Annotated in this window: 55 protein-coding genes (2 of these 55 only partly in view); 45 read left to right on the top strand and 10 right to left on the bottom strand. The window is 40.6% G+C overall.

What is annotated here, in order from left to right:
* The 6 genes from mnmG to ACVHUV_RS03465 form a co-directional block, all read left to right on the top strand.
* Nucleotides 1-1,526, top strand: partial view of a tRNA uridine-5-carboxymethylaminomethyl(34) synthesis enzyme MnmG gene (gene mnmG, locus ACVHUV_RS03440; protein ID WP_462086122.1) — the 3' portion only. It extends 364 nt beyond the left edge of the window; only the last 1,526 of its 1,890 coding nucleotides appear in the window; the start codon falls outside the window, past its left edge; it ends in the stop codon at nucleotides 1,524-1,526.
* 60 nt (nucleotides 1,527-1,586) lie between these two features.
* Nucleotides 1,587-2,303 (top strand): 16S rRNA (guanine(527)-N(7))-methyltransferase RsmG, encoded by a 717-nt coding sequence (rsmG, locus tag ACVHUV_RS03445; RefSeq protein ID WP_317945310.1) that lies wholly within the window; start codon nucleotides 1,587-1,589, stop codon nucleotides 2,301-2,303.
* A gap of 147 nt (nucleotides 2,304-2,450) precedes the next feature.
* Nucleotides 2,451-3,314, top strand: coding sequence for a nucleoid occlusion protein (noc, locus tag ACVHUV_RS03450; RefSeq protein WP_371390774.1), 864 nt, complete (start codon nucleotides 2,451-2,453; stop codon nucleotides 3,312-3,314).
* Nucleotides 3,315-3,628: 314 nt separating this feature from the next.
* Nucleotides 3,629-4,390 (top strand): ParA family protein, encoded by a 762-nt coding sequence (locus tag ACVHUV_RS03455; RefSeq protein ID WP_317945306.1) that lies wholly within the window; start codon nucleotides 3,629-3,631, stop codon nucleotides 4,388-4,390.
* Nucleotides 4,383-5,219: a ParB/RepB/Spo0J family partition protein gene (locus ACVHUV_RS03460; RefSeq protein WP_317945305.1), complete on the top strand. Its 837-nt coding sequence runs from the start codon at nucleotides 4,383-4,385 to the stop codon at nucleotides 5,217-5,219. The genes ACVHUV_RS03455 and ACVHUV_RS03460 overlap by 8 nt, the downstream gene beginning before the upstream one ends.
* A 63-nt stretch (nucleotides 5,220-5,282) precedes the next feature.
* Nucleotides 5,283-5,993, top strand: a complete 711-nt coding sequence (locus ACVHUV_RS03465) for a DUF554 domain-containing protein (RefSeq protein WP_371390773.1) — start codon at nucleotides 5,283-5,285, stop codon at nucleotides 5,991-5,993.
* Here ACVHUV_RS03465 and yyaC read toward each other — a convergent pair.
* Complete coding sequence (gene yyaC / locus ACVHUV_RS03470) at nucleotides 5,962-6,540, bottom strand: spore protease YyaC (RefSeq protein ID WP_317945301.1); 579 nt, start codon at nucleotides 6,538-6,540, stop codon at nucleotides 5,962-5,964. The genes ACVHUV_RS03465 and yyaC overlap by 32 nt on opposite strands.
* Before the next feature lie 97 nt (nucleotides 6,541-6,637).
* Here yyaC and ACVHUV_RS03475 point away from each other — a divergent pair, with 97 nt between their 5' ends.
* The 3 genes from ACVHUV_RS03475 (at nucleotide 6,638) to ychF (ending at nucleotide 8,927) form a co-directional block, all read left to right on the top strand.
* Entirely contained in the window at nucleotides 6,638-7,516 is an 879-nt protein-coding gene (locus ACVHUV_RS03475; RefSeq protein ID WP_462086123.1) for a mechanosensitive ion channel family protein, read from the top strand.
* A 20-nt stretch (nucleotides 7,517-7,536) separates the two neighbouring features.
* Nucleotides 7,537-7,740: a DUF951 domain-containing protein gene (locus ACVHUV_RS03480; protein ID WP_462086124.1), complete on the top strand. Its 204-nt coding sequence runs from the start codon at nucleotides 7,537-7,539 to the stop codon at nucleotides 7,738-7,740.
* Between the two features lie 86 nt (nucleotides 7,741-7,826).
* Nucleotides 7,827-8,927 carry a redox-regulated ATPase YchF gene (gene ychF / locus ACVHUV_RS03485; RefSeq protein ID WP_462086125.1) on the top strand — a complete coding sequence of 367 codons (1,101 nt, stop codon included), beginning with the start codon at nucleotides 7,827-7,829 and terminating at the stop codon, nucleotides 8,925-8,927.
* 136 nt (nucleotides 8,928-9,063) lie between these two features.
* On the opposite strand, the gene ACVHUV_RS03490 is transcribed toward ychF, so the two are convergent.
* Entirely contained in the window at nucleotides 9,064-9,621 is a 558-nt protein-coding gene (locus ACVHUV_RS03490) for a DUF3267 domain-containing protein (RefSeq protein WP_462086126.1), read from the bottom strand.
* Between the two features lie 151 nt (nucleotides 9,622-9,772).
* Here ACVHUV_RS03490 and rpsF point away from each other — a divergent pair, with 151 nt between their 5' ends.
* The 22 genes from rpsF to ACVHUV_RS03600 all read left to right on the top strand — a co-directional run bounded on the left by rpsF (nucleotide 9,773) and on the right by ACVHUV_RS03600 (nucleotide 33,851).
* On the top strand, nucleotides 9,773-10,060 hold the full coding sequence (rpsF, locus tag ACVHUV_RS03495; RefSeq protein ID WP_371390769.1) for a 30S ribosomal protein S6: 288 nt from the start codon (nucleotides 9,773-9,775) through the stop codon (nucleotides 10,058-10,060).
* Between the two features lie 72 nt (nucleotides 10,061-10,132).
* The gene (ssb, locus tag ACVHUV_RS03500; protein ID WP_317945293.1) at nucleotides 10,133-10,642 is read left to right on the top strand and encodes a single-stranded DNA-binding protein; all 510 of its coding nucleotides are present in this window, start codon (nucleotides 10,133-10,135) and stop codon (nucleotides 10,640-10,642) included.
* Nucleotides 10,643-10,683: 41 nt separating this feature from the next.
* On the top strand, nucleotides 10,684-10,920 hold the full coding sequence (rpsR, locus tag ACVHUV_RS03505) for a 30S ribosomal protein S18 (protein WP_317945291.1): 237 nt from the start codon (nucleotides 10,684-10,686) through the stop codon (nucleotides 10,918-10,920).
* A 355-nt stretch (nucleotides 10,921-11,275) separates the two neighbouring features.
* Nucleotides 11,276-12,214, top strand: a complete 939-nt coding sequence (locus ACVHUV_RS03510; RefSeq protein ID WP_462086127.1) for a YybS family protein — start codon at nucleotides 11,276-11,278, stop codon at nucleotides 12,212-12,214.
* Between the two features lie 12 nt (nucleotides 12,215-12,226).
* Nucleotides 12,227-14,194, top strand: coding sequence for a DHH family phosphoesterase (locus ACVHUV_RS03515; RefSeq protein ID WP_371390767.1), 1,968 nt, complete (start codon nucleotides 12,227-12,229; stop codon nucleotides 14,192-14,194).
* A 2-nt stretch (nucleotides 14,195-14,196) separates the two neighbouring features.
* Complete coding sequence (gene rplI / locus ACVHUV_RS03520) at nucleotides 14,197-14,643, top strand: 50S ribosomal protein L9 (RefSeq protein WP_317945286.1); 447 nt, start codon at nucleotides 14,197-14,199, stop codon at nucleotides 14,641-14,643.
* A gap of 15 nt (nucleotides 14,644-14,658) precedes the next feature.
* Complete coding sequence (dnaB, locus tag ACVHUV_RS03525; protein WP_371390766.1) at nucleotides 14,659-16,014, top strand: replicative DNA helicase; 1,356 nt, start codon at nucleotides 14,659-14,661, stop codon at nucleotides 16,012-16,014.
* A 347-nt stretch (nucleotides 16,015-16,361) separates the two neighbouring features.
* Nucleotides 16,362-17,822 (top strand): peptidoglycan DD-metalloendopeptidase family protein, encoded by a 1,461-nt coding sequence (locus ACVHUV_RS03530; protein WP_462086128.1) that lies wholly within the window; start codon nucleotides 16,362-16,364, stop codon nucleotides 17,820-17,822.
* An 850-nt stretch (nucleotides 17,823-18,672) separates the two neighbouring features.
* Nucleotides 18,673-19,383 carry a response regulator YycF gene (yycF, locus tag ACVHUV_RS03535; protein WP_317945280.1) on the top strand — a complete coding sequence of 237 codons (711 nt, stop codon included), beginning with the start codon at nucleotides 18,673-18,675 and terminating at the stop codon, nucleotides 19,381-19,383.
* A 5-nt stretch (nucleotides 19,384-19,388) separates the two neighbouring features.
* Nucleotides 19,389-21,212, top strand: coding sequence for a cell wall metabolism sensor histidine kinase WalK (gene walK, locus ACVHUV_RS03540; RefSeq protein ID WP_371390764.1), 1,824 nt, complete (start codon nucleotides 19,389-19,391; stop codon nucleotides 21,210-21,212).
* Entirely contained in the window at nucleotides 21,203-22,546 is a 1,344-nt protein-coding gene (locus ACVHUV_RS03545) for a YycH family regulatory protein (RefSeq protein WP_462086129.1), read from the top strand. The genes walK and ACVHUV_RS03545 overlap by 10 nt, the downstream gene beginning before the upstream one ends.
* Entirely contained in the window at nucleotides 22,533-23,378 is an 846-nt protein-coding gene (locus ACVHUV_RS03550) for a two-component system regulatory protein YycI (protein WP_462086130.1), read from the top strand. Before ACVHUV_RS03545 ends, ACVHUV_RS03550 begins: the two co-directional genes overlap by 14 nt.
* A gap of 12 nt (nucleotides 23,379-23,390) precedes the next feature.
* Nucleotides 23,391-24,179 carry an MBL fold metallo-hydrolase gene (locus tag ACVHUV_RS03555; RefSeq protein WP_462086131.1) on the top strand — a complete coding sequence of 263 codons (789 nt, stop codon included), beginning with the start codon at nucleotides 23,391-23,393 and terminating at the stop codon, nucleotides 24,177-24,179.
* A 142-nt stretch (nucleotides 24,180-24,321) separates the two neighbouring features.
* On the top strand, nucleotides 24,322-25,716 hold the full coding sequence (locus ACVHUV_RS03560) for a S1C family serine protease (protein WP_462086132.1): 1,395 nt from the start codon (nucleotides 24,322-24,324) through the stop codon (nucleotides 25,714-25,716).
* A 205-nt stretch (nucleotides 25,717-25,921) separates the two neighbouring features.
* Nucleotides 25,922-26,086 (top strand): CxxH/CxxC protein, encoded by a 165-nt coding sequence (locus ACVHUV_RS03565; RefSeq protein WP_371390759.1) that lies wholly within the window; start codon nucleotides 25,922-25,924, stop codon nucleotides 26,084-26,086.
* Between the two features lie 79 nt (nucleotides 26,087-26,165).
* A complete protein-coding gene (gene rlmH, locus ACVHUV_RS03570) occupies nucleotides 26,166-26,645 on the top strand; it encodes a 23S rRNA (pseudouridine(1915)-N(3))-methyltransferase RlmH (protein WP_317945271.1) in 480 nt (159 codons plus the stop codon).
* Between the two features lie 120 nt (nucleotides 26,646-26,765).
* Nucleotides 26,766-27,884 carry a DUF418 domain-containing protein gene (locus ACVHUV_RS03575; protein ID WP_462086133.1) on the top strand — a complete coding sequence of 373 codons (1,119 nt, stop codon included), beginning with the start codon at nucleotides 26,766-26,768 and terminating at the stop codon, nucleotides 27,882-27,884.
* Between the two features lie 9 nt (nucleotides 27,885-27,893).
* The gene (locus ACVHUV_RS03580) at nucleotides 27,894-28,997 is read left to right on the top strand and encodes a sensor histidine kinase (RefSeq protein WP_371390757.1); all 1,104 of its coding nucleotides are present in this window, start codon (nucleotides 27,894-27,896) and stop codon (nucleotides 28,995-28,997) included.
* A complete protein-coding gene (locus ACVHUV_RS03585) occupies nucleotides 28,994-29,599 on the top strand; it encodes a response regulator transcription factor (protein WP_462086134.1) in 606 nt (201 codons plus the stop codon). The genes ACVHUV_RS03580 and ACVHUV_RS03585 overlap by 4 nt, the downstream gene beginning before the upstream one ends.
* Nucleotides 29,600-29,934: 335 nt before the next feature.
* Entirely contained in the window at nucleotides 29,935-31,365 is a 1,431-nt protein-coding gene (locus ACVHUV_RS03590; RefSeq protein WP_462086135.1) for a serine hydrolase domain-containing protein, read from the top strand.
* Nucleotides 31,366-31,496: 131 nt separating this feature from the next.
* The gene (locus ACVHUV_RS03595; protein WP_462086848.1) at nucleotides 31,497-32,489 is read left to right on the top strand and encodes a S66 family peptidase; all 993 of its coding nucleotides are present in this window, start codon (nucleotides 31,497-31,499) and stop codon (nucleotides 32,487-32,489) included.
* A 636-nt stretch (nucleotides 32,490-33,125) separates the two neighbouring features.
* Complete coding sequence (locus tag ACVHUV_RS03600) at nucleotides 33,126-33,851, top strand: Fic family protein (protein ID WP_462086136.1); 726 nt, start codon at nucleotides 33,126-33,128, stop codon at nucleotides 33,849-33,851.
* 203 nt (nucleotides 33,852-34,054) lie between these two features.
* On the opposite strand, the gene ACVHUV_RS03605 is transcribed toward ACVHUV_RS03600, so the two are convergent.
* Nucleotides 34,055-34,444 (bottom strand): hypothetical protein, encoded by a 390-nt coding sequence (locus ACVHUV_RS03605; protein WP_462086137.1) that lies wholly within the window; start codon nucleotides 34,442-34,444, stop codon nucleotides 34,055-34,057.
* Nucleotides 34,428-35,102: a DUF2225 domain-containing protein gene (locus tag ACVHUV_RS03610; protein ID WP_462086138.1), complete on the bottom strand. Its 675-nt coding sequence runs from the start codon at nucleotides 35,100-35,102 to the stop codon at nucleotides 34,428-34,430. The genes ACVHUV_RS03605 and ACVHUV_RS03610 overlap by 17 nt, the downstream gene beginning before the upstream one ends.
* Nucleotides 35,103-35,628: 526 nt before the next feature.
* Between ACVHUV_RS03610 and ACVHUV_RS03615 the strand changes: the two genes are divergently transcribed.
* Together ACVHUV_RS03615 and ACVHUV_RS03620 are read left to right on the top strand one after the other, a co-directional pair.
* A complete protein-coding gene (locus tag ACVHUV_RS03615) occupies nucleotides 35,629-36,897 on the top strand; it encodes an MFS transporter (RefSeq protein WP_462086139.1) in 1,269 nt (422 codons plus the stop codon).
* Nucleotides 36,898-37,213: 316 nt separating this feature from the next.
* Nucleotides 37,214-37,693 (top strand): hypothetical protein, encoded by a 480-nt coding sequence (locus ACVHUV_RS03620; protein WP_462086140.1) that lies wholly within the window; start codon nucleotides 37,214-37,216, stop codon nucleotides 37,691-37,693.
* A 94-nt stretch (nucleotides 37,694-37,787) separates the two neighbouring features.
* On the opposite strand, the gene ACVHUV_RS03625 is transcribed toward ACVHUV_RS03620, so the two are convergent.
* The gene (locus ACVHUV_RS03625; protein ID WP_462086141.1) at nucleotides 37,788-39,860 is read right to left on the bottom strand and encodes a S9 family peptidase; all 2,073 of its coding nucleotides are present in this window, start codon (nucleotides 39,858-39,860) and stop codon (nucleotides 37,788-37,790) included.
* A 153-nt stretch (nucleotides 39,861-40,013) separates the two neighbouring features.
* On the opposite strand from ACVHUV_RS03625, the gene ACVHUV_RS03630 reads away from it, so the two are divergent.
* The 6 genes from ACVHUV_RS03630 to ACVHUV_RS03655 all read left to right on the top strand — a co-directional run bounded on the left by ACVHUV_RS03630 (nucleotide 40,014) and on the right by ACVHUV_RS03655 (nucleotide 45,539).
* Nucleotides 40,014-40,616, top strand: coding sequence for a TetR/AcrR family transcriptional regulator (locus ACVHUV_RS03630; RefSeq protein ID WP_462086142.1), 603 nt, complete (start codon nucleotides 40,014-40,016; stop codon nucleotides 40,614-40,616).
* Between the two features lie 15 nt (nucleotides 40,617-40,631).
* Nucleotides 40,632-42,113 (top strand): o-succinylbenzoate--CoA ligase, encoded by a 1,482-nt coding sequence (locus ACVHUV_RS03635; protein ID WP_462086143.1) that lies wholly within the window; start codon nucleotides 40,632-40,634, stop codon nucleotides 42,111-42,113.
* A 4-nt stretch (nucleotides 42,114-42,117) separates the two neighbouring features.
* Nucleotides 42,118-42,534, top strand: a complete 417-nt coding sequence (locus ACVHUV_RS03640) for a MaoC family dehydratase (RefSeq protein ID WP_462086144.1) — start codon at nucleotides 42,118-42,120, stop codon at nucleotides 42,532-42,534.
* A complete protein-coding gene (locus ACVHUV_RS03645; protein WP_462086145.1) occupies nucleotides 42,534-43,538 on the top strand; it encodes a 3-oxoacyl-ACP synthase in 1,005 nt (334 codons plus the stop codon). The genes ACVHUV_RS03640 and ACVHUV_RS03645 overlap by 1 nt, the downstream gene beginning before the upstream one ends.
* Before the next feature lie 123 nt (nucleotides 43,539-43,661).
* Entirely contained in the window at nucleotides 43,662-44,171 is a 510-nt protein-coding gene (locus tag ACVHUV_RS03650) for a YehS family protein (RefSeq protein WP_462086849.1), read from the top strand.
* A gap of 165 nt (nucleotides 44,172-44,336) precedes the next feature.
* Nucleotides 44,337-45,539: a DUF4317 domain-containing protein gene (locus ACVHUV_RS03655; protein WP_317945241.1), complete on the top strand. Its 1,203-nt coding sequence runs from the start codon at nucleotides 44,337-44,339 to the stop codon at nucleotides 45,537-45,539.
* Between the two features lie 88 nt (nucleotides 45,540-45,627).
* Here the strand turns inward: ACVHUV_RS03655 and ACVHUV_RS03660 are convergent, their stop codons facing one another.
* The gene (locus tag ACVHUV_RS03660; protein WP_462086146.1) at nucleotides 45,628-46,530 is read right to left on the bottom strand and encodes a LysR family transcriptional regulator; all 903 of its coding nucleotides are present in this window, start codon (nucleotides 46,528-46,530) and stop codon (nucleotides 45,628-45,630) included.
* 179 nt (nucleotides 46,531-46,709) lie between these two features.
* Here ACVHUV_RS03660 and ACVHUV_RS03665 point away from each other — a divergent pair, with 179 nt between their 5' ends.
* Together ACVHUV_RS03665 and ACVHUV_RS03670 are read left to right on the top strand one after the other, a co-directional pair.
* Complete coding sequence (locus ACVHUV_RS03665; protein WP_317945237.1) at nucleotides 46,710-48,116, top strand: SLC13 family permease; 1,407 nt, start codon at nucleotides 46,710-46,712, stop codon at nucleotides 48,114-48,116.
* Nucleotides 48,117-48,132: 16 nt separating this feature from the next.
* Entirely contained in the window at nucleotides 48,133-48,903 is a 771-nt protein-coding gene (locus tag ACVHUV_RS03670; RefSeq protein ID WP_317945235.1) for an SDR family NAD(P)-dependent oxidoreductase, read from the top strand.
* Nucleotides 48,904-48,922: 19 nt separating this feature from the next.
* On the opposite strand, the gene ACVHUV_RS03675 is transcribed toward ACVHUV_RS03670, so the two are convergent.
* The gene (locus tag ACVHUV_RS03675) at nucleotides 48,923-49,288 is read right to left on the bottom strand and encodes a DUF3889 domain-containing protein (protein ID WP_462086147.1); all 366 of its coding nucleotides are present in this window, start codon (nucleotides 49,286-49,288) and stop codon (nucleotides 48,923-48,925) included.
* Nucleotides 49,289-49,483: 195 nt separating this feature from the next.
* Between ACVHUV_RS03675 and ACVHUV_RS03680 the strand changes: the two genes are divergently transcribed.
* The 4 genes from ACVHUV_RS03680 (at nucleotide 49,484) to ACVHUV_RS03695 (ending at nucleotide 54,593) form a co-directional block, all read left to right on the top strand.
* Nucleotides 49,484-50,893 carry a YfcC family protein gene (locus ACVHUV_RS03680; protein ID WP_462086148.1) on the top strand — a complete coding sequence of 470 codons (1,410 nt, stop codon included), beginning with the start codon at nucleotides 49,484-49,486 and terminating at the stop codon, nucleotides 50,891-50,893.
* 249 nt (nucleotides 50,894-51,142) lie between these two features.
* Complete coding sequence (locus tag ACVHUV_RS03685) at nucleotides 51,143-52,690, top strand: malate:quinone oxidoreductase (protein ID WP_317945229.1); 1,548 nt, start codon at nucleotides 51,143-51,145, stop codon at nucleotides 52,688-52,690.
* A gap of 110 nt (nucleotides 52,691-52,800) precedes the next feature.
* Complete coding sequence (locus ACVHUV_RS03690) at nucleotides 52,801-53,331, top strand: sigma-70 family RNA polymerase sigma factor (protein ID WP_371390741.1); 531 nt, start codon at nucleotides 52,801-52,803, stop codon at nucleotides 53,329-53,331.
* Nucleotides 53,328-54,593 carry a DUF4179 domain-containing protein gene (locus ACVHUV_RS03695; RefSeq protein WP_462086149.1) on the top strand — a complete coding sequence of 422 codons (1,266 nt, stop codon included), beginning with the start codon at nucleotides 53,328-53,330 and terminating at the stop codon, nucleotides 54,591-54,593. The genes ACVHUV_RS03690 and ACVHUV_RS03695 overlap by 4 nt, the downstream gene beginning before the upstream one ends.
* A 39-nt stretch (nucleotides 54,594-54,632) precedes the next feature.
* On the opposite strand, the gene ACVHUV_RS03700 is transcribed toward ACVHUV_RS03695, so the two are convergent.
* From ACVHUV_RS03700 to ACVHUV_RS03710, 3 genes are all read right to left on the bottom strand, one after another.
* Nucleotides 54,633-55,757 carry a DHHW family protein gene (locus ACVHUV_RS03700; RefSeq protein WP_462086150.1) on the bottom strand — a complete coding sequence of 375 codons (1,125 nt, stop codon included), beginning with the start codon at nucleotides 55,755-55,757 and terminating at the stop codon, nucleotides 54,633-54,635.
* An 18-nt stretch (nucleotides 55,758-55,775) separates the two neighbouring features.
* Nucleotides 55,776-57,188 carry an MBOAT family O-acyltransferase gene (locus ACVHUV_RS03705; protein ID WP_462086151.1) on the bottom strand — a complete coding sequence of 471 codons (1,413 nt, stop codon included), beginning with the start codon at nucleotides 57,186-57,188 and terminating at the stop codon, nucleotides 55,776-55,778.
* A 170-nt stretch (nucleotides 57,189-57,358) separates the two neighbouring features.
* Nucleotides 57,359-57,671: the 3' portion of a DUF4358 domain-containing protein gene (locus tag ACVHUV_RS03710; RefSeq protein WP_462086152.1), read on the bottom strand. 251 nt of this gene lie beyond the right edge of the window; only the last 313 of its 564 coding nucleotides appear in the window; its start codon lies off the right edge, out of view — the gene reads right to left on this strand; the stop codon is at nucleotides 57,359-57,361.

Here is a 57,671-nt window from a genome sequence, read left to right on the forward strand (position 1 = left end):
TTCACCAAGGTGTCGTGGAAGAATTGATTGTTGAAGAGGATGAAGTGAAAGGTGTCGTCACGCAAATTGGTGCAATCTATCGCGCCAAATCCGTCATCATTACGACGGGAACGTTTTTACGTGGCGAAGTCATTATCGGGGATCTGAAATATTCAAGTGGGCCAAACAACCAAATGCCAGCCATTAAGCTCGCTGAAAATTTGCAAGCACTCGGTCTAGACATGGTTCGTTTTAAAACAGGTACACCTCCGCGTATTAACGGGAAAACGATTGATTACAGTAAAACCGAAATTCAACCAGGTGATGAAGAACCACGTGCGTTCAGTTACGAAACGACACAATTCATCATGGACCAATTGCCATGCTGGTTAACGTACACAACACCTACAACGCATGAAATTATCAATGAAAACCTTCATCTATCCCCGATGTACTCAGGGATGATTAAAGGAAAAGGGCCAAGTTACTGCCCGTCAATCGAGGATAAGATCGTCCGTTTTGCAGACAAATCACGTCATCAAATTTTCCTTGAACCTGAAGGTAGAAATACAAAAGAGTATTATGTCCAAGGTCTTTCAACAAGCTTGCCGGAACATGTTCAACGCAGATTACTCGAAAGTGTACCGGGACTTGAAAAAGCAGAAATGCTTCGTGCTGGATATGCTATTGAGTATGATGCAGTTACACCGGCGCAGCTGTGGCCAACGCTTGAAACGAAAAAGATCAAAAATCTATATACGGCTGGTCAAATTAACGGCACATCAGGGTACGAAGAAGCTGCTGCACAAGGCATTATGGCCGGTATTAACGCAGCAAGTAAAGTTCTTGGTAAAGAAGAAGTCATTCTGGGTCGTGCTGATGCATACATCGGCGTACTAATTGATGACCTTGTGACGAAAGGAACGAGCGAGCCGTATCGACTGTTGACGTCAAGAGCCGAGTATCGTTTATTATTACGTCATGACAACGCGGATCTCCGTCTAACGGAAATTGGCTATCGTCTTGGTATGATTAGTGAGGAGCGTTACGAAAAATTCCTCCTTAAAAAGCAACAAATTGAGGAAGAAGTGGAACGCCTACGTAAAGTGACGATAAAACCGAGTGAAGCTGTTCAAGAAATTATTCGGGAATCAGAAGGAACAGAGCTGCGCGAACCGATGAAAGCTGCAGATCTGTTAAAACGTCCAGAAATGAAATACAACCAAATCATTCGCGTTGTGCCACGTGAAGAGCCAGTGACTGAAGAAGTGGCGGAACAAGTTGAGATTTCCATTAAGTATGAAGGCTATATTGAAAAGTCGATGCAGCAAGTGGAACGTATGAAAAAGATGGAGAACAAACGCATTCCAGAAAACATCGACTACCATGCAATTACAGGCATTGCGAAAGAAGCAAAAGCGAATTTAACAGCAGTTAGACCATTGTCCATTGCACAAGCATCACGGATTTCAGGGGTAAATCCTGCTGATATCTCCATTTTACTTGTCTATATTGAACAAGGGAAAATTGCTAAAATATCAGGATAACATCAAGTGACTGATGTGGAGTTCAAGTCCGCATCAGTCTTTTTTAAAAGGAGGATCCGAGTGAACGAGGAACAATTTGTAGCCAAGTTACACGAACAAGGAATACAGTTATCGGAGAACCAAATTCAACAATTTAGAAAATATTTCCATATGTTAGTTGAGTGGAACGAAAAGATGAACTTAACAGCAATTACAGATGCACCATCAGTCTATTTAAAACATTTCTATGATTCCATTACGGCTGCGTTTTATGTAGACTTGAATGGTAAGCAATCGATTTGTGATGTAGGAGCAGGGGCAGGATTTCCGAGTATCCCATTAAAGATTTGTTTCCCGGACTTATCTGTTACGATTGTCGATTCATTAAACAAACGAATTACATTTTTAACTGAATTAGCAAAAGAGCTTCAGTTAAACAACGTCCACTTTATTCATTCAAGAGCTGAAGATTTTGGTCAGAATAGTAAGTACCGTGAACAATTTGATCTTGTCACAGCACGTGCAGTTGCTCGGTTATCCGTTCTATCGGAATTATGTGTACCTCTCGTTAAAGAAGGGGGCATGTTTGTTGCCATGAAAGGTGCAGCTGCAGAAGAAGAATTACTAGATGCGAAAAAAGCAATCACCGTGCTAGGTGCAGAACTGATTGAAAAGCATTCATTTAACTTGCCTATGGAAGAAAGTGAAAGAAATATATTTATTCTGAATAAAACCAAAAAGACACCTAAGAAATACCCGCGTAAACCGGGCATACCTAATAAAACACCAATCATGTAATTGTTTCACGTGGAACATATCTCAAACTATTGTGGTAGTATGATATTCAATAGATTCTATCCTTTAATAAGTAGTTAAGAGGATATATAATAGATATGACGAAATAGCTAATGAATAGATGAGCAGTTTTGTAAAGGTGGTGCCGGGATGAAAAATACGTTTTCACGTTTTTTTGGTAATAACGATAAAGAAATCGAGAATAAAGATGTGGAAGAAATAATACCACAAGAAAAAGTCGATCAAGTAGATATAGAATTAATTAAGCCTAATAAATATCAACCTCGTACAATTTTTTCGGATGAGAAAATTGAAGAGCTAGCGAGAACAATCCATACGCATGGCGTGATACAACCCATTGTTATACGTAAGGCAGAAGAAGGGTACGAAATAATTGCAGGTGAACGACGATTCCGTGCAATGAAAAAGCTCGGTTGGAAAGAAGTACCTGCTATTATTCGTAACCTAGATGATAAAGAAACTGCTTCCATTGCTCTCATTGAAAACTTACAACGCGAAGAATTGACAGCGATAGAGGAAGCGTATGCGTATGAAAAATTATTGGAACTACACGGACTGACTCAAGAAGCATTAGCGCAACGACTTGGTAAGGGTCAATCAACAATTGCCAATAAACTTCGATTGTTAAAGCTACCTGATGAAATAAAAAATAAAATCCTCTCCAAAGAATTGTCAGAAAGACATGCTAGAGCGCTTATTTCTGTAAAAGATACCGACTTACAGTCAAAACTTTTTCAAGAAGCCATTGACGAGCAACTTAATGTGAAACAATTGGAAGAACGTATTCAGGCAGCATTAAATCCTGTCGAAGAAGAAAAAGTGAAAAAGAAAGCGGTTAAACGGAAATCTGTTAGTAAAGATGTACGAATTGCACTCAATACGATTCGACAGTCCTTACAGCTTGTCACAAAAAGTGGTATTAACGTAAAGACTGAAGAAGAAGATACAGATGATTTTTATACGATTACTGTCAAAATTCCTAAAAAGAAATAATTCCATTCCTATTCTATTTCTCGAGCATTAAGCGAGAAGGCTCTTGCTTTACTATGGGCAAGAGTTTTTTTGCGCTATACATTACCATGTACGGCGCTTTTTTGATAAACTAGTATGTGTAGTGTTTCGCTACGAAAATAAGTAGTTGTTATAAAACAATTGAACTAGAATAAAAATCGTGAGTTTAAATTTGTATAGGGTTGTTACGTATACAATTTTTTTAAAGTTTTCTTCTACTGTAGGAATTCGAGTATACGTAAAGAGAAAAGATAGTAATTGAAAATGGAATGAAGAGTGAGAAAGCAGGTGCAAGCGTGGGAAAAATTTTAGCCATAGCCAATCAAAAGGGAGGAGTTGGGAAGACGACCACTTCTGTTAACTTAAGTGCTTGCCTTGCACATATCGGCAAAAAAGTTTTACTAATTGACGCTGATCCACAAGGGAACGCTACGAGCGGGGTAGGGGTCAACAAAGGTGATGTACATCAATGCATATATGATATGTTGATTGATGATGTGAACATTCAAGAAGTCATTCACCATACGAAGATGGAGAATCTCGATATTGTACCAGCAACCATTTCTTTGGCTGGCGCGGAAATTGAACTTGTTTCCACAATCTCTCGCGAAGTTCGCATGAAACATGCTATCCAAGATGCGAAGGATATATATGATTACATCATCATTGATTGTCCACCTTCACTCGGGCTGTTAACAATTAACTCCTTAACAGCAGCTGATGCTGTCATTATACCTGTGCAATGTGAGTACTATGCGTTAGAAGGGTTAAGTCAGTTGTTAAGCACAATCCGTCTGGTCCAGAAACATTTAAATGAAAGTTTAATGATTGATGGCGTATTGTTGACAATGTTTGATGCACGGACAAATTTAGGAATTCAAGTCATTGAAGAAGTGAAAAAGTATTTTCAAGATAAAGTGTACGGAACGATCATTCCACGAAATGTACGACTGAGTGAAGCGCCAAGCCATGGAGAACCAATTATTATGTATGATGCGAGATCAAGAGGCGCGGAAGTATATTTAGAGCTGGCAAAGGAAGTGGTGCACAATGGCTAAAGGTCTTGGAAAAGGTTTGAACGCTTTATTTCCAGAAGAATCGTTAACAAAAGCTGAAAAGGTTGAAAGCATTCGTTTAAAAAGTATAAAAGTGAATCCGTATCAACCGAGAAAATTGTTTGACGAGAATGCGATTCAAGAACTGAGTGAGTCCATTAAGGAACACGGTGTCCTTCAACCCATTATCGTCCGAAAAGTAGGAACGATGTTTGAGATTGTCGTAGGGGAAAGACGTTTTCGCGCCGCTAAATTAGCTGGCCAGTTGGAAATTCCCGCTGTCGTCCGTCAATTGACTGATGAAGAATCGATGGAAATGGCAATTCTTGAGAACTTGCAACGTGAAGATTTAACACCAATTGAAGAGGCTGAGGCGTATCAAAAGTTAATGGATAACTTGAATGTTACACAAGAGCAGCTCGCTTTTCGACTTGGGAAAAGTCGCCCTCACATTGCAAACCACATCCGACTACTGAGCCTTCCAGACAAAGTGAGAAAAATGATCATGGAAGGAAAGCTATCGATGGGGCACGGTCGCACACTTCTCGGTTTGCGAAAAAAGGAACAAATCTTGCTAATCGCCGAAAAGACGATTCAGGAAGGTTTAAACGTTCGTCAACTTGAGCGCTTAGTGCACCGACTGAACGAAGATGTTCCACGTGAAACAAAACCAGAAAAGAAAGATATTTTCCTTGAAGAGAGAGAAACAAACTTACGTGAGTTTTTCGGTACAAACGTAACAATAAAGAAATCGAAAAACAAAGGAAAAATTGAAATAGAATTTTTCAATGAAGAAGATCTTGAAAGAATTTTAGAGTTGTTGAATGATTAAGCATGTACCTATTTTGCTCCTCTTGCAAAATAGGTATTATTTTTAGTAATTGGAAGTGGTGCAGTGGTTTTATTTGGATCAATCGTAAATTTTGCTTTAATAATTGTAGGTGCTTTAATCGGACGTGTCTTACATAACATTCCAGAACGTATGAAAGAAACGGTCATGTATGGAATTGGATTAGCAGTTGTCGCAATCGGAATTCAAATGACTTTTGAAAGTACACAGTTATTAATTGTAATTGTTAGTATTGTGATTGGAGCAGTAATAGGTGAGTGGCTGAACTTAGATGACAAGGTGAATCGTTTAGGAAAATGGATTGAGCAGAAGCTTCCCACTCCTAAAAAAGAAGGGCCTGCAATTTCACAAGGCTTTGTTACTGCAACGCTAATTTTTGTAGTCGGGTCAATGGCTATAATTGGTGCAATCGACAGTGGACTACGGAATGACCATGATGTATTAATCATGAAGGGGATTATTGATGGTTTTACTTCAATTATTCTCAGTTCAACACTTGGGATTGGGGTAATCTTCGCTGCAGTCCCAGTATTGCTTTACCAAGGCGCAATCACCTTATTTTCAACGCAAATCAGTCGTTTTGTGCCTGAGGAGTTATTACAATTTTTCATCTCAGAAATGACAGCGACTGGTGGACTCATGATTGTTGCCATTGGCTTGAATTTAATTGGCCTTACAAAAATACGAGTAGCAAATCTAGTTCCGGGCATTTTTGTAGTAGGGGTTATTGTAACACTTGTCCATAATTTGTTTTAAAGCGTCCATGAGCTAGCTGGATAGCACGTGAAATAACACGGCTCATTTCGAAGGATAAGTGAAGACGCGTACTTTGTAAGACAGCTTGTTCCATGAAGCCTGAAATGTTGACGACACCTTTAATGGACAAATCGCCGACTGGTGGCAAGTCTTTTCCAACAGCTTTTCCTGGGTAGAGGGGGCCGTTTTGAAAAAGCAAATGACCAATGGAATCGCTTCTACCTAAGCAAGCATCAATCGCAACAATGAAGGTGGAAGGGTCTGCAGTCAACTTATCATCTAAATGTTGTTGTAAATTCAACGCATGTAATGGATTTTCGAGTGTACCGACGACTGAATATGGAAACAATAGTGATTCAGACAAATGTGAGCCTGTTAGAGGTCCTAGCGCATCACCTGTGGAGCGGTCTGTTCCGATACAAAAGAATGTCAATGATTCCCGTTCAAAAGGGATATGGTGAAGGAAGTATGAGCTTAGCTTCCAAACAGCACCGATTTCATTATAATGAAGGCGGTAGTCGTAATTCGTAGAAAGTGCTGAGTGCATGACAAAACTCCATTCTAAAAGTAATAGGAATAATATATTGGTTGTTTAGCAGTATACGCGGCTCGTCCAAGTTTTATACGAAAAGGAGGATTTGCGATTGACGGAGGATGTAAAAGACCAGACGAGAGAAGAAATGGGGAAGCTCGGAAAGTTTTTATTGAATGAAGAGACCTGGTTTAATTTCGGATTCATCGCACTAAAGATAATTGCCATCGTTGTCATTTCAGTGCTCATTGTTAATGTAGGAAAACGAATTATTCGTAAGGTCTTTAAGTTGAAAATCAAGGGACCGATACGAAAAGAAGAACGACGTGAACGGACGCTATTAAAGTTGTTGGAAAATACACTTAGTTATGTCGTGTATTTTTCAGCAATCCTGGCGATTTTGCAGGAATTCACAATCGATGTAAAAGGCCTTCTTGCAGGTGCTGGCGTATTGGGACTTGCCGTTGGATTTGGTGCACAAAGTCTTGTAAAAGACGTCATTTCAGGTTTCTTTATATTATTTGAGGATCAATTTTCTGTAGGAGATTACGTGAAAATTGGTACAGCAGAAGGAATCGTTGAAGAAATTGGATTACGGACGACAAAGTTAAAAAGCTTTTCAGGCGAAATCTACATCTTACCCAATGGAACAATCGCACAAGTTGTCAATTATTCGATGAAAAATTCATTAGCAATCATTGATGTGAAAATTCCCTTTGAGCAAGGTGTTGAACAGGTTGAACAGGCCATTGAAGAATATTTGGAAGCGATGAGTGTGGATAATCCAGACTTGTTGAGTAAAGCAAGATTAGTTGGTGCAAATGATTTTACGGAAGATTCTGTAATAGAACGAGTGATTGCTGAAACAAAACCAATGCGCCATTTTGATACGGCGAGAAGTTTGAGTGTAGGCATTAAAAAACATTTGCAAGAAAAAGGAATAGAAATTCCTTATCCTACGCTTGTCACGAAGAGTTTTGAAAATCAATAATGACATATGGGGGAAGAAAAATGATGAATAAAGATTTTCATTTACATGATATAGTAGAGATGAAAAAACAGCACCCATGTGGAACAAATGCATGGAAGATTATACGAATGGGTGCAGACATTCGTATTAAGTGTGAAGGTTGTGGACATAGTGTCATGATTCCACGAAACGAGTTTGCAAAGAAGATGAAAAAGGTTCTCGTACAAGCAAATACCGAACATTGATTAGACAGAAACGCGAACAATTCTTATAATGGAAGAGTTGCGAAACTGAATTTTACGATTGACCTAAATGAAAGGTTGGGAAATAAATGGCGTTAACAGCTGGAATTGTTGGATTACCAAACGTTGGAAAGTCAACCCTTTTCAATGCAATTACAAAGGCAGGGGCAGAAGCTGCCAACTATCCATTCTGTACAATTGATCCGAACGTAGGGATTGTTGAAGTACCTGACGAAAGACTTCAAAAGCTAACTGAACTTGTGGTACCAAAAAAGACGGTTCCAACAGCTTTTGAATTTACTGATATTGCTGGGATTGTAGAAGGGGCAAGTAAAGGGGAAGGATTGGGCAATAAATTCCTTTCGCATATTCGTGAAGTCGATGCAATTTGCCAAGTTGTCCGTTGTTTTGTCGATGAAAACATTACACACGTGTCTGGAAAAGTAAATCCAATTGATGACATCGAAGTAATTAATCTGGAATTGATTCTTGCTGACTTGGAAAGTGTGGACAAGCGTTTGGCACGTGTTTCTAAAATGGCGAAGCAAAAAGATAAAGACTCTATGGCTGAAGAGCCTGTGCTTTTAAAGTTAAAAGAAGCATTTGAAAATGACAAGCCAGCTCGTTCAGTAGAATTGACACCTGAAGAATACAATCTCATTAAAGGGATGCATTTATTAACGATCAAACCGATGCTTTATGTCGCGAACGTTTCAGAAGATGAAATCGCAGATGCTGCAAACAATGAGTATGTCAAAATGGTACAAGAATTTGCGAAGCAGGATCATTCGGAAGTCATCATCGTTTGTGCAAAAATCGAAGAAGAAATGGCTGAACTTGATGATGAAGAAAAAGAAATGTTCCTTAGCGAGTTAGGCATCGAGGAATCAGGACTTGACCAGCTCATTAAAGCTGCGTACCATCTACTGGGCCTAGCAACATACTTCACTGCAGGTGTCCAAGAAGTACGTGCTTGGACGTTCCGTAAAGGAATGAAAGCACCACAATGTGCGGGCGTCATCCACACCGACTTCGAACGTGGATTCATCCGTGCAGAAACCGTATCGTACGATGCACTAGTTGAGGCTGGCTCAATGGCAGCTGCGAAAGAAGCAGGTAAAGTGCGCCTTGAAGGAAAAGAATACATCGTTCAAGACGGCGATGTCATGTTATTCAGATTCAATGTATAAGTGCAGATAGAAAAGGAAAAACCAGGCGATATACTACGCCTGGTTTTTTGTATTGCATGATACAGAGATAATTTGAGCAGCGTGATGGGGAAAGGAGGTTAGCCGCAATCGGAAACGTGAACGAATGAGATCTTGATCATTGCAGGCGAGTAGGTTCATACAAATATAGTTTCGGTTGTTCAGGATCATCTTTTACGAGCCAGTCGTCAGGCAGTTTGCGCAGTTCTTTGTACATTGCAAAATCCCCCGCAGCACCTCCAATGAGGAATGCAGCAAGACCGATGAGAAGGCCGCTTTCCAATGCTAATCCAATGATGGCAGGGAGGATACCAGTCGTCCAAAATGGAAGCAAGAGTGCTTTACGGATTGCCTGATTGGTCATAGGTACGTTCGTGGTAGCGTATGCGATTCCTAATTTAAGGTTAACGCCAACAATCATACTCTTCCATGGAACTTTGCCGTAGAGGCGAAACCCAATTAGGTGGAACAGTTCATGGAAGATGATGAGTACAATGTAGCCAATAATGAATAAGAAGATAGACGAAAACGTGATTGTAAACGATAGCTCTTGTTGAATAAGTGCTAATACGACGAGTAAACCAACTAAAGACAAAATGGTCAGTAGGAGACCTTTCTTCGCAACTTTTGGTAAATCGATTTCGATAATTTTATCGGGTTCAGTAGATAGATTCACGGAACATCACTCCTTGTCACTAGTATACATAATTAAATTGTTGTATGTCTGAAAGTAGTATGTTAAAATATGATGATGTGAGTAATAAATAATTACTTACTCCTTGCCCGCCGTAAGAAGTGGGCCAAAGTCCATAAGGAGGTGACTGAAGATGAGAAAGTACGAAATCATGTACATTATTCGTCCGACATTGGAAGATGAAGCTAAAAAAGCATTGATCAACCGTTTCGATGAGATCCTAACTTCTAACGGAGCGGAAATCATCGAGTCGAAAGAGTGGGGCAAGCGTCGTCTTGCATACGAAATCGACGATCTACGTGAAGGCTTCTACCAATTGGTGACAGCTAACGCTACGACTGAAGCAATCGATGAATTCAATCGTCTTGCGAACATTAATGAAGAAATCATTCGTCATATGGCTGTTCGTTTAGACAACTAATCCATATAAGCACGAAATGTTAGAACCTGTTAAAAGGTGGAACTTGAAAATGATGAGGGAGGTTGCAATCTGATGATTAACCGTGTCGTTTTAGTTGGCCGATTGACAAAAGATCCTGAACTCAAGTATACACAGGGCGGAGTAGCGGTTACACGCTTTACGCTTGCAGTGAATCGGACATTCTCTAACCAACAGGGAGAGCGTGAAGCTGATTTCATTAACTGTGTCACTTGGCGAAAACAGGCGGAGAACACTGCGAACTTTTTACGCAAAGGAAGTCTTGCAGGCATCGAAGGTCGTATTCAAACGAGTAGCTTTGATGGACAAGACGGCAAGCGTGTCTTTATGACGGAAGTTGTAGCGGACAGCGTGCAATTCCTTGAGCCGCGTAGTGCGAATTCTGAGAGGTCTGGAGCTTCCTATGGCGGCTCACCACAGAACGAACAGCCTTATTATCAGAATCAGCAGCCAAACCAGCAATATCAACAACCAAACCAACAAAATTACACACGTACGGACAATGATCCGTTCTCAACTGGTGGCGGCCCGATCGAAGTATCGGATGACGATTTGCCGTTCTGATCCATCATGTTTCGTACGTATAAAAAAGGAGGGAAAGCGATATGGCACCACGCCGTGGAGGTAAAAGACGTCGTAAAGTTTGTTACTTTACTTCAAACAACATTACACACATCGACTACAAAGATACTGATCTACTTAAGAAATTCGTTTCTGAACGTGGAAAAATCTTGCCTCGTCGTGTAACAGGTACAAGCGCGAAATACCAACGTAAACTAACGTCTGCTATTAAACGTGCTCGTATTATGGCACTTCTTCCGTTCGTAGCGGAAGAGAGATAAGTTGATTTTTGTAACCGCCTTATGTCACTGGAATTCCAGTGCAAAGGCGGTTTTTTCATACGTCTTAAAACATGGGCATATTGTATAGGGATTTCTAAAAGCAATTTGTCCTCGTATTTATGAACAGTTAGACCTAGTTTGCACATTATGAAGTCCAATTGGATGAAAGCGTTTCGACAGCGCTGTTTATCCCGTACATATAAAAAAACTGAACGTGTATAGGACTTTACTTGGTCATTGAGATGAGTACGGTCTTTGGTTAATAACTTTAATCGTGATACAATTATAAGAAATCCTATTCGTTTCAGGATACTACTTTAAAAATAGTCCATTGACTGGACGGAGGAACAAATTCATGCAAGACCACTCACAAAAGCTTGTTTTTGGTGCGATGATGGTCGCCTTTTTTACAATTCTGTTAGCTGGAGCTTTTTACATACCGCTAATTGGGGTTATCATTTTACCATTCATACCGTTGCCCATCATCCTTTATCGATTACGGTATAATAGAATTTCTACAATTTTTGTTGTTTTTAGCGGAAGTTTGTTAACACTTCTAGTTGGAGGGTTGTACATAATCCCGCTTGCTGTCCTGTTGGGCATGTTAGGTTTTTTAATAGCCGAATCCATTTTGATTGGAAAGTCCAAGTTGTATACGTTCATGGCTTCTGGTATCTATTTAATTGCAATCGGCATGCTGGGGTATATCATTGGCGTACTATTTTTCAACTTCAATGTCGTAGATCTTATTTTTCAAGCAATGAACGAAACAAAAGGCCAATTTCTTCAGTCTTTTGAAGCGACAGGCATGGAACCGAAATTGTACAAAAGCATTGTGGAATCGGCTTTCGTCTATTATCAATCTGCAATTCCAGCGATGTTCATTCTAATGGTATACGTTTTTACATTTCTGATGGTTATTCCGAACTTTGAAGTGCTGAGGAGACTCGGCCATGACGTACCGAAATTTTCACCATTTCGTGAGATGAGATTACCACTCATTACAATCTTCGTTTACGGTTTGTTCGTTGTACTTCCATACATGATGGACATGCGACCAGAATCGTCTGCCTATTTGTTCTACGTGAATGCAACGATAATTATTCGAACATTATTAGCTCTTCAAGGGTTTGCGTTAATTTTATACATCATGCATACGTTGAAGTTGCCAAAGGTTGTATCATTTTTTTCAGTCTTGTTAGCGTTTCTATTTAATCCTATAACGACACTTCTCGGTATTCTTGACATCGGCATGAACATTAGGGCATTGATTGGAAAAGACAACTTGAAGTAAGGGGATGAGACGATGAAGTCATTTTTTAGAAAAAGAGCAATCCGGTATCCATTGACTGTCATATCTCTCCTTGGATTGATAGCAGCTTTCCTATTGTTCTTATTAAACTTCTGGGCAGGACTTTTATTTACAATTTGCTTTACGATTTCCATCGGCATTGCTTGGAAAGTAGAAGACCAAACGTATATTGAAACAGAAAAACATATTGAAGCCCTTTCATATCGTATGAAGAAGGTTGGAGAAGAAGCGCTATTGGAATTACCGATTGGCATTTTACTCTTTAATGAAAAGCAGATTGTCGAATGGGCAAATCCATATGCTGTTGAGATATTTGAAAAAGAAACGTTGATCGGAGAAGAGCTCCTTGAGTTATCCGATGGCTTTCAATCCGTCTTAAAGAGTGAAGACCAGCAGTCTATGTTGAAAGTCGATGATTCAACATACAAAGTCATTTATCGGGCAGAAGAGAAGTTGCTCTATTTATTTGATGTGACGGAAAGAGTGACAATCGAATCGCTGTACTACAAAGATCGTACTGTCCTTGGCATTATGTTAATTGATAATTATGATGAACTGGCACAGACAATGGATGATCAAACACGTAGTCAGCTCAATTCACTTGTGACGTCTCTTGTAAACCGATGGGCGACAGACAACGGAATCTTTGTAAAACGAATTGCTTCCGATCGGTTTATTGCTGTGTTTAATGAAGCCATTTTGTCCAAGCTCGAAACGGCAAAGTTTACAATACTGGATGATATTCGCGAAAAGACGGCTGTTCAAAATGCAGGAATGACGTTAAGTATCGGTGTTGGAACTGGTTCTGCCTCTCTTACTGAGCTAGGGGAGCTGGCCCAATCAAGCCTTGACCTCGTATTAGGGCGCGGCGGGGACCAAGTTGCCATTAAGCATACAGATGGCAAGCTGAAATTTTTTGGAGGAAAGACGAACCCGGTTGAGAAGAGGACCCGAGTTCGTGCCCGTGTCATTTCCCATGCATTGCGAGATTTGATTCAAGGAAGCGACAAAGTATTAATTATGGGTCATAAGATGCCAGATATGGATGCAATCGGTGCTTCTATCGGCGTGAGGAAAATGGCTCGGATGAATAATATCCAAGGACAGGTCGTATTAAACTTTGATGAATTGGACGCGAGTGTCACACGTCTAATGGAGGAAATTAAAAAGGACGAAGAGTTATACGCTCAATTCATTGACCCGGATGAAGCGTTAGCGGCAGTGACTGAAAAAACACTACTCATTGTTGTCGATACGCATAAACCGAGCATGGTGATTGATGAACGTTTAATTGATAAGGCTGAGAAAGTCGTTGTGATTGATCACCATCGACGTGGTGAAGAATTCATTAACAATACGATGCTTGTCTATATGGAACCGTATGCTTCCTCTACTGCGGAACTTGTTACGGAGTTGCTGGAGTACCAACCGAAGCATGAAAAGCTCACGATGCTGGAGGCGACTGCTCTGTTAGCCGGTATTGTCGTCGATACGAAAAGCTTCACGTTACGGACAGGTTCCCGTACATTTGAAGCCGCGTCGTATTTGCGGACATTAGGGGCAGATACCGTTCTTGTTCAACGGTTATTGAAGGAAGACATTGATACGTATATCGAGCGTTCAAAACTCATTGAGACCGTCGAGCTGACGCCGGAGGGCATTGCAATTGCTAAAGGACAGGACGAGGTCGTCTATGGCTCAGTCCTCATTGCACAGACGGCAGATATATTGTTAACAATGAAAGATGTGATTGCTTCGTTTGTCATTGCGTACCGTTCAGATGGCAAAATTGGCATTAGTGCTCGTTCTTTAGGGGAGTTGAATGTGCAACTCGTCATGGAAGAGCTTGGTGGCGGTGGGCATTTAACAAATGCTGCCTGTCAGCTAGAAGTGGGAACAATAGAAGAAGCGGAAGCATTATTAAAAACCGCTATAGAAGATAAATTGGAAAGGGGAAATTGAACATGAAAGTAATCTTCTTGAAAGACGTCAAAGGTAAAGGTAAAAAAGGTGAAGTGAAAGAAGTGTCAGTTGGTTATGCACAGAACTTCTTGTTGAAAAACAACATGGCCGTAGAGGCAACTCCTGCAAACCTCAGTCAATTAAAGGGCCAACAAAAACGTGCTGAAAAGGATGCAGCTGAAGAATTAGCAGAAGCAGAAAAGTTAAAAGCACAACTTGAAGAAATTACTGTTGAATTAAAAGCGAAATCAGGAGAAGGTGGTCGACTATTCGGTTCGATTACAACAAAACAAATTGCAAGTGCGCTTGAAAAAGACCATAAGATTAAAGTGGATAAACGTAAAATGGAACTTCCAGATGCTATTCGTGCACTTGGTTATACAAACGTGCCGATTAAGTTGCATCAGGATGTAACAGCTACGCTTAAAGTCCATGTAACAGAAGAATGATAGGGAGCGATTATGATGGATCAGGTATATGATCGCGTCCCTCCACATAACAATGAAGCTGAGCAATCTGTCATAGGAGCGATCTTCCTGCAACCTGAGGCGCTTATTACTGCCTCAGAGATCTTAATTCCGGATGATTTTTACCGGACTGCACATGAAAAAATCTTTAATACGATGCTCGTCTTAAGTGATAGAGGACAAGCGATTGACGTCGTCACCGTGACGGAAGAGCTTTCTGCCAAAAAGGAACTCGAAGACGTCGGTGGCATATCATATTTGACGGAAGTTGCAAACGCCGTCCCGACTGCAGCAAACATTGAGTATTATGCCAAAATTGTAGAAGAGAAATCCATTTTGCGCCGCCTCATTCGTGTTGCGACAAATATCGTCGAAGAAGGTTTTACAAAAGAAGATGAAGTGGAAGCGGTTTTATCCGAAGCGGAAAAACGGATCATGGAAGTATCCAATCGGAAAAACGCGGGTGACTTCAAACATATAAAAGATGTTCTCGTCGAAACATACGATAACATTGAATTATTGCATACGCGAAAAGGCGAAGTAACGGGTATTCCGACAGGTTTCCGAGATCTTGATAAAATTACTGCCGGATTCCAGCGCAATGATTTAATCATTGTCGCGGCGCGGCCTTCCGTCGGTAAGACGGCATTCGCCTTGAACGTGGCACAAAATGTGGCAACAAAAGCAAATGAAAACGTCGCGATTTTCAGCTTGGAGATGGGTGCAGAACAGCTCGTTATGCGTATGCTTTGTGCTGAAGGAAACATCGATGCACAAGTAATGCGTACCGGTAACCTTGAATCGGAAGATTGGCGGAAGTTGACGATGGCGATGGGCAGTTTGTCCAATGCAGGGATTTTCATAGATGATTCGCCAGGTATCCGTATTAACGAAATTCGTTCAAAATGCCGGCGCCTTCAACAGGAGCATGGTCTTGGTATGATCATGATTGACTACTTGCAGCTCATTATGGGTAGTGGACGTTCTGGTGAGAACCGTCAGCAGGAGGTCTCTGAAATTTCCCGTTCCTTAAAAGCGCTTGCCCGTGAATTAAAAATCCCGGTTATTGCACTATCGCAGCTTTCCCGGGGCGTAGAGCAACGTCAAGATAAGCGTCCGATGATGTCTGACTTACGGGAATCAGGAAGTATCGAGCAAGATGCCGATATTGTTTCGTTCTTGTACCGTGAAGACTATTACGACAAAGAGACCGAAAACCAAAATATGATTGAAATTATCATTGCAAAGCAACGGAATGGTCCGACTGGAACGGTTACGCTTGCGTTTGCCAAAGAGTATAATAAGTTCTTAAACATTGATTGGAGTCAGCACGAAAGACCCTCTCATGAATAATGAAAAAAGCCAAGAAGAGTTAGAATTCAGCTCATCTTGGCTTTTTTTATTCTGTTCATTGTGCAAGTGGAACCGGTTCCATGAAACTAAAGTACTTTGTGTGAACTCCATATTTTTCAGGAATTGAGATTTTCCCAAACAATCTAGTGCAAACAACCTTCATTGTTCTCCATAATATTACCTAACATTTGTAAAAAAATAAGAATATTTGGTTGTAATACTACAAATTCGTTACAAATAGTCGGAAAATGACAAGTGAGTTAGCGAGTATGGTAAATTAGAGTGGCGTAAAAATCTTTCAGGATGATTTGCAATTGATACATTGCTAGTCGGAAGGAGTTCCATTCATGTTTTACAAGAAAGAGAACATACAAGAAGAGAATAAGAGAAATCGTCTATATAAGAAAATGCAGAAAGTCGGACTGGCTACTATTTTATTCGCAAGTATCGGCATGAGTGCTGGTTTTGCTGATGAGGATAAAGCGAGTGGGCTGCAAACAGTCTATCATGTCTATTCAGAAGGTCAATACGTTGGCGTAGTTTCCGACGAGCAAAAGATTGAACAACTCAAGCAAGACGAACTTGAAAAAGCGACTGCCACATATGCCAATCTCCCATTAGTCATCGGAACAGAATTATCCGTCGTGCCTGAAAAAGTGTTTTCAGCAGGAACCGATGATGACCAAGTTCTAACGAAACTTCAAAATCTACTTACAGTAGAAGCGGAAGCCATTGGTATTCAAATTGGAGAGGAAATTCCTCTTTATGTAAAGGATATGGCTGAATACGAAGAAGTGATTAAACAACTGACAATCCAAACTGTTCCTGAAACAGAATTGAATGCTTTCAAAGCTCGTCAACAATCTACTACGGCTATACCCGCGTTGAAAGAAGATGAAACACGCCTAGTCGACATTCAATTTACCGCAGATGTTCAACCAATCGAAGGAGAAGTTGCTCCTGATCAGATCAGTAGTGTACAAGATGCGTTGAAGCTGATGAATAAAGGAACATTAGAAGAGAAAAAATACTCCGTACAAGCTGGAGATGTACTTGGTAAAATCGCCGTCGCTCATAATATGCCGACTGCTACATTAATGAAATTGAACCCAGGTGTAACGGAAGATTCCGTCCTTCAAATTGGTCAAGAATTAAATGTCACGGTGCTTGAACCATTTGTAGAAGTAGAGGCATTATATGAATCAAAAGCTATTGAAGCGATCCCTTTTAAGAAACTGACTGAAAAAGACGAAACACAATTCAAAGGTGAAAAGAAGTTAAAGCAAGCGGGAGCAGACGGCAAAAAGTCTGTCACGCGTAAAATTCGCAAGAAAAATGGCACCGTAATTGGTGAAGCAGTTGCTGAAACAGAAGTAGTAGTAGAACCGCAACATGAAGTGACTATCGTTGGAACAAAAGTCATTCCATCAAGAGGTACCGGTAATTTCGCTTGGCCAGCTGATGGAGGTTATGTATCTAGTCAAATGGGCAAAAGATGGGGAAGAGTCCATCAAGGAATCGATATTGCCCGTCCATCGACCCGTGCTATTTTTGCCGCTGACAATGGTGTTGTAACAAAAGCTTCAAGACATAGCACATATGGCAATCATGTTGTAATTTCACATAACAATGGCTATGAGACATTGTACGCTCACTTATCATCAATCGATGTCAAAGTGGGACAAACGGTACCTCAAGGGACAAAAATTGGTGTCATGGGCTCCACTGGACGTTCTACGGGCGTTCATCTACACTTTGAAGTCATGAAAAATGGATCCAATATCAATCCATTGAGCGTATTACGTTAAACGAAAAGGAGACGCCAGAGCAATCTGTGAGCGTCTCCTTTTTCTTATAGGTATGTAAGCAGGATAAGAACGCCCCTAAATACAGTTGGTTTCCATTATCAGGTGCTAGCATACGGAAAGGGCTTTACGTTAGAATTAAGTAAGGTTCACGTTGGAAAATTGGAAAGTTTGATTATCGTAATGACACAGGAATATTGCAAGAGTGAGCAAGACATAAAAATGAAGTACCCTGTTTACAAGATAGGGTGCTTTTTCATTGAATGAGGGGATGGCTTTTTTATTATTGCGTCTCGAGTGAAGCGTCGTGCGTCCCATGTCCAAGTCAGCTCGTCTCGGCCATGTCTATTCGACTCTAAACGCGGCATAACTTCTCAGAACGCCGCATAATTCCTTCAATCGGAGCAAAAAACCGCAGAACGCCGCATATTCCAAGCAAACGCCGCATAACTCCCCAGAACACCGCATAATCGCCTCGAACGCGGCAAAAGCATTAGAAGCCACGCCACGTCTTTGCCTTATGCCCGTCGCAGCTAGAGTGGCGACCTCCGCTTTTGAGGCATCCAGCTGCGGGTGGCAGCTGCTCGGGACGCTTCAATCATTAGGTAAAGGCAAAGAGCGCCTTTTCCTAATGATTTCCAGCGCCTGTCGCAGCTAAACGCCACCCTACGCTTTTGAGATTCCCCGGGAAATATTTTGGCGAGTTTTGGGGAAGGATTCTTGGAAGTTCCATAGAATAGTAAGACTAGAAGTTATATGTTATATAGCTAGGTAAGTGCGTATTCATCGCAACAATGATAAAGTTATAAGACAATGATAGAGACGCCATGTTAGGCGAGAAAGGGAATGACGTATGCAAAATAAAACGATTCTTGTCGTAGATGATGAAAAACCGATTGCGGATATATTAGAGTTTAATTTGAAAAAGGAAGGTTTTACGGTGCATTGCGCATATGACGGAGATGAGGCCCTTCAGAAATTAGAAGAGGTGCAACCGGATATTATGTTGCTTGATATAATGCTTCCGAAACGGGATGGCATGGAAGTGTGTAGGGAAGTACGAAAGAAATATGATTTCCCGATTATTATGCTCACAGCGAAGGACTCTGAGATTGATAAAGTATTAGGCTTGGAATTAGGGGCGGATGATTATGTGACGAAACCGTTCGGGACGCGTGAATTGATCGCTAGAGTGAAGGCGAATTTACGTAGACATTCCAAAACATTATCGGAAGAACAAGAGGAAGTAACGAATGATATTACGGTCGGCAGTTTAATAATCCAACCAGATGCGTATTTGGTACAAAAGCGTGGGGAATCCATTGAATTGACGCATCGTGAATTTGAATTGCTTCACTACTTGGCAAAACATATTGGGCAAGTGATGACACGTGAGCACCTACTTCAAACCGTTTGGGGTTATGACTACTTTGGTGATGTGCGAACGGTCGATGTAACGATTCGTCGTTTGCGTGAAAAAATTGAAGATACGCCAAGCCACCCGACGTGGATCGTCACAAGACGCGGTGTAGGATATTATTTACGTGACCCGGAACAGGAGTAAGGCACATGCAAAAAGTGGGCTTCTTTCGTTCCATCCACGTTAAATTTATTCTGATTTACATCATGCTCATTCTCCTTGCGATGCAAATCATTGGTCTTTACTTTGCCAAGGAGCTTGAGGATACGTTAAAGAAAAACTTTAGAAACTCGGTTATTGATCGAATCAATCTAGTGGAATTCAGTGTACGTGAGGAAATCACAAAAGAACGTTCATCTGAAGACCCTACAACTCAACAGAGTCTTCGAACCGTTCTTTCTGGCTTCACGTCAGAAGATATTCTCGAAATCCGCGTCATCGATACAAAGTACAAAATACTCGCCACGTCCGCATTGGACAACCAATCACTCGTCGGACAGCGATCTATGGAAGATAGTGTTCGACGGGCAATTTCTTCGGAATCGGCTCATGAAGCCATCAATTATGATACATCGCTCGGTCAACGAGTAATGGTGTTAGTGAAACCGATAAAGAAAAATGCAGAAGTGGTCGGTACACTTTACGTGACAGCAAATATTGAACGAGTGTTTAAACAAATCGATGACATTAACCAGATCCTTGCAGGTAGTGTGGCAGTTTCATTGACCATCACAATTATTATCTGCATTTTCATTGCACAAACATTTACGAGACCGATATCAGATATGCGAAGACAAGCGCAAGCGATGGCGCAAGGAAACTTCTCACGGAAAGTGCACGTTTACGGGAATGATGAAATGGGACAATTGGCGATCGCCTTTAACCATCTCACCAATCAGTTGCAAGAATCACAATCGACAACCGAAAGTGAGCAAAGGAAACTCGCATCTGTCCTCGAAAATATGACCGATGGCGTTATTTCTACAGACAGAAAAGGACGGGTAAGCCTCATTAATGATTCTGCACTCATAATGTTGCGCATGACACGTGACCTTGTCATTAACCGGCCGATTGCTAGCATCCTTGGCTTGGAACAATCTTATACGTTTGAAGATCTCATTCAAGTGAGGGACTCCATTGCATTGGATTTCAGTACGGAAGAACAACCGTATATTCTCCGGGCAACTTTTTCCGTCACGCAGCGGGAGACGGGATTTGTGAATGGCTTGATTGTCGTCCTTCATGACAATACCGAGCAGGAGAAAATTGATATGGAAAGACGTGAATTTGTATCGAACGTCTCCCATGAACTTCGTACACCACTTACAACGATGCGAAGTTATTTGGATGCACTCGCTGAAGGGGCTTGGCAAAACGAAGAGATTGCACCTTCGTTCCTCCGAGTCACGCAAACAGAGACAGAGCGGATGATTCGACTCGTCAATGACTTGTTGAAGTTATCAAGAATGGACAGCAAGGAGTACGAATTGAATACAGAATGGGTGGAGTTTAATCATTTCTTTAACTCCATCATTGAACGATTCGAGTTTTCCAAGTCGCAAAAGGTTCAATTTAAGCGACTATTGCCGTCAGCCGATCTATTTGTAGAAATTGACACGGACAAGATGACCCAAGTTATTGATAATATTATTTCAAATGCGCTTAAATACTCTCCAGATGGCGGAGACGTTCGTTTTGGTGTTACATTATCAGGTTCTTTTATTAAAGTCATGATTTCTGATGATGGACTTGGCATACCGAAAGCAAACGTCAATCGGATCTTCGAGCGGTTTTATCGTGCGGACCGTGCAAGATCTAGAGCAATGGGCGGTACAGGACTTGGACTGGCCATTGCAAAAGAAATGATTCATGCCCATGGTGGGGAAATATGGGCGGAAAGTGAAGAAGGAATGGGAACGACCGTGTTTTTCACGTTACCATATGAACAACAAGAGGACGGTGAATGGGATTGAAATACATTGAACCAATCAAATCGATCATCCTCCTGTTGCTCGTATTGATGAGTATCACTTTTACATTTTCAATTTGGACATACTCCCCACAGCTCGCGCCCATTGACCAATCAAAAACCGTCGATATTTCAATCGGTCAACAAAAAGATGTGAAAGATGTCGTTAAACCGTATAAGTTCTTAATCAAATACGAAGAAGAACTGAAAGGTACGACCGATCAAATAGCTATCGACAAAATTTTAAGGGATATGGGGACGTGGAAAGTGTCTCAGCTCCTGCAAGACCCTACGGAAATGAATAAAGTACAGATGAAAGAGTTTTTTGAACAGCCTAACCAGTTTACATTGTACTTCAATGGACAGGTTCCTTTACCGGCCTATGATGAAATATTACCGATTGACGAAACGACGAAAAAGAATTTGCCGGAATTTAGTTTTGATCGATTGATCGTCAGATGGGATCCTAAAGCGATTGCATTTGAAGTGCATTTTATTAACAGAGCAACAGGAATCCATTTTTACGGAAAAGCGAATCCGGCAGACACGACGAAATCCTATCAGTCCATCATCATGGAGAGTGAGGAACTGATACACTATGTGGAAGTAAAGAATCAGGAACCGACGTATTTAGCAGTACCCGATGAACCTGTTCCGATGGTACAAAAAACGTACTATCAAGAGGAAATCAGTCCAGGTCGTTTCCGCGATGCTTTGTTCAATGACCCAAATGCGGTTAAACGAAGTCAAGTGGATCACAATCATGAGGAATTTGGAGATGACCATGCGTTAATGGTTGTGAATACCGAAACGAAAATGTTGGATTTTGTTCATCCTGCTGCAGAAGCAAGGGAGCCGGCAAAACCGTCTGATTTGTTATTGGATGTGATTGACTCTATTAATGAACACGGTGGCTGGACGGATTCTTTCCGTTACTCTTACATCAATTCACTCTCGCGCTATGTGAAATTCCAATTGTTCATCAATGGCTATCCTGTGCATAGTGAAAGTGATGCCTCTGGGTTAACGGAAATTGTACAATTTTATGGGGATGATCGGGTTTTTAGATATATCCGCCCGTATTACACGTTGGAATCATCACTGTCTTTCAATGAAAATATGGATCTTCCTTCGGGGACGAATGTTGTACAATCCCTCATGGAATCGGAAGATCTCGATTTTAGTTTAGTTGAAGAATTGACCGTTGGATACATGATGAAACACGACTTAGAGCAACGGATTTTCGTGTTGGAGCCTGCTTGGTTCTATTTATTCAAAGGAACTTGGAAACGTTATACACCTGAGCAAACAGGGGGTGAGCCATTTGGATTGGAATAAAACAAAAACGATTTTTATCATCGTTTTTTCCATTTTGAATATTTTTCTCTACTCTTTGTATGTGAAACAGCTGACAGACGCGCAAAATGTTCAAGTCATTTCAAAGACTTCAATCGAAGAAGTGATGAAGCAAGAAAACATTACGTATAACCTTCCTCAAGTGAACAAAAATGACTATTCATCTGTGACAGCTACAATTAAGAAGTTTACAAAAGAAGAACTAGAGACACTCGTTAGCCAATCGATTGTCATTGAGAACAACACACATATCAAATCGGACATGAATACAGCTATAGCGATTCAAAATGATAAAGGTGATTTTGATTTCAATGAGTTTATGATGAAGTACGTTTGGCATGGCAACGAGTACACACTATGGGAAGTGAATCAAGAAGAGCAACAGGCAACCTTCTTTCAGATGGTGAATGGTGAACCGATTTTCTACAGTCCAAATGCTATGGTGGTCGTGCATTGGAATGATGACTATGAAGTTACGCATTATGAGCAACGCATGCTTGAGAAGTTCAGTACAGAGTCTAAGAAAAGAGATTTAATGACACAAGACGAAGCGGTGGGTTCCTTGGCAACGCGCGGCTATTTGAAACAGGATTCTAAAGTGCTTAGCGTAACGCCAGGCTATTCGTCACTCGTGCCATTAACCGAAATCCAGGTGTTTGCTCCGACTTGGAACATTCGTGTAGAATTAAAAGATGGTAGTATTGAGGAACATTTCATCAATGCCATTGAAGGTAAAGTGATAGACTTCCAATTGGAGAAAGTTGATGAGCCTCAACTTGATGTTGATGTTGACGTTGACGTAGATGAAGAATAAGGAGTTTTTATAATGCGTTTTAGTGTGCTCGCAAGCGGGAGTACGGGCAATTCTATATATGTCGAGACAGATGACCATGCTTTTTTGGTCGATGCAGGGTTAAGTGCGAAACGAATTGAGCAACAACTGGCGGCAATCGGTCGCTCCATGGAAAATGTGAATGGTATTCTTGTAACGCACGAACATAGTGACCATATAAAAGGTATCGGCGTACTAGCAAGAAGACATAAAGTACCGATCTATGCGAATGAAAAGACGTGGAACGCGATGAATGGGCTTGTCGGTGAAGTTCCATTAGAACAACGTTTTCATTTTAATATGGAAACGTCCCTGTCATTCGGAACGCTCGACATCCAGTCATTCGCCGTTTCGCACGATGCTGTCGATCCGATGTTCTATGTATTTCATGAAAAAGACCGAAAGCTTTCCATCATAACCGACACAGGATATGTGAGCGATCGGATGAAAGGCCATATTGCAGCATCAGACGCGTTTGTGTTTGAAAGTAATCATGACGTCAGCATGTTGCAAATGGGTCGTTATCCATGGTCGATTAAACGACGGATTTTAAGCGATGTTGGCCATGTATCGAACGAGGATGCTGCAATTGCAATGAGTGAAGTGGTTGCGGAAAAACAAACAAGCATTTATTTGTCACATCTGAGCAAGGATAATAATATGAAAGATCTGGCAAGGATGAGTGTTTCGCAAACTTTGGAAGCATGCGGCATCCGCACCGGGGAATTCGTTCACTTACATGATACCGATGCGGAACAACCGACAACGCTTGTCACTGTCTAATAGAAACAAAGAACCTTGCCTACGGGTAAGGTTTTTTTCAATAAAATTCAAGGAATCTACAAAAAGTGGGACAACGTACTTGATTTTAAACAAGTTATTTAGGGTAAAGTGAAAATAACTGTCTGTTGAAAGGGTGAGGTCTATGGATGAATACAAGCAAGGTCCTCGGCGGGAGGATGACAAACGGAATTCGGATGTCCCTAATATGGAAGGAGCCAATCATTCAGAGGATGAAATACGTCAAGAACCGAATCGTATAGAAGAAGGAATAGGTAATGATTCGGATTATGTAGATGCAGTCAATCACGAGAATCGGACGAATGTGGAACTTGAAAAACAAGCAGAACCGATGCGATACAGTGAGAGACCGAAAAAGGACACAAAGCGTCGAGGCGGTTTTCTTCCAGCCTTGTTGGGAGCCCTTATTGGTGGCGTAGTCGTTTGGTTGTTAATGAATGCTACGCTGGGAAATGAATCGAATTCATCTGTTTTAGAGCAAACAACGGGAGAGAGCAATTTGACGACTGAACGCATCTCACTCGATGTGAATACAGATGTCACTGAAATTGTATCGAAAGTGGCGGACACAGTTGTTGGTATAACAAATATGCAAACAGTACGTGACTTTTGGTCATCAACAGAGACGACACAAGAAAGAGGAACGGGTTCGGGTGTCATTTACAAGAAGACAGGCGACAAAGCATACATTGTGACGAATCATCATGTCGTAGAAAACGCCCAAGAGCTTGAAATTACTTTCGACGATGGAACGAAAGTGGATGGCAAACTCATTGGCAGTGACGTATGGACAGACTTAGCCGTCGTCGAGATTGACGCAGAACATGTCAAAACAGCTATTGAATTTGGCGATTCAGATGCTTTGAAACGTGGAGAAACGGTGATTGCAATTGGGAACCCACTCGGATTAGGATTCGCCGGCTCTGTCACGATGGGAATTGTGTCAGGAAAAGACCGCTCCATTCCAATCGATCTTGATCAAAACGGAACCGTCGATTGGCAAGCGGATGTTCTTCAAACAGATGCAGCCATCAACCCAGGGAACTCGGGTGGAGCGCTCATTAATGTAGCAGGACAACTGATTGGCATTAACTCCATGAAAATTACGCAGGAAACCGTTGAGGGGATTGGTCTTGCCATTCCAATTAATATCGCCATCCCGATTATCCAAGATCTTGAGATGACTGGAACGGTGAACCGCCCAACGATGGGTGTAAGCCTCCTGGACTTACGAGACGTCCCGTATCAACAGCAACAAGAAGTGTTGAAATTACCGAAAGACGTAACGACAGGTGTGATTGTCACGGAAGTATTCCGCAATACGCCAGCAGAGGCAGCTGGCGTCGAACGATACGATGTCATTGTTGAGATGGATGGGGAAAAGATTGAAGACATGGTGAACCTGCGCAAGCATTTATACAACAAGAAAGAAGTTGGCGATCAGATGACCATGAAGGTATATAGAGAAGGAAAGCTGATCGAGATTGAAATGGAACTAAAAGACGGCAATACATTCTAACGAATTGCAAAGAAAGAGCGCATAAAATTCCATACAATGTTACACTTTTCATAGGGATGTAACAATTTATTTATCCACAACAGGCAGCCTAGCAAAACAACCGCTATTCTGCCTGTTTTTCAATGCAATTTATCGACATGTGGATAAAAATGAAGAAATGTGCATAACATTGTGTAAAATAAACCGATAGAAAGAAGTGTAGACATTGAAAATCCAAAGTTGTAAAAACCATATAGATCAAGCGATTGACGACTTTATTGCAACGGAAGAAACATTTCCGATTTTAGAAGAAATCAAAACCGACGAAAAGATATCCACAACTTGCACGTATTGTGACACACCCGTTAGGTATATTGTGGCGAACGAATAATCGGGCACAAGATGTAGATAAGTCCTGTGGATATGTGCATAAGTTCTGTTTATAACTTTTTAAAAGAGGTGGACAACCTGTGAATATTACAATTGTTTCAGTAGGAAAACTAAAAGAAAAATATTTAAAAATGGGCATCGAAGAATACACCAAACGACTCGGCGCATACGCGAAAATCGACATCGTCGAAGTGGCCGATGAAAAAGCACCTGAATCGTTAAGTGAAGCAGACATGGAAATTGTGAAGAAAAAAGAAGCCGACCGAATACTCGCCAAAATCGGAGCAGACGCACACGTCATCGCATTGGCGATAGAAGGAAAACAGAAAACTTCTGAAGAATTGGCAACGGCTATTGAATCGTTAATGACGTATGGAAAAAGTAAGATTGTATTTGTCATAGGCGGATCGCTTGGCTTACACAGTGATGTTATCAAACGGGCGGATGAGCTGTTGTCGTTTTCCAAGATGACGTTTCCACATCAGCTGATGAAGTTGGTGTTGTTGGAGCAAGTGTATCGTGCGTTTCGGATTATGCGGGGGGAACCGTATCATAAGTGAGTGCGGTTTTTTCTACGTTTTATAATTGACAAGTGTCATCTGTATCTATTGACGCCTGTCGATATTTTCATGGATGCCCTGTAATGTACGATAAATGTACAGAAATGGAGGGGCATTTATATGAAACGTATAGCATTGATCGATATTTTAAGAGGATTCGCTATTTTGGGGACACTTGGAACGAATATTTGGATTTTTGCCCATTTAGGGGATCTAAAGTATATAACGACTACGGATTTTACCAGTTGGCCGAGTATGGATGATATTTTACGCCTCCTTGTACTGTTCGTATTTAACGGCAAGCTGCTTGGCATGTTAACGATAATGTTCGGAGTAGGGATGGAGATTAAATATCAGCAATCCATTAGGCACAATAAGCCTTGGATCGGTATGTATAAATGGGTAATCGTATTTTTAATAGTGGAAGGTCTTCTGCACTACGTACTTGTAATGGAGTATGATGTGCTCATGAGCTATGGCGTCACAGCAGGAATTATTGCGGTCATACTAAAGCGCGGAGAGCGGGTGATGAAAAGGGCGTTATGGGTTGCAGGAGCTATTCATTTAGGGCTGCTTGCTCTAATTTTTACTTCCATGCTGTTTGGGCCGGCGTTTTCAATGGCAAGCTCGCCACAGTTGATCGCAATATATGCAGAGGGAACATGGCTGGATCAGGTCCAGAATCGTCTCATGAATTTTATATTCTTTAGAGCAGAGGCAATCTTTATTATTCCTTTAAATATTATTTTATTTATTGTTGGTATAAAGCTGATGCGCAGTGGTGCGTTCTCCTTTACTGAGCGCGGAATTGCCATTCAATGGAAACTGCTCATTTGGGGGTTAGGTCTAGGTCTGCCTTTGAATCTGTTGACTTTTGTACCAGGCGGTCTATTTGATTTACCTGTCCGTTATCTGTTTGCCCCTGTCCTGGCATTAGGCTATTTAGGACTGATTGCTTTTTTTGTACGGAAGTGCGGTACGTGGAGAATGTGGAAGTGGCTTGAGAAAACGGGGCGTATGTCTTTAAGCTGTTACATTCTGCAAAACATTACTGCTACAGCTATTTTCTACGGATGGGGTTTAGGCCTTGGAGGTACTCTAAATAGTGTGGAAATTATAGGGGTTTTTTGTATGATAGTAGCAGGGCAAATTATACTGGCGAATATGTGGTTAACTATATTCCCTTATGGGCCGGTCGAATGGCTGCGGAAGGGAATGCTGCAGAGGCTGGAAAGATAGGGGGGTTAGATGCTGGAATGGTATCCTAAAAGTCAGGCAAGATATTATTTATTTATTGATGTACTAACCGTCCTGCTATTTAGCTATGCGGTTGTCGTCTCGGAGCAGATTCCGTCACTTGTTTTTAAGGTTTTATTAATCGTCATTTATATAGGCGCCTATTACACGGCACTATGGTATCAGGATGGTCTGTTGCTTCCTGCTGTTGTACTTGGTTTTATTATGACAGCATATTTGGCTTATTTAAGCGGTCCACAGTGGATTTTCTTTCAGTTTGCCTTTGCAGATTTTGTCGGGCGCGCTGTCAACCGGCATATTTTATGGATTGCTACGTGCGTAAATTTCCTCCTCCTAGCCAGTCTCGTTTGGCGCTATCAGGAGGTCCTGTTTTCAAATGCTCAGTCAATTGTCCTGGCGGTTATGCTTTTTATCCTGCTGTTGCCGTGGTTACGCTATTATATTGAAAAATCCAAGCTGCTTCAGCGTGAGGTTGATGAAGCGTCGGTTCACATTGCCATGCAGCAGGAACGTCAGCGGATTGCCCGCGATCTGCATGATACTTTAGGGCATACGCTGACGGTCATAAAGGTAAAAACAGAGCTCGTTTCCAGGCTGGTGCCAAACGAGAATCACAAGATTCATAAGGAACTTGATGATATGATTCTAACAGTCCGAACAGCACATAAGCAGGTGCGTGAAATTATATCGGAAATAAATTTTTTATCCTTGCAGGAAGAGCTTAAGCATAGTGAGCAGTTGCTTAAGAATGCCGGTATCCGTGTGCAGATTGATCATCAGCTTACCAATATTCTGCTGTCTAGTGTGCAGGAAACAATGCTTGCCTACAGTATACGAGAAGCGGTAACGAATGTTGTAAAGCACAGTCATGCTGCGGATTGCAGAATACATCTATATCAGAATGAAGACCGTGTAGAAGTAGCTATTATCGATAACGGAATCGGTTTATCCGAAAAGCAGCATGGCAATGGACTGTTTACAATGAAGGAACGGATGAGGTCATTAAAGGGAAATGCCGAAGTGAAGTATGATCAGGAAGGAACAAAGGTGCTTCTGATTATACCACTGGATCCGATTCGGGAGGGCGTGAAATGATTAGACTTAGTATCGCTGAGGATCAGCAACTGCTGAGAGGTGCCTTAATATCCATTATGGAGCTTGAGAATGATTTACATATTGTGGGTGAAGCAGCAGATGGAGCAGAAGCATGGGCTTTAATTGAAAAGGAAAAGCCGGATGTATGCATTTTGGATATTGAAATGCCGCATTTGTCCGGGTTGGAAGTAGCTGCGAGAATACGACATCACAATTATCCGTGCAAAATTATGATTATGACAACCTTTGCGAGAGCCGGTTATTTGCAGGAAGCAATGGATCTGAATATTGAAGCATATGTTCTGAAAGACGAGCCTATCCAATATGTAATTGGTGCAATACGCAAAATTATGCAAGGTGAAAGGGTAATCAGTCAGGATCTTGCCGCTGCTTTATTTATGAATGAAAAAAATCCTCTGAATGACCGGGAAATCAATGTACTGAAGCTCGTGAAGGATGGCTATACGACGAATGAAATTAGTAATAGGCTATTCCTGACTAAAGGCACAATTCGGAACTATTTATCTTTATCCATTCAAAAGCTCGAAGTTGAAACAAGGCAGCAGGCTGTACAAAAAGCAACTGAAAAGGGCTGGATATAAATTATAGTTCAAAAACCTCCTTTATTTATGGTGAGGAGAACCGTATCACAAATAGTGGTAAAACAGAGGGTGGAAATAGTCATAAGTAAGAATATTTTAGGAAATTTATAAGTAGACCCACTAGCAAATAATGTTATAATTTAATTAAAATTCACAATAAGCAGATCTCATAAAATATTTAGGGGTCTGTTTTTTATAAATGAAATAAGGGAGAGATCTAAGATAAGAACTCAAACATTTAGACTTTTACTGTGTGCTTCCATTTTGTAGTCTTCTTTTTAGCCTACTCTACTGAGGCTTCCGCAACTATTGATAATTTAGAAGAAAAAATTAAAATGATTGACGAAGAAATTGAATATAACATGAGGACACATAATATTCCGGGTATGGCATTTTCATTAGTGGATAGGAATGGTGTTATATATTCTAAAGGCTACGGTACTTTAAATGTAGGAGATAAATCTGAACTAATAAACGAAAGCACTAATTTTCATTTAGGTTCAGTATCGAAAGTATTCGTTTCATTGGGTATCCTAAAACTCCAAGAGGAAGGTTACATAGATATTGAACAGCCCGTGGTTGATTATCTTCCTTGGTTTTCTACAAAAGATACTTTGCTTTCTAATGAAATCAAAATTGAGCACCTACTAAACCACTCCAGTGGATTACCGGGTAGGTTAAATGTACATGAGATTAGTAATGTAGAGAGCAAAGAAATTATAAATAAAATTAAAAACAAACTAAAGAATGTTACGTTAGTGGGTAAACCGGGAACTGTTCATGAATACACCAATATGAATACGGACTTGCTACAGTTAGTAATAGAAGAGGTGACAGGGAAATCCTTCACACAGTATATGGAAGAAAACTTCTTTACTCCACTTAATATGAACCGGACAGGATATTTCACTTTTGATGACAGTCAATTGTCAAATACCGCAATGGGTCATCGATATCACTGGGGAAAGATAAAACCTTATAAAGAAGAATTAGTGTATGCCACATCCGGATCTGCTGGGCTATCATCAAATGTCGATGACTTATCAAAGTTTTTAGGTTTATTATTAAACGATGGGCAAGGGCCAAATGGTAAATTAATTAGTCATAATAGCATAGATCAAATGTTCAACCCCAATCAATACGGTAAAGGATACAACTGGAATGTGTACCCACATAATATTTCGATGGATGGTGGTTTACCAGGATTTACGTCAACTATTGTACTTTCATCCGACAAAACCTTTGGACTTATCCTTTTAGCAAATTCTAAACAGGATATAACGTATCACTCTGGTTTTAATCTTTATAGAATAATGGATGGTGGCACCCCAACGGAATTGTTGGTGAAGGACTTTTTAAAAGTCCATTTTCTTGTGCAGTTAACCCTTATTATTGTAATTACCTTTAGCATTTTAATCTTATATATAGTGGGATTAACTATTTTTCAACTATTTAAAGGAACGAAAAAGATTTCTTTTAGGAAGCCCAATTTCAAGAAGATTAGTATCATTAGTTTCATTTTAATAATCTATCTAGGTATCATGTACTTCATATATATCCAAATGCCTTTTTACATTGGAGTACCAGCGTTACGGAATTTTAAAATGGATTCCGACACTGTGGGATTACTGTACATCATATCGGTAGTATGGTCGATTTTTACTATTCTTTTATGTGGAAAAATATTATTCATCCAAAAGACAATTCAATCAAGCGCTGGTGAATTATCTTTACCATTAAGAAAAAGTGAACCGTACCATAAGTAAGTGCGGTTAACAAAGAGAACACCTAAAGCGTCAAATCAACAAATTTTTAGGTGTTCTTTTAATGATGAGGCGAAAACTCCAACTAATACATAATATAATATGGAAAAATTAACTTGAAAGGTTTGATTGTAATGGTTTATAAGCTTCAAAAAGGCGATACTATTGGAATTTTTACTCCTTCATCTCCTGCTTCAGTTACAGCAGAAAAGAGATACATTCGTGGAAAGCAATTTCTTGAAAGCAAAGGTTTTTTTATAAAAGACGGTGCCCTTTCAGGAAAAAAGGATTTTTATCGTTCAGGTACACCTAGAGAACGTGCAGAAGAATTTAATTCTTTATTACGTGATCCATCAGTCAAAATGATTATGTCAATGATTGGTGGGACGAATTCAAATAGTATGTTGCCATTTATCGATTATGAAGCATTTAAACAAAACCCCAAAATCATTGTAGGTTATTCGGATGCAACGGCTGTTCTATTAGCTTTGTATGCGAAAACAGGGATTCCCACATTTTACGGACCAGCATTAGTAGCGTCATTTGGAGAGTTTGAACCGTTAGTTTCGGATACATATGCATATTTTAAACAATATTTTTGTGATGAAACCTTGATTCCATATACAATTCAAATGCCAAATTATTGGTCAGATGAACTTGTAAATTGGTTAGATTTCGACCACCCAAAACAACTAATTGAAAATAAATGGATTGCCTTGAATCCAGGTGTTGTGGAAGGGCGATTGATAGGTGGGAACAATAATGCAATGTATGGCTTCATTGGAACTACTTATTTCCCTGAAATTAAACAAGGTGACATCCTTTTAATTGAAGATACAATGAAAAGTGCTTCTATAGTGGAAAAGAATATGGCTATGTTGAAACTTCATGGTATTTTTGAAAAGGTATCGGGAATTATTTTAGGAAAACATGAACAGTATGATGATCAAGGTACGGGAAGAAAGCCAATTGATTTGTTACTTGAACAGTTGGATGGGGCGGCAATTCCGATTTTAGCGGAAGTAGATTGTTGTCATACTCATCCTATGTTTCCTTTAGCAATTGGGAAGAATGTTAGCTTAAATACGATTAACAAAACTATTACATGTACGGAAAGTTGGTTGTAACCTCTAAAGTAATTACAAAGCTATTTGATTTAAGCTTACATTTGATTTGCATACCCTTCTTTTTCAGCATTTCCAAGTTAATATAAAAATGCAAATGCAGGGATTCTTATAACTGGAGTTTCAGTGGTATGTTTTGTGATACCATAATCATCATTGTTTTTAGTAACGATGATAGCCCCTTCGTTTTCGAATCATTAGCCCATTGAACAATTGCTTCATAAAAAGCTAATCTTTTCACTGGGCGAGTTAAGGGAGTTTTTCTGTGTTCCGCCAAGGATTGAAGCCAACTAAGACTTTCAGTGTTTGTTCTTGAGTAATGAACGACATAAAATACATTCCTCCTGCCTTTATGTTAAGTATACAATGCATTAATTTAGTGTAAATGTAAGTTTAAAGGTGTGTTTATTGAACTTAAATTGCACTTAGATACGTTACGATGAACCTTACTATAAGTGAGTGCGGTTTGTAGTAAAGTCATAGAAACAGATAGATTTCATGTTTTTATGGCTTATTTTGATTCACTATAAGCTTAAAATTTTTTATAAAGGGAAATCTTTAATGCGTGTTGCTTGTTTTTTGTGTTCTTTTTCAAAATCCGAGTCACATGATGTAAAGTTACATAAAGGGGTTGAAAATATGTTCGAACGAATTGATTTAAAGAAACAACAGCTAGACGCAAAAAGACCATTACCAAAATACACAGTACAAAGTTTACGTGAAAAGCTTTTTCTAGAATGGACATATAATTCCAATGCTATCGAAGGTAATACATTAACAATTAACGAAACGAAAGTAGTACTTGAAGGGATTACTGTTGGTGGGAAAACGATGCGAGAGCATTTAGAAGTTATTAATCACCGAGATGCGATTTCCTACGTAGAAGACGTTGTGCATAATGAGGAGCCTTTTTCAGAATGGCAAATTAAAAATTTACACCGCCTTGTTTTAAAAGGGATTGATGATAGTTATGCGGGTGTTTACCGAGACCAACAAGTATTTATTTCAGGTGCAGTGCATACACCTCCACCACCATTCAAAATTCAAGAAGAAATGGATGCATTAATGAGCTGGTATGACGGAGAAGCTCAAAATGTACATCCGATTGTCCGTGGTGCAATGCTGCATGCAATCTTTGTTGGCATCCATCCATTTATTGATGGGAATGGTCGCACATCACGACTATTATTAAACTTAGAGTTAATGAAGTTTGGTTACCCACCAATTATTATTCGTGTAGAAAATCGATTAGCTTATTATAATGCACTAGATAAAGCACATACGACAAATGACTATGAGGACTTCGTTGAGTTAGTTGAGAAAGAAGTTGAGGCTTCGCTCGATTTATATTTAAGTGCAATTTAAAACCGCATTTAGACATAGTGCGGTGAACCGTATGATAAATATGTGCGGTTTTTAGAAGGTCACATGAATGTTTCTGGCAGAAGATCTAGCATAAATAGGTTTGTTAAATAAAAGCCATTATAAAACTTCATGTCTCATTGAACTTATGTGACTCACAACGAGAGGAAGTTTTATAATGGCACACTAGTAGAACTTTCAATTCGTTATCTATAATAATATGTACTCGTACGTCGATCATTTCGTTGGATTCTGTTAAACCACTCTTGATCTTTTTCTTCTTGTTTTAATGTGTTGACGATAGAGGTAGAGCAGCTTACGCATATATTTGAATGCGTTAATTTTCCGCATCGATCACAGGGTGCACCGATATTTGGAAAGATGGTGTTTTTTAGTTTTCCGGATTTCACCCATTTATAAAGCAAGTTGGACGAAACACCTGTTAGTTCAACGACTTCATCATTCGATAAAAGACGATTATTTTTCCTTAGTAAAAAGTGGAGTAATTCCGAAAAAATATCTTCTTCTCTTACGTCTATTTTTTCCCAAACAGTTGCACAATACTTCGCTCCTTGCTTCTTAATAAATGCTTTCATTCGTATTTTCGTTATACTTATAGTTTTCCCAACGATCGCGAGCTAACTTTCGGTATTTATTTGAAGTGCTCCGATCTGAGATTAAACGGGAAAACCCCTTTTTGGATTCTTTACTATCCCCTAGACGAAGACTAAGCTCTGCTTGTAAATATTGAATTCGTTCATTGCCTTCCTGATTTGAAGCAAAGGACTTGCTATAAAAGTCTCTAGCGGAATCAAGGTAACGCATTTCTAATTCTGACTCGCTTTTTAAACGATAGAGCCACGCAATTTTTAATGCAATGTTGGCCATTAGTAAGGGCTCTTCCATCGATGCTTTTGATACGAGGTACGCTAACTTATAGCTTACAATCGCGTCATCTATCGTACGTTCCTGACAAATGTTCACCGGTTTTTTCAATTCTTTGATGTACAATTCATCTATAAGTAGCATGAAAGGTCCATAGGTTCTTGTCATGGACTTGTGATAGGCGTACCCACAATGGGGACAAACAGCGACTTCATATAACAATGGATTTAATCCTTCATAGACCGGCATGAAATCTGTATGTTCCTCAACTAGTTTATAGCGATTTGGACGTACTTTGTATGTAGTGAAACGCTTCTTGCAAAACTTGCAGTCTACATTACTTTCATAGTAATAAATGTTGAATGCCATAAGAAGTAACTCCTTTGCGTGTAGTTTGTTGCCATATCTTTTATCCTACTAACAAGCTATATGTAATCGTTCAATATGTTTAAATAATATGCTCTTATTCTATCAGCTATGTGTATTTAGGTACACTCCTTTAGAATTAATTATTTATGATTTTCTCTATTCCTGTAACGATAATAGTAGCATCTTCGGGTTTATTAGTTGAGTCAAAATTGAATACACACAGTAATTTGAGAAGGTTAGCGGCTCAAAAGCCATTTAGCATGAAGAATTATTAATTTCAACTCGTAACAGGATTTTTTTGGAGTGCAAGAAATAATCGTCATAGGATTGACACAATATCCGTATCGAGTTACTATTGCGAAGCTGTTTATTAGTTATTCAATGAATAGTATTAAACCGAAAAAAGTTTAGCACTATTCATTGAGATAATTATGTATATATTGATATTCATTATTTAATTTAATGAACAAAATAAGAATACTCAATTTTAAAAACGGCAATCCAATAGTTGAATCGAGGACACATCATGAGTCAGTCAAAGAAGAAGAAAATTCACTATGCTTGGTGGGTTTTAGTAGGTTTAGTTGTAATGGTAGGTGCTGCTAAAGGTGGCATTATGACTACAGGTGGATTATTTCTAACTCCTGTTACAGAAGATTTAGGTATTGGAATGGGTAGCTTAACATTGTACTTCAGTATCGCATCAATTGTCACAATGTTATTTTTGCCAATTGCAGGAAAATTGATAGCGAAATACAATATTAGAATACTGTTATTAGTAGCAGTTACGTTGGAGGCAGGATCCTTTGCAATGTTTGGATTCATGAACTCTGTATGGGGTTGGTATTTGTTTGCGATTCCTATGTCAATGGGATCTGTAATCGTAACACAACTAGCTGGTCCTGTACTTATTAATAACTGGTTTAAAAAACATAGAGGTTTGGCGTTAGGGATTATGGTGGGAGCAGGTGGTTTAATAGGCGCTTTTCTTCAACCTGTAGCAGGTAACTTAATTGCCAATGAAGGTTGGAGAAATACGTATTTTTTCTTAGGGATAGGCGTAATGGCGGTTGTTATTCCAGTTGTTCTATTAACGATTAGAATGGCCCCACTCCAAAAAGGTTTACAGCCATATGGAGTGGATGAAGTTCAGCAAAATGAAGAAACGAAAGTTCAAACAATAGCTAGTGGCGTGACGTTGGCGATCGCTAAAAAATCAAGTGCATTTTATTTTCTACTATTTTTCTTTTTCTGCGAAACCTCAATAGCTGCTTTTAACCAACATGTAGCACCATTTGCAATGGGATTAGGGTATGATATCAAGTTTGCGGGTAATGCAATGGGCTCGTGGTCGGTAGGTGTTGTAATCGGAGCATTATTCTTCGGCTACCTCAGTGATAAAATAGGGGTAAAAAATACAGCGATTTTCGCCATGCTTTTAGGGTTAGTGCCAGTTGGCCTGCTTTTATTAACGCCTGAAAATCCATTGATCTTTACAGTTGCTGCTGGTCTATATGGATTCGTTGTTGCTTCTCTTGGAACATTAGGGCCTCTTCTAACGACCGCACTATTTGGCAATAAAGAGTTCAGTCAGATTTATGGACTTGCCATAACTGGATTAGCAGTTGCAGGGATTGTTGCTTTACCGATATATGGCTTTATTTTTGAATATACTGGTAGCTATACGTATGTTTTGTATACGATTTTTATCATGTTGCTTTTGAATGTGGTCTCTATTCTCTTCGCGTTTAAAGGTAAAAAGGCATTAGAAAATGCTGGGTTGTGGAATAGCTAATAGGTATTCAATGATCGGGGTATCCTTGAACAAGGAAGTAGTAGATTCATTTGTCATCAAATGAATTCAACCAGTACTGTAGTAAGGTCAACTTTGATTGTATAGATGAGAAGGTCAAAACTATAAATGTGCATGAAGGGATACTCCCCGTCATGCATATTTTTTTAATTCTATTTAAAAGTTCAGAGCGGAAAGAAGCGGACTATCATTGTTCTGTATTGGCCTCATTTAATTTTCATCAATATCTTATTTAAAGGAGAAATATAAAAGAGATAGAAATAGATAGAGACGAGTACAAAATGTTAGGAGAATGCATATGGACAACCAACAAGAAAAGTTCTCACATAAACAATTAGCAGTTAATTGTTTTAATCAGACGTGGGATCTATTGGACAAGCGTAATCGTACGCAAGCAGAAAAGGAGCAAATGATTCATCTATGCCACACGTCCTTTTGGCATTGGACACAAGTAGAGGACCATACACCTCAAAACCTATCGATTGGCTATTGGCAACTTTCAAGAGTGTATGCAGTCGTAGAGAATGGGGAACAGGCATTATATTATGCAAAGCAATGTGTGTCGGTTAGCCATGAAGCAGATCTTGCGCCATTTTTTATTGCGTATGCCTATGAAGCGCAAGCACGAGCGCAATTGCTATTAAGGCAATCAACTGAAGCTAAAAAGAGCTTACTGCTTGCTGAAGAGTTCGTTCAGAACATTAAGGATGAGGAAAGCAGAAAGCTTGTTGAAGCAGATGTATCGGTATTAAAAGGAGAAATTGAATCGAAGATATAATAGAAAAACCACCTAAAACATTGAGTTGTTCTTGTTTTAGGTGGTTTTGTTTATTAATCACACATTATGTGTTATGAAAGAACGACACTTCGTTTCAACGGGAATTTGCCGTTTTTAATGCAACATTTACACCCAGTCGATCGACGATAAATGCATAGCATTCTGCGGATTCTTTCAATTGGTTGAAGCGGCCGGATTCGCCAAAATGACCGGCGCCCATGTTCGTTTTGAGGACAATATCATGGTCATCGGTTTTCATATCACGTAGGCGAGCAACCCATTTAGCAGGTTCCCAGTAGCCGACGCGCGGATCGTTCAGACCGGTCGTAATGTACAAGTGTGGATAGTTTTTCGCTTCCACGTTTTCGTATGGGCTATACGATTTCATATAGAAATAGTCTTCACGGTTTTGCGGGTTGCCCCACTCGTCCCACTCCAACGTAGTGAGGGGAATACTTGTATCGAGCATCGTTGTAACGACATCGACAAAGGGGACTTCAGGAACGATCACTTGAAATAGTTCACCAGCCATGTTGGCTACAGCCCCTACGAGCAAGCCGCCTGCACTTCCTCCTCGAGCTGCCAATCGATCGGATGTCGTGTAATCGTTGGCAATTAAATGTTTTGCTGCAGCAATGAAATCCGTAAATGAGTTGCGTTTGTTGTGCATTTTCCCATCTTCATACCACTGCCGTCCCATCTCTGATCCGCCACGCACTTGTGCGGTAACGAAGACGATGCCTTCTTCTAGCAAAGGCAGGCGGTATGGGTTGAAATAGGGATCACTATTTGCTCCGTAGGAACCGTATCCAGTCAATAGTAAGGGCGCAGGTCCATGATCGAAAGCACCAGCACGGTAAACAACTGTCATCGGCACTTTGACGCCATCATCAGCCGTCGCCCACAGTTGTTCTTGACGGAAGTTTGAAGAGTCATAGTACCCATTTACAGGTGCAACTTGTAGCACTCGTTTCTCGCCCGTTTGCAAATTCAACCCGTACGTCGTTTCTGGTGTCAATAAGGACTCAAAGGTAAGAAGTACTTCTGTCGATTCGTAGCTTTGATTGGATATAACTGACACTGTGTAGAGCGACTCGTCCCATTGTAGAGGCGTTAACTCATCATCTTGAAATACCCAAATTTGCGTCAGTCCATTCTCTCTTCCTGAGACGAGAAGTTTATCTTCAAACGGGTACATTGCCTGTAGGTATTTTTTCTCGTCATATGGAACGACGTTGGTCCTTGCATGAACGTCATCAATTGGGCAGCGAAGAAGTTGGAAGTTCAACGCCCCTTCATTTGTTAAAATGAGCAAATCATTTCCCCAGTGCTCAATGTCGTAGAGAATGCCTTCCCGTCTTCCGCCTACTTGTTGGATCGGCGACAACGGTGAATGTGTATCGATCCGTTGAATTTCATTTGTAGTAGTCGAAGACGACGTAACAAAGATGAATCTTCCACTTTGCGAATGAGAAATGAATAGTGAAAACGTCGTATCGTGTTCTTCGTAAATGAGCACGTCATTTTTCGTATCTTCGCCTAACTGGTGACGCCACAATCGGCTAGGTCGTTGGTTTTCGTCAACAGTCACGTAAAAAATGTATGTACCGCAATGGCTCCATTCCATACTGCCATACAAAAATACGTTTTCAATACGATCTGCTAGCAGTTCTCCTGTTACCAGGTTCTTAATGAAAATCGTATAACGATCTGTCCCATCTCGGTTTTCCAAATAAGCTAACTGCTTATGGTCAGCACTTACCCGCTGTTCAGTAACATTTAAATAGTCACCGTCCGTTGCTAGTTCATTCAAATCGAGCAAAATTTCTTCGGCGGTATCCTGCAAGAGGCTTCTGCTCGCTGCTTTTTTTCGAGCGTGAATCGGATATTGTTTCGTTTTGTCCAGTCGAGCATAATAAAAATAGTCACCCCGTTGGACAGGAACATCAACTTCCGTTTCAGGTACCCGATCAATCATGCCTTGATAAATATGCTCCGTCAGTGCTTCAAGTGGTTGCATGACCTCTTCGTAATAGCGGTTTTCTTCCTCTACATAACGGATGACTTCAGGATCGTTTTTATCCTTCAGCCAATAATAATCATCTTCGCGCACATCGCCATGCAACTTGTGAGCATAAGGAATGCGTTTTGCAATTGGTGGTTTCATAAAATTCTCCTCTCTCATACATATACTTTTCGTGACAGACATTGGAAATCCTTCTTTTCAGTATTTATTTCCTTCTTTACATTCAGATTATTTAAAAACTATATTGTCAATCTATTAACAATGTTCTATACTGAAAACTGAGAGGTGATTCATATGTCAATAAAAAATGTTGATGCTGATAAAACATTAACCCCTAAAGGAATAGAAACGCGCCAAAAGCTGTTAAGAGCAGCTGAAGAGGTGTTTGGCAAGAAAGGCTATTTCGAAACATCGATTGTAAATATTTCACAACAGGCAAATGTTGCGCAAGGGACGTTTTATAACTATTTCCCTTCAAAAAAAGACATTTTCGATGAATTGATTCGTAGCTATAGCCGTGACTTGCGTAGTGCAATTAAGGAAGGAATGCAAAATCATACAACATACGAAGAAGCGCAACGAAACGGTTTTTATGCATTTTTCAGTTGGGTGAAAAATCATCCGAATTTATATAGCATCGTTCAGCAAGCGATTGTTGTCGATCAGGACTTGTTCCGTTGGTATTATGGCAAGCTTGCAAACGGCTTCTTAAAAAGTTTAGCCCAAGGGGTGGAAGCGGGAGAGTTTAAGGATCTTGACCAGGAGACTGTGGCGTACTGTTTAATGTCGATTGGACAGTTTTTAGGGATGCGGTGGGTGTATTGGGAGAAGAAAGACGTACCTGAAGAAGCGTTTGATGCGGCAATGGCGCTTATTTTTGACGGTTTAAAAAAGTAATGAAGGAGGGATTTCATGGAAGGGATTGCCTATTGGATCGCAAAATGGGCACTCATACAACCAGATCGTACAGCAATCATTACAGATGAAGAAAAAGTGTCCTACGAACAATTGAATACTATGATTGACACGGCGGCTTGGAAGATGAAAAAAGTTTTAGGTGAGAGGAAAGGTGAACGAATCGCAATTTTATCTCAAAATCGGCTTGAATACATTGTTCTCCTCTTTGCTATTGCAAAAATTGAATGCGTGGCAGTACCGCTTAACATTCGGTTAAGTGCAAAAGAGCTTGTCTATCAATTAAATAATAGTAGCGCGAGTCTTCTTGTTTATGAAGCAGGTAATGAGCAGTTCATACATTCATTCGTTGAGCAGACAGCGTTGGAGCACCATCTCACAATGGAAACCGTATGTGCTGAAACTGAAAGTGTTCCGATATGTAGTAGTGAAATCGATGAAGAAGCGCCATACATTATTTGTTACACGTCTGGTACGACAGGGAAGCCGAAAGGGGCGGTACTGACACAACGGAATATGTTTTGGAATGCTATTAATAACAAGCTTGCGATTAATTTGACTGCGGAAGATCGAAGCATTGTATTGCTGCCTCTTTTTCATATTGGTGGAATTGGCTTATTTGCCCTTCCGACGCTGTTTGCTGGTGGAACAATCGTCATTCCGGGCAAGTTTGATCCTGAAAACGCATTGCAGATGATAGAGGAGCACAATGTGACAATTGTGATGGGCGTACCGACTATTCACCAGGCACTACTGATGAGTCCTTCATTCGATACAACCGATTTGAGCACAGTCCGCTGGTTTTATAATGGCGGAGCCCCTTGTCCACGTGAACTCATTGACGCGTATTTTGCGAAGGGCTTCCTATTTGGTCAAGGATTCGGGATGTCCGAAACATCCCCTACACTTTTCATGCTCTCAAAAGAGGATGCTCCTAGAAAAAGAGGGTCCATTGGTAAACCGGTCTTGTTTGTAGCGTATCAGCTCGTCGATGAAAATGGAAATGCAGTCGGTCCAGGTGAGGTTGGAGAACTTGCCGTGAAAGGGCCCAACATAATGAAAGAATATTGGAAGAACCCAGAAGCGACCAATGAAACACTTAAAAACGGTTGGTTGTTCACAGGTGATCTTGCCAGGACTGACGAAGAAGGCTATGTATTCATTGTCGGGCGAAAAAAAGAAATGATCATTTCGGGAGGGGAAAACATCTATCCATTGGAAGTTGAACAAGTAATACGTCAGATACCAGGTGTGTTGGAAGTGGCTGTCGTTGGAAACACCGATCCACGTTGGGGAGAAGTTCCTGAAGCATTTATTGTCCTAGGAAATGAAAGCGTTTTAACAGAAGCGGCAGTTTTAGCGCATTGTAAAAGTTCGTTAGCAAAGTACAAAATTCCAAAACACGTGACGTTTTTAAATGAAATGCCGAAAAATGCCACAGGGAAAATTCTTAAGACACAACTAATAAAAAGAGGGTGAAGAAGTGTTCGGTTATGAAATTGGACAGCAAGCGTCGTGCTGTAAAACAATAACGGAAACAGACGTCGTATTGTTTGCCGGGATTAGTGGTGATTTCAACCCTGTTCATATGAATAAAGAATATGCCAAACAAACGAGGTTTAAGGAGCGAATTGCGCATGGTCTGTTAACGTCAAGTTTACTATCCCAGTTGCTTGGCGTTCATCTTCCAGGGAGGGGGTCTGTTTACGTAGAACAAAGTATTCGTTTTACGGCTCCGGTTTTTATCGGAGATACGATAACAGCAAAAGCGACTGTCCTGGAAATTGATGAGCACAGAAGAATTTTAACACTATTGACGGAGTGTTTTAATCAGGCTGAGCAGACTGTATTGACCGGGACAGCTAAAATGAAAGTGCCACTAGAAGGAGGAGTGATTTGATGAGCGTTGGGATTCAGTCGACAGGGGCTTTTTTCCCTTCCACAGTAGAGACAGCGGCAGATTTGGCCATGAAAACGGGCATACCAGAGCAGGTTATCGTTGAGAAATTTGGGTTAGTGCAAAAGCATGTAGCAGATGACAGCCTTCATGCATCCGACCTTGCAATTGCTGCAGGTAAACAGGCGTTGGAAGGGATTGACCCTTTGGCAATCGATGTTGTCATCTATTTTGGAAGTCCTCATAAAGATTATACTGTTTGGTCAAGTGCACCGAAAATCCAGCATGCGTTAGGGGCTACGAACGCGTATGCGTTTGAGATCATGAATGTTAGTTCTTGTTTTCCGATCGCCTTAAAAGTAGCCAAGGATATGATTGTAGCTGATTCTTCCATTCAAAATGTGTTGCTTGTTGCTGGGTGTAGAGAATCGCAAATCGTGGACTACACAAATCCGAGATCGCGTTTCATGTTTAACTTTGCAGATGGTGGAACGGCAGCTTTAGTAGCAAGAAATTCATCTGTAAGTGAAGTGTTAGCGAGTGCAGTTTTAACGGATGGATCGTTTCATGATGATGTCCGCGCGGTAGCAGGAGGATCAAAACATTTTGCTAGTCATGAAACGGTTGAAAAGAATTTGCATTATATTGATGTAAAAGATCCTCAATCCATGAAAGAACGGTTAGACCCTGTTTCCATTTCAAACTTTGAACAAGTCATTCGACAAGCGCTTCAAAAAAGCGGACATACACCTCAAGACGTTAGCCTCCTATTGCCTCTGCATACAAAACGATCGATGTTCAAAGAACTTCTGCGTGCACTCGAACTACCTGAAGAACGAGCAATATATTTGAGCCATCACGGTCATATGTCCTCACTCGATCCGTGCGTTGGTCTCCATCTAGCGCAACAAGAAGGTCGATTGAAAAAGGGTGACCTTGCCGTAGCCGTAAGTGCCGGTACAGGCTACACATGGGCTGCCACTGTCATTAGATGGCTTGGCGAGTAAAAAGTAGAGACTACGTTTGAATTGACCTCGTCATTTGATGAGGTCTTTCACTTGCTCATTGGACAATGGTTACACGGAAGCATTATACTGATAACTACTGTTCGAACGGGAAAGGACGAGGTGATCTGTATGCAAACAAATGACATTTTAAACAGGCTGCGTTATGCACTTGATATAAAGGACAAAGAAATGGTGGAGATTTTTGCGCTAGGCGGTGTGGAAACGACAACGGAGGAAGTACGTGAAATGTTGGCGAAAGTGCCTGTCGTTAGCGAGGAAAAAAGTAATGAATTTGTTAAAACCATTGACATCCAAACATTGGAGGTCTTTTTAAACGGATTGGTAACGTTAAAAAGAGGCGTTCAAGAAGATGCACCTACGAATGGACAAAAGCAGTTTTTAATGGCAAATGACCACCGGAATGTAAACAATATCTTGTTGAAGAAAGTGAAGATCGCCTTATCACTCACAAGTGAGGATATGATTGAGCTGTTACAGCTAGCAGGCGTGAATCTGTCCAAAAGCGAATTAAGTGCTGTCCTTCGAAAAGAAGGGCACCGAAATTACAAAGAGTGCGGTGACCGATATGCGCGGAACTTCTTGAAAGGTTTGGCATTGAAGTATCGCTCCTAATTGGTTGAATATAAAACGAATCCAGTGTATTTTGGCATGTAGGTGTTTCGTTCGTTCATTGTTATAATAAAAGAGTATCAAAAGCAGACGCTTTGGTTACTCTTTTTTATTGTGCTGAAGTTGAATGGATAAACGTTATATATGATCTGAGGAGTTGGTGGACTGATGAATAAGAAGGATATTGCAGACATTCGCAAACATTTTAAGCAAGGTACGGATTTGTTAAAAATCACGACAATTTATAATGTATATATTAAGGCGGAAAGTACTGACATCTACCACGAAGAGAGCCAATCATTTTCTTTGCTGGATGAAGAGCAACAGGACTTGTTTTTTACCAATTTTAAAAAAGTGCTCGGTGGTAAACTAGGTGTGAAGCTGTTTGAAGTGAAGTTTGTACGCCAATCGGAAGAAGAGGCGGAAAATGAGGAGCATGCACAAAAACTATTGTATGACGGTCTTCATGCTGATGACGTAACGCAATGGAAAGAAGATATGCAGCGCTTAGCGTTAAAGATGGTACAAAACGGTCATTATGAGAAGGATTTGGTTATTACTTTCATTCGCGGGAATTATTTTAAACCGACGAAACGGAGTCAAGACGAGTCTGAAACGGCCGTTCGGGACGAAGTGTATACGACGCCGTTCATTTTGTGCAGTATGAATCAGACTGATTTGCCGAAGCGTTCACTGATCTTTGATTTTCAGGAAAGAGAGTTTAAATCGAGTATGACGGTGGACCCTGTCGTGAATATTACGTCTCCAATTGGAGGGTTTTTATTCCCTTGCTTTACGGCCAATGCGGCAGACGTGAATCATATTTTGTATGCGTCGGGTAAGGCGAATAAGCCTAATTACCAGTTTATTGAGAATGTGCTGAACGGTGAAGAAGTGATGACGGCAGAAGACGATAAGACGGTTTTTGAAGAAATTGTAAAAGAAGTGATCGGGGATGAAGTCGATTCGCGTACGCTAGCAAGTGTGTATGATGAAATCCAAAGCATGCTCGAAGTGGATGAAGAGGATAAAGATGCGGAAGAGACAACGCCTACATTAGATACAAAAGAAGTCGAGCGTGTGCTTAAGGCGAGTGGTGTGAAAGATGTCGATTCAGATAAGGTGGAAATGGCCTTTCAAAAAGTGCTCGACGACAAAACGTATGAAATGAATGCAGGGCATGTTGTTCCGAGTTATACATCTAAGTCCATAAAAATTAGCACGAAAGTAGCGGATATTTCCATCTGTCCGCAAGACTTGCGCTACGTTCGACGTGTCGATGTGAACGGGAGAAGTTGCATACTCATTGAAGTGGAAGAGGATGCGATGATTGAAGGATTTAAACTTATTTCAGAGGACTTGTTAAAATGAGAAGTAAGCACATGTAGTAGAGAAATAACAACTAACCATTATTGAAAAAAGACAGTCTAACCATTTAAGGTTGGGCTGTCTTTTTGACTTAAGTTGTAGGGAATTTCTCTTTTGCCAATTCGATAAAGGCAAGAGTGGCGGGTGTTAGTTGCGCGCCTTTTCGATAACTAAGAACAATATGGCTTTTAAAAGCTGGGTCTTTTAATGGATACAGGGTGGCTTCAATCTTTTCAGAAGCATTTTCAATCACGCATTGCGGGACAATCGTAATGGCGACGCCTTTATTAGCGAGGCGCAACGCGTTTTCTGTATTTGATGTTTCTAAAATAATTTGTGGATGAATTTGGTACTCCGCGAGTATTTGGTTTGTAAATCGCCGCAACCCTAAACCGGGCTTTGTCACGATGAATTTTTCACCATCTAATACGGCAGGATCGAATTCGTCTTCTGGTACACATTTTACGGCCAGTGGATGATTGGGTGGAATCACAATGTAATTGTATTCATCGTACAGAAACTCGTAAAGGATGTCATGATTTGTGATCGGCAAAGAATTGAAACATACATCAATCTGATTTTGGACGAGTAACGCCTCCAAAGTTTCGGTTGCGTCTTCCAACAACTCAATTTCAATGCCGGGGTAGCGTAGCATAAAGTCAGGTAACAATTGGTGGAGTGTATAGGTGGACAGAAAGTGGCTCACACCGATTTTTAGTCTTCCTTTTTTCAAGTTGGAAATACTATGGATTTCGTTTAGCATCGTTTGAATGACGTCATCTACGTCATCCATATAGTGAAGATAGCGTTCACCAGCATACGTTAATGTCACAGGCGTGGATTGCCGGTTAATGACTTCTACCCCTAGTTCCTTCTCGAGCCTTTGTATGTATTTACTTAAGTAGGGCTGGGAAATGAAGAGCCCTTTCGCTGCGTTTGAAATACTGCCGTATTCTGCAATTGCTTTTAAATAACTCGCACTTAGGTCTTTCAATGCAATCTGCTCCCTTTCGAAATTCCTGTTACATATGAAAGTATAACTATTTAGTTATACGTTTTATAGGGAAATTAGTATTACTAATTATGTTCAAATTGTGACATAATTGGCTTTGGTTATAAAGGTCTTTTTAGAAGTTGAAACCTTTATAAAAATATAAAGGAGGAGGAAATAGTATGGGTGAAGTGCAAACAGCACAAAAATCGAACAAAAGCATTTTCTTGAAATACTTAATTGTTCTTATCCCGCCGTTGATTATTTATTTACTACCAACTACGGATGCATATACACATGAAATGAAACTATTCTTTGTCATTACAGTTATAGCAATTTTACTATGGGCATTAGAACTAATCAATCTTATTATCGTTGCATTGGTATTGCCTGTGTCGTTCATTTTAAGTGGCGTTGCTACGCCGGCAGATGTATATGCGCCATGGAGTCAGGATTTACCGTACCTCGTTTTGGGAGCGTTAATCCTTTCGGCAGTATTTGATGAATCAGGTCTACTTAAACGACTCGCCTATTGGTTTATTTTACGGGGAGGCGGTACGTATAAAGGAATCATCTTTGCGTTAGCGACTTCCGGATTTATTATTGCTTTTCTCGTACCAGGTTCACTTGCACGTATCGCACTTTATGCGGGTATGGCATTTGGAATTATTAACGCGTTAGGGTTGAAGAAGTTTTCCAAAGGATCGGTTGGTCTACTTTTCGGAGCGTATAACGCAGCAGTCACTGCCTCTTTCGTCAGTTTGACCGGCGTTGAGCCAATGCTCGTCTTCAACAGTCAGTTGGAGAGTATCGGAATTGAAGGCGCGTCTTGGTTACAATACGTCGTGCACAATGTTCCAATTACAATCATTTGGACATATGTCATGGCCTTTGCCATTACGAAAATGTTTAAAGTCGAAGAGGAATTTGAAGGCAAAGCATATTTTAAAGAACAATACGAAGCGCTTGGCAAATTCTCATTAAAAGAGAAAAAGGTCACAATCATCTTATTGATTCTTATTACGCTATTAGCAACAAGTTCTCTACACGGCATTGCGCTTGGATGGATATTCATCGGAATGACGTTTGTCTGCTTCTTACCAGGTGTCGAGCTTGCAGACAATTCAACAATGGCAAAGACAAACTTTGGTATGATTTTCTTCATTACCGCGACGATGGCGATTGGACAAGTTTCTGCAGTCGTTGGAGCAGGTGCATTCATTGCCAATTCTTTGTTCCCACTTATGTCTCTTGGCGGAACGTTCTATACAATCGTTGCAACATGGGTGCTTTCAGTCGGTATTAACTTCGTGCTTACGCCATTTGCAGCATCAGCAACAATGGCCATCCCATTGGCGGAACTTGCGAACAGTTTAGGCATTAGCCCATTGCCGCTAGCCTATTCATTCGTTCACGGGTTGTATCAACTCTTGTTACCTTACGAATCAACGTTGCCATTGCTCTTATTCAGTTACATGGCAATGACGTATAAGCAATTCTTAAAGTATTTCTCCGTACAAATGGTATTGAATGTACTATTCATTGCCTTAATTGCAATTCCATATTGGTTCTTAATCGGATTATTATAAGAAAGGATTGATCAGCATGTTGGATATTTTTTCATTAGAAGGTAAATTAGCAATTGTTACAGGAAGTGCAAGAGGGATTGGACAAGCGTATGCACTTGGATTAGCAAAAGCAGGTGCGACACTTGTTCTTGTCGACATCTTAGAAGATAACTTGCAAGAAACAGCATCATTAATTAAAGAAGCAACAGGCCGCGATTCTAAAACGTACGGAATTGATGTAACGGACAGCACGAAAATTAATGCAATGGTTAGTGAATTGATTGCGGAATTTGGTAAAATTGATATCCTTGTCAATAATGCAGGCATCAACGCGCCGAAACCATTCCTTGAAGTAACAGAAGAAGATTGGAAGAAAATTGTTGGCGTCAACTTGAATAGCCAATTCTTAATGTCTAGCGCTGTTGCAAAAGAAATGGTGAAACGCAACTACGGTAAAATCATTAACATGGCTTCAGTTGGTGGCTTCATGGCATTGAGTGAAACTGCACCATATAATGCAAGTAAAGGCGGCGTCTTGCAGTTAACGAAAACGATGGCAGCGGACCTAAGCCAATACAACTTGAACATTAACGCAATCTGCCCAGGTTTCATCGACACAGGTCTGTTGAAGTCTTCTCCAGAAAGAGAAGCACGTCTTCAAAAAGTTTATGCAAACACACCACTTAATCGCTTAGGCGAACCAAGTGATCTTGTCGGCGCATGTGTATTCCTAGCATCTGATGCTTCCAAGTACATGACAGGTACACAAATTGTCGTTGACGGCGGTATGTCTGCAGTTGCAATGTAATAGATGAATGGAAAAACTCTCAACTTCGGTTGGGGGTTTTTTGCATATCTTGCCATACAGGGCGCGCAAACTCTTCAAACTCCACTTTTTTGAACTCCTCAGTAGCCGTAGTATAGGTAACTGTTACAATGACCCCAAATTCCGTGTCACCTTCTTTTAACCAAAGCTGAAATGTTGCAATCGAAAGATCTTCTGTTGCAGTAGTACCTTTATACAAGTAATCGACAATTTGAGCATTCGGATAAGCATTTTTCGTTTCAACAAGGGCAAGTCGGGACCATTTTGCATAAGCAGGTGCTTCTTTTTGAATGAATGCAGTTAGCAAAGGTATTTCCGGTGCATAGGTGGCGAATAAAAACCCGATGGCAATGAAAAGATTTTTCATAAATCATAACGCTCCTTTTAGAGTAGAATGCGTTATATAAGTCAATTCATTCTTTAAAATCTAATGCTATTTATATACGTTAAAATGCATACATATAAATTTTATAGTGAATTTCAAATTGACTTGAAGTGAGAATTTGATAGAATAATAGATTATAGTCATTTAGCGACTATATAAAGACGAGGGGGGAAACCTATGAATGAGCAAAGTGTGAACGAAGAGAAGCGAAGTAAAATTCCGCATACATATGCAATCATTTTCATCATTATCATATTAGCGACAGTTGCTTCTTATTTTGTACCTGCGGGGCAATTTGATCGCGTAGAAGTTGATGGGAAAACACTTGTGGTAGCAGGTAGCTACGAAACAATTGAGTCCAATCCTGTAAGCTTCTTCGACATGTTCAAAGCAATTCCACAAGGGATGTCAAAAGGGGCTACCATTATTTTTTACATCTTTTTAGTCGGTGGTGCCTTTGGAATTATCCGTGAAACAGGAACAATTGAAGCAGGTATTAATAAAGTTGTCCGCAAGCTGGAAAGGCGTGAAAAGCTGCTAATACCTTTCACGATGTTTGTCTTTTCCATTGCAGGTGCAACGACAGGTATGTCTGAAGAGAGCATCATCTTCGTTCCAATTGGTATCGCAATTGCAAGAGCAATCGGCTATGATGCAATTACCGGCACGGCAATGATCAGTTTAGGTGCCGCGAGTGGATTCATTGGTGGTATGATGAATCCTTTCACTGTAGGTGTCGCACAATCGATGGCAGAGCTACAATTATTCAGTGGAATCGGTTTCCGTTTTGTCGTCTATATATTCATTTTGGCATTAGCGATTTTTTACGTGATGCGCTATGCAGCAAAAGTGAAAAAAGATCCGACAAAGAGTATTGTGTATGAATTAGAACTTAAAGCGAAGCAACAGAAAGAGCAACAAGATCCAAATTCATTACCAGTATTCAATTACCGACATGCACTTGTCTTACTCATTATTGTGGGTGGACTAGGCTTAAACATGTATGGAGTTTTTAAGTGGGAATGGTATTTAACAGAGTTGACAGCATCCTTTATCATTATCGGGTTTGCTGCAGGAATTATCGGTGGTTTACGCATTAATAAAATGTTTGACTCGTTTGTAGACGGGATGAAATTGGTTGCATTCGGTGCATTAATTGTCGGTTTCGCCCGCGCTATTCTAGTCGTGTTGGAAAACGGTTTAATTATTGACACGATGATCAACAGCTTGGCTGCGTTAATCGGTTCATTGCCTGGCACATTGAATGCGGTAGGAATGTTCTTCGTGCAAGTCGTGACGAACTTCTTCATCCCATCAGGAAGTGGACAAGCAGCAACGACAATGCCAATTATGGTACCATTGGCAGACTTGTTAGGGATTGAACGACAAGTGGCGGTGTTGGCGTTCCAATACGGAGATGGTGTCACAAATTCCATCATTCCGACATCAGCTGCTTTAATGGGTTACTTGGCGGTTGCCGGCATTCCTTACGATCGTTGGGTGAAGTTTGTATGGAAACTAATCGCAGGTTGGTTAGTCATTACGACCATCGCTTTAATTGTTGCTGTAATGATTGGCGTGAAGTAAACGTATTTGACGAGTGATTATATAAAGCCTTACACCGATCAGCGGGTGTGGGGCTTTATTGTTCTACTATATTTTTCGGGAATTTGTTTTCAGATAATTATAGAAGCTTTTAACGATAAATAATTGGTATATAGTGTGATATAATTGAATGAGCAAAGGTTTGCGACGATGTGAAATCTTGGATAGGGATTTCCTATACAGGAGCGCCTGCATCCTTTCTGCAAATTCAACAATATAAGGATGGTATATATGAGTAACGGAGAAACTAAAACAGATGTCATCTTGATTGGTGCCGGAATCATGAGTGCCACTTTAGGGACACTTCTGAAAGAATTAGTACCGGAATGGAATATTACAGTTTTTGAGAAGCTCGAAAATGCAGGTGAGGAAAGTTCGAACGAGTGGAATAACGCAGGTACCGGGCATGCGGCTCTATGCGAGCTCAATTACACGGTAGAAAAGCCAGATGGAACAGTGGATATTAGCAAAGCGATTAAAATTAATGAACAGTTCCAGCTATCTATGCAGTTCTGGTCTTATCTTGTGAAAAACAACTTGATCAGCAACCCGGAAGATTTCATCATGCCATTGCCACACATGAGTATGGTGCAAGGGCAAGATAACGTATCATTTTTAAAGAAGCGATTTGAAGCGATGACGCAAAATCCGCTCTTTAAAGGGATGGAGTATTCAGAAGATCCACAGAAGCTCATGGAATGGATTCCGCTTATCCTGGAAGGACGTACATCGAAAGAACCAATTGCAGCAACGAAGATCGATACAGGGACAGATGTCAATTTTGGTGCGCTCACACGCATTCTGTTCGATCATTTGAAAACGAAAAATGTTGAACTTAAATACAAACATACGGTTGATAATATAAAACGTACGCCGGATGGTTCTTGGGAGCTGAAAGTACGCAATGACAAAGGAGTCACTGAATCCCATAAAGCGAAGTTCGTTTTCATTGGGGGCGGTGGCGGAAGCCTTCATTTATTGCAAAAAACAGGTATTCCTGAAAGTAAGCATATCGGAGGGTTCCCGGTCAGCGGAATTTTCATGGTATGTAACAATCCGGAAGTCGTTGAGCAACACCACGCGAAAGTGTATGGAAAAGCAAAAGTAGGAGCGCCACCAATGTCGGTGCCACACTTGGATACGCGTTTCATTGACAATAAAAAATCCTTGCTGTTTGGACCGTTTGCAGGCTTCTCACCAAAGTTCTTGAAAACAGGCTCCAACATGGATCTCATCACGTCGGTCAAGCCGAATAACGTCTTTACGATGTTGGCTGCCGGTGCAAAAGAAATGGCGTTGACGAAGTATCTGATTGAACAGGTCATGCTATCAAAAGAAAAGCGTATGGAAGAATTACGTGAATTCATTCCGAACGCAAAAATCGAAGACTGGGATCTTGTAGTTGCTGGCCAACGTGTACAAGTTATTAAAGACACGGAAGCGGGCAAAGGAACATTGCAATTCGGTACAGAAGTAATCAGTTCTTCTGACGGTTCAATTGCAGCATTACTAGGGGCTTCACCAGGTGCATCGACTGCGGTTCACGTTATGCTCGAAGTGTTCAAGAAATGCTTCCCGCAACGTATGAACGAATGGGAACCGAAATTGAAAGAAATCATTCCTTCTTACGGTAAATCGCTAGCGGACAATCCAGAACTATTGGAAGAAGTGCACCGCTTTACTGCAGAAGCACTCTCTTTAAACGAGCAACCGGCAGTAGTAGAAGTGGAAACAGACCCTGAAGTTGTCGTTGAAGGCAAAGTAGAAAACGAAGAATAAGTACATTTTAAGAAACCGAGGACAGTCATTTAAACTGAACCTCGGTTTTTTGTTGGATGAAAATGAACTTTTTACATAGTAGATGACTCTTATAGGGGAGAGGTGAGGGTATGGGGTTTGTTCGCCTAGTGAAAAAAGCGAAAAAAGGAAGTAAAGAGGCATTGCTGCAACTGATTCATGAGCAGCAAGATGCGTATTATCGATTGGCTCTCACCTATATGAAAAATCCACACGACGCAATGGATGCAATGGAGGAAATGATTGTCAGTCTCTATCAATCCATTCACCAGCTGCAAAAAGAGGAAGCCTTTTATAGTTGGAGCAAAACAATTCTCGTAAATCGGTGTAAGCAGATGTTGAGGAAACGTGAAAAAGTCGTCTTGATGGGAGATGCAGAGGAGACATTTCATACAGGAAAGATACAGGATGTCATGCGGCAAAGTGAACAACGGATGGATTTGCAAGAGATGCTAGCTGTTGTAAACAGCGAACAAAAAGAAGCAATTGAATTGAAGTACTTTCATGATTTGGACTATGTAACAATCGCAAATATCACAAACGTTTCGATAGGGACTGTAAAGTCAAGGGTGTTTAATGGATTGAAGAAGATGCGCGAGCAATTTGGAGGTGATGGAGTTTGACGGAACTTGAAAAACGATTCGCAGAAGAAAAGGAGCGGTTGCAAGAAGTGAAAGCACCCGCTGAGTTGGGAGATCGATTAAGGTATGCATTGGAACAGACGCCCGTGCGAAGGAAGAGAACGATGCCAAAATGGATCGCCGTCGCTGTGGCCCTTCTCCTCGTTTCTGTTGTCAGCTACAACTATAATGCTTTCGCTTACTATGGGAAAAAGCTATTCGGTTTTGATGAAATAATGACAGGCACGTTGTCTCAACTAAATGAAGAAGGCCGGGGGCAGCCTGTCGATGGAAAGCTGACCTTTCAAGATGGCTCTACTTTAAAACTAGAAGGCATCTTGAGTGATGAAAACCAATTTATACTATATTACACGATTACCAATCCGGCTGGCGTCAATGCTAATCCAGACTACTATTTTACGGGGGTTACGGGTAGGTTGACTGACGCATCAATCGTGAGTTCCGTTGCTTCACTGAACGATGAAGGAACCGAGTTAAAGGGGATGCAAACGTTTGAACCAGTTAGTCCATTTGCGAAGAAGCTAACGGTTCATCTTACCGAAAATCAAAAAATGGGAAATGTTCGAGACATGGCAATTACGTTCCCGTATAACCCGAATGCTGCGATGGAAACGGTTATGAAACAAGCAATCAACGGAAAAGTTCAAGTCGATCAAGGAACCATTTACTTTGATAAAATTATTGCTACACCGAGTAGAACGACAGTTACCGGAAAGTTGAAAGTTGCTAACTTCGATCGGTATCCGTCTGCATTAGAAGGCGTACAATTGATGGCTGACGGAAAAGTGATTGAATGGAGAGGAAGTGGCACGTCTACAGCACTTAATGGGCAATCATTTGAAATCCACTATGATGCTTTACCAGAAGAACTTGAGGAGTTGAAGGTCGTTGTCGATACGTTTGTCGGTTATACAGATGTAAACGAACTAATTCCTCTCGATGCTATAAATGATGAATCACTGTTCCTTAACGAGGAAGAATTAATCATCAAGAAAGTGGAAAAAACGTCAGATGGGATTTTTATAACGATTGCAACAGCAGAAGATGTCATGTTAAAAGGCGTATTTATTCAAGTGAATGACAATTTTACCCCGTTAAAAACAACAGTGAGACAAGATACGATCAATCGCTATAAGGAACGAATTTTGTTGTTTGAGGGAGATGAACTGCCAGACGCTTTGTATATTGAAGGAATGCATTACGAGAAAAAGTATGGTGACAAGATAGATATTAAGGTGAAATGAAACAAACAGGCTGCCGCGCGATTGGGCATGCCTGTTTGTTTATTGTCGGAGCCAAATGAGGTTCGGGTCGTTAGCAAATGTTGCAATGTTATACAGGACTAACACATCTTGAATACCTTCTTGCTCCATGTAACGGGCTAGATCCTCGTGCGTATAACGTAAGTCAATCAGATGAATTTCCTCAAAGTGATTTGCTAAAAACGGCACGAGGGCATGTGCATAAGAATCCTTTACAACAAGTAGTTTACGACCGTTGTTGATGGATGAATGGACGATCGTTTTTCCATGATTACCGTTTAAGAACAATGCGTATTGGTCGCGCGTATTTAGCGAATCCCATTCGTATAACGAATCCATTGCGGGTGTATCATCTCCGAATTCAACGCTGTACGTCACATCAAATTTCGGTAAAAAGACGTCAATTTCATCCGGTTTTGTCGTAAAGTCATTTGCTTTTGCATCATACGTACCAAAAAAGTCTTTGCTTACTGTTTGAATGGTGAAAGCATCTTTCGTATAGGGCTCAAATCCCATCGCTTGTGCTGCGGCTTGATAAGCGATGAAAGCGCCATTTGTTGTCCAATGGTGGTCGGTTTTATAGTAGATGGATTGGTCTTTTGCTTCTTTCAACGGTTGGTACACATCTATCCAATGAATCGACTTGTCCAATTGGTCACGGATGGCAGTAATGGCTGTAAGCTGATGAGCCGTGTATGCGTATTTCGGTAATTTGTTTGGATAGATTGCAATAGACGTTGGAGCAGTCATAACGTATACATTTGCGCTTTGAAGTTTATCCGCGAAGACGTTAAGGTGCTCGATGTTTGCGATGAATTGTTGACGGGGTTCTGGGAATCGTTCGAACAAAAAGCTATCTCTTCCGAAATAAATGCCATTGTTTTCTTTTTTGAGCGCTACTTTTTCAGTTGCAGCTTTCAAGTCGGTCCAAAAATCTTTCATCACAAACTGATCACTTAAATACGTCTCGAATTCTTTCGTGAACTTGCCTGAGAGGAATTTATCCCAAGAGAAGTCAGGGAATTGGGCGAGTACCCGATTCTCAGAGGCAGAAAATGCACGGTCTTCAGTTGTCACGTGCAATAGAGAGATGCTGCCGATGAAAAGCAGAAATCCAATAATGAGTAGCCGATTAGTTGTTTTCACGTAGATCCTCCTTTTGCTCTAAAAACGGAAGTACAAAAACGGGTTATAACTGTCATTGACTAAGTAAGCGGTCGATAGAAATAAGATGATACCGAACGAGCTGATGGAAATGCTTGCAGATAAGTATGCAGGCAAGATACGGCTCAGTCGTTCATTCATTCGCTTCAATAAAGGCGTTGACGCGATGACAGCTAGTAAAAGAAGCAAGCCGTTTGTACTTAGAAAATAGAGAAACTGCGTGTCGTAAAGCGGCTGATCGGCAATCCCGAACAGGACTTTTCCAAAGACGAGTCCTTGTTCATGGTCTTCAAAAACGAAAAGTACCCAACCGAATAACACGATGGTCAGTAAATAAACGTGTTGGAAAATGGCAGGCAGCTTGTTTAAGACGTTTAGCCAACCTAATTTCTCAATGCCAATCAAAACCCCGAAATAGAGTCCCCATAAAACGAAATTCCAGCTCGCCCCGTGCCATAGACCAGTAATTCCCCACACAATAAGTAAATTCCGGATTGTCGTCCACGTTCCTTTTCGACTGCCACCTAGCGGGAAGTAGACATAGTCTCGAAACCAGGAGCCGAGTGTCATATGCCAACGTCTCCAAAACTCTGTTACGCTTTTAGAGATGTATGGGTAATTAAAGTTTTCCGGGAAGTTAAATCCGAACATCTTGCCGAGCCCTCTTGCCATATCTGAGTAGCCGCTGAAATCGAAAAAGATTTGGAATGAAAACGCCACGATGCCTAACCAAGCAGTGGACGTGGACAGCTGGTCAATGTCTTGCTGCTGGATCGTGAACCATAGCTCGCCAATCGTATTAGCAATGAGCACCTTTTTGCCGAGTCCGATAATGAACAATTTAACGCCATCTGCGAATTGGGCTAGTTGGAATGTCCGATTGGCAAGTTCCTTCTCAATTGTTTCATATCGGACGATTGGACCCGCAATCAGTTGCGGGAACAACGATACGTATAAGGCTAGCGTGAGTGGATTTCGCTGTGGTTGCACTTTTCCCCGATAAACGTCAATGGAATAAGACATTGTCTGAAACGTATAGAAAGAGATACCAATTGGTAAAGGCAAGTCAAACGGCTGGATAGCGGAACCGAAAAAAGCGTTGACGTTCTCTACTAGAAAGTCCGCATATTTAAAAAAGGAAAGAATTCCAATGTTAACGAGTAAGGAAGAAACGAGTGCTGCCTTTGCGATTCCCGTACGTCGTATTCGGTACTTATGGATGAGAAGCCCATGAAAATAATCGACCGTTGCGGAAAAGATCATGAGTAAGATGTAGATCGGTTCGCCCCATGCATAAAAGAACAAACTGACTGCGAGCAACACAAGGTTTTTCATTTTCTTCGGACAGCTAAAATATAGAATCAGTGCGAGTGGAAGGAAAAAGAATAGAAACGTTAAACTGCTGAAAACCATGACAACATCTCCTGATATGTAAAAAGTGTCTCAGACTGCAAGTAGACAATGACAGTCTGAGACGGGGTTGAGCGCTCTTTGGGGAGCAAACACTCACTGCATTCGTGATAAGTAGCTTACAATGAATAGGGTAAGCATTGTTCATTTATTGTAGTCTTTGATCCGATCGATTAGTTGAACTTGCTGTTAAAAGCCTCTTCAACTTTTTCAGGATTCGTGTACGTTACATACAGTAAGTACTTCCCTTTTGTTGTAATGATGTTCTCTTTTACTTTTTCATATTGCTCCGGCAAGTATTGCTTCCACGTTTGATCTTGGTTTTCCAGTTCTTTTTCAAGTGAAGCTTTTAATGCTTCTACATCTGCTTCATCTTTTGCTTCCAATACGATCACTTCGTCAGCATTGACATTCATCATCGCCGCAATGACGATGCCGTTCGCTAATTTTTCTTGGTCAAGGTTCATTTTCTCAAGCCAGATTGCT

Source organism: Sporosarcina saromensis, assembly GCF_054901285.1.

Coding starts and splice junctions, on each gene's coding strand:
- noc (WP_371390774.1), top strand. CDS start 2,451: ATGAAAAATACGTTTTCACGTTTTTTTGGTAATAACGATAAAGAAATC.
- ACVHUV_RS03460 (WP_317945305.1), top strand. CDS start 4,383: ATGGCTAAAGGTCTTGGAAAAGGTTTGAACGCTTTATTTCCAGAAGAA.
- yyaC (WP_317945301.1), bottom strand. CDS start 6,540: ATGCACTCAGCACTTTCTACGAATTACGACTACCGCCTTCATTATAAT.
- ACVHUV_RS03480 (WP_462086124.1), top strand. CDS start 7,537: ATGATGAATAAAGATTTTCATTTACATGATATAGTAGAGATGAAAAAA.
- ychF (WP_462086125.1), top strand. CDS start 7,827: ATGGCGTTAACAGCTGGAATTGTTGGATTACCAAACGTTGGAAAGTCA.
- rpsF (WP_371390769.1), top strand. CDS start 9,773: ATGAGAAAGTACGAAATCATGTACATTATTCGTCCGACATTGGAAGAT.
- ssb (WP_317945293.1), top strand. CDS start 10,133: ATGATTAACCGTGTCGTTTTAGTTGGCCGATTGACAAAAGATCCTGAA.
- rpsR (WP_317945291.1), top strand. CDS start 10,684: ATGGCACCACGCCGTGGAGGTAAAAGACGTCGTAAAGTTTGTTACTTT.
- ACVHUV_RS03510 (WP_462086127.1), top strand. CDS start 11,276: ATGCAAGACCACTCACAAAAGCTTGTTTTTGGTGCGATGATGGTCGCC.
- ACVHUV_RS03515 (WP_371390767.1), top strand. CDS start 12,227: ATGAAGTCATTTTTTAGAAAAAGAGCAATCCGGTATCCATTGACTGTC.
- rplI (WP_317945286.1), top strand. CDS start 14,197: ATGAAAGTAATCTTCTTGAAAGACGTCAAAGGTAAAGGTAAAAAAGGT.
- dnaB (WP_371390766.1), top strand. CDS start 14,659: ATGGATCAGGTATATGATCGCGTCCCTCCACATAACAATGAAGCTGAG.
- ACVHUV_RS03530 (WP_462086128.1), top strand. CDS start 16,362: ATGTTTTACAAGAAAGAGAACATACAAGAAGAGAATAAGAGAAATCGT.
- yycF (WP_317945280.1), top strand. CDS start 18,673: ATGCAAAATAAAACGATTCTTGTCGTAGATGATGAAAAACCGATTGCG.
- walK (WP_371390764.1), top strand. CDS start 19,389: ATGCAAAAAGTGGGCTTCTTTCGTTCCATCCACGTTAAATTTATTCTG.
- ACVHUV_RS03545 (WP_462086129.1), top strand. CDS start 21,203: ATGGGATTGAAATACATTGAACCAATCAAATCGATCATCCTCCTGTTG.
- ACVHUV_RS03555 (WP_462086131.1), top strand. CDS start 23,391: ATGCGTTTTAGTGTGCTCGCAAGCGGGAGTACGGGCAATTCTATATAT.
- ACVHUV_RS03560 (WP_462086132.1), top strand. CDS start 24,322: ATGGATGAATACAAGCAAGGTCCTCGGCGGGAGGATGACAAACGGAAT.
- ACVHUV_RS03575 (WP_462086133.1), top strand. CDS start 26,766: ATGAAACGTATAGCATTGATCGATATTTTAAGAGGATTCGCTATTTTG.
- ACVHUV_RS03580 (WP_371390757.1), top strand. CDS start 27,894: ATGCTGGAATGGTATCCTAAAAGTCAGGCAAGATATTATTTATTTATT.
- ACVHUV_RS03585 (WP_462086134.1), top strand. CDS start 28,994: ATGATTAGACTTAGTATCGCTGAGGATCAGCAACTGCTGAGAGGTGCC.
- ACVHUV_RS03590 (WP_462086135.1), top strand. CDS start 29,935: ATGATTGACGAAGAAATTGAATATAACATGAGGACACATAATATTCCG.
- ACVHUV_RS03595 (WP_462086848.1), top strand. CDS start 31,497: ATGGTTTATAAGCTTCAAAAAGGCGATACTATTGGAATTTTTACTCCT.
- ACVHUV_RS03600 (WP_462086136.1), top strand. CDS start 33,126: ATGTTCGAACGAATTGATTTAAAGAAACAACAGCTAGACGCAAAAAGA.
- ACVHUV_RS03605 (WP_462086137.1), bottom strand. CDS start 34,444: ATGAAAGCATTTATTAAGAAGCAAGGAGCGAAGTATTGTGCAACTGTT.
- ACVHUV_RS03610 (WP_462086138.1), bottom strand. CDS start 35,102: ATGGCATTCAACATTTATTACTATGAAAGTAATGTAGACTGCAAGTTT.
- ACVHUV_RS03615 (WP_462086139.1), top strand. CDS start 35,629: ATGAGTCAGTCAAAGAAGAAGAAAATTCACTATGCTTGGTGGGTTTTA.
- ACVHUV_RS03620 (WP_462086140.1), top strand. CDS start 37,214: ATGGACAACCAACAAGAAAAGTTCTCACATAAACAATTAGCAGTTAAT.
- ACVHUV_RS03625 (WP_462086141.1), bottom strand. CDS start 39,860: ATGAAACCACCAATTGCAAAACGCATTCCTTATGCTCACAAGTTGCAT.
- ACVHUV_RS03630 (WP_462086142.1), top strand. CDS start 40,014: ATGTCAATAAAAAATGTTGATGCTGATAAAACATTAACCCCTAAAGGA.
- ACVHUV_RS03635 (WP_462086143.1), top strand. CDS start 40,632: ATGGAAGGGATTGCCTATTGGATCGCAAAATGGGCACTCATACAACCA.
- ACVHUV_RS03645 (WP_462086145.1), top strand. CDS start 42,534: ATGAGCGTTGGGATTCAGTCGACAGGGGCTTTTTTCCCTTCCACAGTA.
- ACVHUV_RS03655 (WP_317945241.1), top strand. CDS start 44,337: ATGAATAAGAAGGATATTGCAGACATTCGCAAACATTTTAAGCAAGGT.
- ACVHUV_RS03665 (WP_317945237.1), top strand. CDS start 46,710: ATGGGTGAAGTGCAAACAGCACAAAAATCGAACAAAAGCATTTTCTTG.
- ACVHUV_RS03670 (WP_317945235.1), top strand. CDS start 48,133: ATGTTGGATATTTTTTCATTAGAAGGTAAATTAGCAATTGTTACAGGA.
- ACVHUV_RS03675 (WP_462086147.1), bottom strand. CDS start 49,288: ATGAAAAATCTTTTCATTGCCATCGGGTTTTTATTCGCCACCTATGCA.
- ACVHUV_RS03680 (WP_462086148.1), top strand. CDS start 49,484: ATGAATGAGCAAAGTGTGAACGAAGAGAAGCGAAGTAAAATTCCGCAT.
- ACVHUV_RS03685 (WP_317945229.1), top strand. CDS start 51,143: ATGAGTAACGGAGAAACTAAAACAGATGTCATCTTGATTGGTGCCGGA.
- ACVHUV_RS03690 (WP_371390741.1), top strand. CDS start 52,801: ATGGGGTTTGTTCGCCTAGTGAAAAAAGCGAAAAAAGGAAGTAAAGAG.
- ACVHUV_RS03705 (WP_462086151.1), bottom strand. CDS start 57,188: ATGGTTTTCAGCAGTTTAACGTTTCTATTCTTTTTCCTTCCACTCGCA.